49 protein-coding genes (2 of these 49 cut by a window edge) are annotated in these 57,671 nt (G+C 40.2%); 36 read left to right on the plus strand and 13 right to left on the minus strand.

Annotated features, from left to right (window positions below):
- The 3 genes in view from xseA to CS931_RS00570 are tightly spaced (each overlapping or abutting the next) and all read left to right on the plus strand, a layout consistent with a single transcriptional unit that may run on beyond the window.
- A protein-coding gene (gene xseA / locus CS931_RS00560; RefSeq protein WP_099203816.1) for an exodeoxyribonuclease VII large subunit crosses the window boundary here: on the plus strand, positions 1–591 show its final stretch. Its footprint begins 624 nt before the window's first position; only the last 591 of its 1,215 coding nucleotides appear in the window; the start codon falls outside the window, past its left edge; the stop codon is at positions 589–591.
- Positions 592–810: an exodeoxyribonuclease VII small subunit gene (gene xseB / locus CS931_RS00565; protein ID WP_099203817.1), complete on the plus strand. Its 219-nt coding sequence runs from the start codon at positions 592–594 to the stop codon at positions 808–810.
- Complete coding sequence (locus CS931_RS00570; RefSeq protein ID WP_099203818.1) at positions 803–1,678, plus strand: polyprenyl synthetase family protein; 876 nt, start codon at positions 803–805, stop codon at positions 1,676–1,678. The genes xseB and CS931_RS00570 overlap by 8 nt, the downstream gene beginning before the upstream one ends.
- Before the next feature lie 62 nt (positions 1,679–1,740).
- Here CS931_RS00570 and CS931_RS00575 read toward each other — a convergent pair whose 3' ends face one another.
- Together CS931_RS00575 and CS931_RS00580 are read right to left on the minus strand one after the other, a co-directional pair.
- Entirely contained in the window at positions 1,741–2,799 is a 1,059-nt protein-coding gene (locus CS931_RS00575) for a LacI family DNA-binding transcriptional regulator (RefSeq protein WP_099203819.1), read from the minus strand.
- A gap of 104 nt (positions 2,800–2,903) precedes the next feature.
- The gene (locus tag CS931_RS00580; RefSeq protein WP_159459701.1) at positions 2,904–4,385 is read right to left on the minus strand and encodes an O-antigen ligase family protein; all 1,482 of its coding nucleotides are present in this window, start codon (positions 4,383–4,385) and stop codon (positions 2,904–2,906) included.
- A gap of 364 nt (positions 4,386–4,749) precedes the next feature.
- Here CS931_RS00580 and CS931_RS00585 point away from each other — a divergent pair, with 364 nt between their 5' ends.
- From CS931_RS00585 to CS931_RS00640, 12 genes are all read left to right on the plus strand, one after another.
- Positions 4,750–5,337: an HD domain-containing protein gene (locus tag CS931_RS00585; protein WP_099203821.1), complete on the plus strand. Its 588-nt coding sequence runs from the start codon at positions 4,750–4,752 to the stop codon at positions 5,335–5,337.
- 45 nt (positions 5,338–5,382) lie between these two features.
- Entirely contained in the window at positions 5,383–6,417 is a 1,035-nt protein-coding gene (locus tag CS931_RS00590; protein WP_099203822.1) for an ABC transporter ATP-binding protein, read from the plus strand.
- Positions 6,410–7,279: an ABC transporter permease family protein gene (locus CS931_RS00595; RefSeq protein WP_099203823.1), complete on the plus strand. Its 870-nt coding sequence runs from the start codon at positions 6,410–6,412 to the stop codon at positions 7,277–7,279. Before CS931_RS00590 ends, CS931_RS00595 begins: the two co-directional genes overlap by 8 nt.
- Positions 7,280–7,287: 8 nt before the next feature.
- Positions 7,288–8,136: a PHP domain-containing protein gene (locus CS931_RS00600; protein WP_099203824.1), complete on the plus strand. Its 849-nt coding sequence runs from the start codon at positions 7,288–7,290 to the stop codon at positions 8,134–8,136.
- Positions 8,120–8,383, plus strand: coding sequence for a TIGR03905 family TSCPD domain-containing protein (locus CS931_RS00605; protein ID WP_099203825.1), 264 nt, complete (start codon positions 8,120–8,122; stop codon positions 8,381–8,383). Before CS931_RS00600 ends, CS931_RS00605 begins: the two co-directional genes overlap by 17 nt.
- A 240-nt stretch (positions 8,384–8,623) precedes the next feature.
- On the plus strand, positions 8,624–9,436 hold the full coding sequence (locus CS931_RS00610; protein ID WP_242964865.1) for a helix-turn-helix domain-containing protein: 813 nt from the start codon (positions 8,624–8,626) through the stop codon (positions 9,434–9,436).
- A gap of 107 nt (positions 9,437–9,543) precedes the next feature.
- Positions 9,544–10,557, plus strand: coding sequence for an ABC transporter substrate-binding protein (locus CS931_RS00615; protein WP_099203826.1), 1,014 nt, complete (start codon positions 9,544–9,546; stop codon positions 10,555–10,557).
- Positions 10,558–10,660: 103 nt separating this feature from the next.
- A complete protein-coding gene (locus tag CS931_RS00620; protein WP_099203827.1) occupies positions 10,661–11,689 on the plus strand; it encodes a FecCD family ABC transporter permease in 1,029 nt (342 codons plus the stop codon).
- Entirely contained in the window at positions 11,686–12,723 is a 1,038-nt protein-coding gene (locus CS931_RS00625) for a FecCD family ABC transporter permease (RefSeq protein ID WP_099203828.1), read from the plus strand. Before CS931_RS00620 ends, CS931_RS00625 begins: the two co-directional genes overlap by 4 nt.
- Positions 12,724–12,860: 137 nt before the next feature.
- Positions 12,861–13,616: a nucleotide-binding protein gene (locus CS931_RS00630; protein WP_099203829.1), complete on the plus strand. Its 756-nt coding sequence runs from the start codon at positions 12,861–12,863 to the stop codon at positions 13,614–13,616.
- Positions 13,613–14,908: a nitrogenase component 1 gene (locus CS931_RS00635; protein ID WP_099203830.1), complete on the plus strand. Its 1,296-nt coding sequence runs from the start codon at positions 13,613–13,615 to the stop codon at positions 14,906–14,908. Before CS931_RS00630 ends, CS931_RS00635 begins: the two co-directional genes overlap by 4 nt.
- On the plus strand, positions 14,889–16,133 hold the full coding sequence (locus CS931_RS00640; protein WP_099203831.1) for a nitrogenase component 1: 1,245 nt from the start codon (positions 14,889–14,891) through the stop codon (positions 16,131–16,133). Before CS931_RS00635 ends, CS931_RS00640 begins: the two co-directional genes overlap by 20 nt.
- A 65-nt stretch (positions 16,134–16,198) precedes the next feature.
- Here the strand turns inward: CS931_RS00640 and CS931_RS00645 are convergent, their stop codons facing one another.
- The 3 genes from CS931_RS00645 to CS931_RS00655 all read right to left on the minus strand — a co-directional run bounded on the left by CS931_RS00645 (position 16,199) and on the right by CS931_RS00655 (position 19,554).
- The gene (locus tag CS931_RS00645; protein WP_099203832.1) at positions 16,199–17,218 is read right to left on the minus strand and encodes an alpha/beta hydrolase; all 1,020 of its coding nucleotides are present in this window, start codon (positions 17,216–17,218) and stop codon (positions 16,199–16,201) included.
- A gap of 100 nt (positions 17,219–17,318) precedes the next feature.
- Positions 17,319–18,281 carry an aldo/keto reductase gene (locus tag CS931_RS00650; protein ID WP_099203833.1) on the minus strand — a complete coding sequence of 321 codons (963 nt, stop codon included), beginning with the start codon at positions 18,279–18,281 and terminating at the stop codon, positions 17,319–17,321.
- Positions 18,282–18,384: 103 nt separating this feature from the next.
- Positions 18,385–19,554: an iron-containing alcohol dehydrogenase gene (locus CS931_RS00655; RefSeq protein ID WP_099203834.1), complete on the minus strand. Its 1,170-nt coding sequence runs from the start codon at positions 19,552–19,554 to the stop codon at positions 18,385–18,387.
- Between the two features lie 312 nt (positions 19,555–19,866).
- On the opposite strand from CS931_RS00655, the gene CS931_RS00660 reads away from it, so the two are divergent.
- Positions 19,867–20,262, plus strand: coding sequence for a MerR family transcriptional regulator (locus CS931_RS00660; RefSeq protein WP_099203835.1), 396 nt, complete (start codon positions 19,867–19,869; stop codon positions 20,260–20,262).
- Between the two features lie 143 nt (positions 20,263–20,405).
- Here CS931_RS00660 and CS931_RS00665 read toward each other — a convergent pair whose 3' ends face one another.
- On the minus strand, positions 20,406–20,990 hold the full coding sequence (locus CS931_RS00665) for an LOG family protein (RefSeq protein WP_099203836.1): 585 nt from the start codon (positions 20,988–20,990) through the stop codon (positions 20,406–20,408).
- Between the two features lie 158 nt (positions 20,991–21,148).
- On the opposite strand from CS931_RS00665, the gene CS931_RS00670 reads away from it, so the two are divergent.
- The 7 genes from CS931_RS00670 to CS931_RS00700 all read left to right on the plus strand — a co-directional run bounded on the left by CS931_RS00670 (position 21,149) and on the right by CS931_RS00700 (position 28,870).
- Positions 21,149–22,036: a LysR family transcriptional regulator gene (locus tag CS931_RS00670; protein WP_099204564.1), complete on the plus strand. Its 888-nt coding sequence runs from the start codon at positions 21,149–21,151 to the stop codon at positions 22,034–22,036.
- Between the two features lie 269 nt (positions 22,037–22,305).
- Positions 22,306–23,082, plus strand: coding sequence for a glucose-1-phosphate cytidylyltransferase (rfbF, locus tag CS931_RS00675; RefSeq protein ID WP_099203837.1), 777 nt, complete (start codon positions 22,306–22,308; stop codon positions 23,080–23,082).
- On the plus strand, positions 23,061–24,137 hold the full coding sequence (rfbG, locus tag CS931_RS00680; RefSeq protein ID WP_200814922.1) for a CDP-glucose 4,6-dehydratase: 1,077 nt from the start codon (positions 23,061–23,063) through the stop codon (positions 24,135–24,137). Before rfbF ends, rfbG begins: the two co-directional genes overlap by 22 nt.
- Positions 24,130–25,479: a lipopolysaccharide biosynthesis protein RfbH gene (gene rfbH, locus CS931_RS00685; protein WP_242964866.1), complete on the plus strand. Its 1,350-nt coding sequence runs from the start codon at positions 24,130–24,132 to the stop codon at positions 25,477–25,479. Before rfbG ends, rfbH begins: the two co-directional genes overlap by 8 nt.
- A complete protein-coding gene (locus CS931_RS00690; RefSeq protein WP_099203838.1) occupies positions 25,476–26,384 on the plus strand; it encodes an NAD-dependent epimerase/dehydratase family protein in 909 nt (302 codons plus the stop codon). Before rfbH ends, CS931_RS00690 begins: the two co-directional genes overlap by 4 nt.
- Before the next feature lie 75 nt (positions 26,385–26,459).
- On the plus strand, positions 26,460–27,041 hold the full coding sequence (gene rfbC, locus CS931_RS00695) for a dTDP-4-dehydrorhamnose 3,5-epimerase (RefSeq protein WP_099203839.1): 582 nt from the start codon (positions 26,460–26,462) through the stop codon (positions 27,039–27,041).
- Entirely contained in the window at positions 27,038–28,870 is a 1,833-nt protein-coding gene (locus CS931_RS00700; RefSeq protein ID WP_099203840.1) for a glycosyltransferase family 2 protein, read from the plus strand. The genes rfbC and CS931_RS00700 overlap by 4 nt, the downstream gene beginning before the upstream one ends.
- A gap of 145 nt (positions 28,871–29,015) precedes the next feature.
- Here CS931_RS00700 and CS931_RS00705 read toward each other — a convergent pair whose 3' ends face one another.
- From CS931_RS00705 to CS931_RS00715, 3 genes are all read right to left on the minus strand, one after another.
- The gene (locus CS931_RS00705; RefSeq protein ID WP_099203841.1) at positions 29,016–31,673 is read right to left on the minus strand and encodes a calcium-translocating P-type ATPase, PMCA-type; all 2,658 of its coding nucleotides are present in this window, start codon (positions 31,671–31,673) and stop codon (positions 29,016–29,018) included.
- A 501-nt stretch (positions 31,674–32,174) separates the two neighbouring features.
- Positions 32,175–33,758 (minus strand): helix-turn-helix domain-containing protein, encoded by a 1,584-nt coding sequence (locus CS931_RS00710; protein ID WP_159459702.1) that lies wholly within the window; start codon positions 33,756–33,758, stop codon positions 32,175–32,177.
- 43 nt (positions 33,759–33,801) lie between these two features.
- Positions 33,802–34,104, minus strand: a complete 303-nt coding sequence (locus CS931_RS00715; protein ID WP_099203843.1) for a hypothetical protein — start codon at positions 34,102–34,104, stop codon at positions 33,802–33,804.
- 483 nt (positions 34,105–34,587) lie between these two features.
- Here CS931_RS00715 and CS931_RS00720 point away from each other — a divergent pair, with 483 nt between their 5' ends.
- From CS931_RS00720 to CS931_RS00775, 12 genes are all read left to right on the plus strand, one after another.
- The gene (locus CS931_RS00720) at positions 34,588–35,508 is read left to right on the plus strand and encodes an ABC transporter permease (protein ID WP_099203844.1); all 921 of its coding nucleotides are present in this window, start codon (positions 34,588–34,590) and stop codon (positions 35,506–35,508) included.
- Positions 35,509–35,520: 12 nt separating this feature from the next.
- Positions 35,521–36,450 (plus strand): carbohydrate ABC transporter permease, encoded by a 930-nt coding sequence (locus tag CS931_RS00725; protein WP_099203845.1) that lies wholly within the window; start codon positions 35,521–35,523, stop codon positions 36,448–36,450.
- A 42-nt stretch (positions 36,451–36,492) separates the two neighbouring features.
- A complete protein-coding gene (locus CS931_RS00730) occupies positions 36,493–38,283 on the plus strand; it encodes a type 2 periplasmic-binding domain-containing protein (RefSeq protein ID WP_099203846.1) in 1,791 nt (596 codons plus the stop codon).
- A gap of 146 nt (positions 38,284–38,429) precedes the next feature.
- A complete protein-coding gene (locus tag CS931_RS00735; protein WP_099203847.1) occupies positions 38,430–40,298 on the plus strand; it encodes a beta-L-arabinofuranosidase domain-containing protein in 1,869 nt (622 codons plus the stop codon).
- A gap of 14 nt (positions 40,299–40,312) precedes the next feature.
- Positions 40,313–42,541, plus strand: coding sequence for a glycoside hydrolase family 95 protein (locus CS931_RS00740; RefSeq protein ID WP_099203848.1), 2,229 nt, complete (start codon positions 40,313–40,315; stop codon positions 42,539–42,541).
- 192 nt (positions 42,542–42,733) lie between these two features.
- The gene (locus tag CS931_RS00745) at positions 42,734–44,506 is read left to right on the plus strand and encodes a type 2 periplasmic-binding domain-containing protein (protein ID WP_159459703.1); all 1,773 of its coding nucleotides are present in this window, start codon (positions 42,734–42,736) and stop codon (positions 44,504–44,506) included.
- A gap of 132 nt (positions 44,507–44,638) precedes the next feature.
- Complete coding sequence (locus CS931_RS00750; RefSeq protein WP_099203850.1) at positions 44,639–45,568, plus strand: ABC transporter permease; 930 nt, start codon at positions 44,639–44,641, stop codon at positions 45,566–45,568.
- A gap of 12 nt (positions 45,569–45,580) precedes the next feature.
- Positions 45,581–46,495 carry a carbohydrate ABC transporter permease gene (locus CS931_RS00755; protein WP_099203851.1) on the plus strand — a complete coding sequence of 305 codons (915 nt, stop codon included), beginning with the start codon at positions 45,581–45,583 and terminating at the stop codon, positions 46,493–46,495.
- A 109-nt stretch (positions 46,496–46,604) separates the two neighbouring features.
- The gene (locus tag CS931_RS00760) at positions 46,605–47,714 is read left to right on the plus strand and encodes a family 8 glycosyl hydrolase (protein WP_099203852.1); all 1,110 of its coding nucleotides are present in this window, start codon (positions 46,605–46,607) and stop codon (positions 47,712–47,714) included.
- A gap of 112 nt (positions 47,715–47,826) precedes the next feature.
- Entirely contained in the window at positions 47,827–49,596 is a 1,770-nt protein-coding gene (locus CS931_RS00765) for a sensor histidine kinase (RefSeq protein WP_099203853.1), read from the plus strand.
- Between the two features lie 13 nt (positions 49,597–49,609).
- The gene (locus tag CS931_RS00770) at positions 49,610–51,130 is read left to right on the plus strand and encodes a response regulator transcription factor (protein WP_099203854.1); all 1,521 of its coding nucleotides are present in this window, start codon (positions 49,610–49,612) and stop codon (positions 51,128–51,130) included.
- A gap of 189 nt (positions 51,131–51,319) precedes the next feature.
- Positions 51,320–52,864, plus strand: a complete 1,545-nt coding sequence (locus tag CS931_RS00775) for a glycoside hydrolase family 43 protein (protein WP_099203855.1) — start codon at positions 51,320–51,322, stop codon at positions 52,862–52,864.
- Positions 52,865–53,043: 179 nt separating this feature from the next.
- On the opposite strand, the gene CS931_RS00780 is transcribed toward CS931_RS00775, so the two are convergent.
- Positions 53,044–53,991 carry an AraC family transcriptional regulator gene (locus tag CS931_RS00780; protein ID WP_159459704.1) on the minus strand — a complete coding sequence of 316 codons (948 nt, stop codon included), beginning with the start codon at positions 53,989–53,991 and terminating at the stop codon, positions 53,044–53,046.
- Positions 53,992–54,148: 157 nt separating this feature from the next.
- Between CS931_RS00780 and CS931_RS00785 the strand changes: the two genes are divergently transcribed.
- Positions 54,149–55,645, plus strand: coding sequence for an alpha-N-arabinofuranosidase (locus tag CS931_RS00785; protein WP_099203857.1), 1,497 nt, complete (start codon positions 54,149–54,151; stop codon positions 55,643–55,645).
- Between the two features lie 87 nt (positions 55,646–55,732).
- Here the strand turns inward: CS931_RS00785 and CS931_RS00790 are convergent, their stop codons facing one another.
- The 3 genes in view from CS931_RS00790 to CS931_RS00800 are tightly spaced (at most 14 nt apart) and all read right to left on the minus strand, a layout consistent with a single transcriptional unit that may run on beyond the window.
- On the minus strand, positions 55,733–56,671 hold the full coding sequence (locus CS931_RS00790) for a DUF1848 domain-containing protein (protein WP_099203858.1): 939 nt from the start codon (positions 56,669–56,671) through the stop codon (positions 55,733–55,735).
- Positions 56,661–57,230 carry a bifunctional transcriptional activator/DNA repair enzyme AdaA gene (locus CS931_RS00795; protein ID WP_242964867.1) on the minus strand — a complete coding sequence of 190 codons (570 nt, stop codon included), beginning with the start codon at positions 57,228–57,230 and terminating at the stop codon, positions 56,661–56,663. The genes CS931_RS00790 and CS931_RS00795 overlap by 11 nt, the downstream gene beginning before the upstream one ends.
- Positions 57,231–57,244: 14 nt before the next feature.
- Positions 57,245–57,671: the 3' portion of a DNA alkylation repair protein gene (locus tag CS931_RS00800; protein WP_099203859.1), read on the minus strand. Its footprint extends 260 nt past the window's final position; only the last 427 of its 687 coding nucleotides appear in the window; its start codon lies off the right edge, out of view — the gene reads right to left on this strand; the stop codon is at positions 57,245–57,247.

Below are 57,671 nucleotides of genomic sequence, written 5' to 3' on the forward strand. Positions count from 1 at the left end.
GAGGATTTGCAGGCATTTAATGACGAACAGCTCGCTCGAACTATTTTCGCCTGTCACACTCCTGTTATTTCGGCAGTCGGCCACGAAACTGATTTTACCATTGCCGATTTTGCCTCCGATTTGAGAGCGCCTACGCCCAGTGCCGCCGCCGAGCTTTGCACACCGGATGGACAAAAAATTCTAGCAGAAATAGCCTCTTATCATAACTATTTCTGTGTGCAAGCACAACGCAGGGTAGAATATGGCAAACAGAGCCTAGATTTTTTATTGGAAAAATCAGTGCTGAAAGAAGCAGATAGAGTTTTAATGCCATCTAAGCAAAAGCTTGCTGAGATGACGGATAAGTTACAAAATTTGGTAAAGAATAAAATAACAGAAAATGCCAGACAAGTGGAATATCAAATAGCAAAATTAGATTCACTAAGTCCGCTTAAGGTGTTGCTAAGAGGATATGCTGTGGCGCAAAAGAAACCGGGAGAAATTGTTAGAAGTGTCAATCAAGTTGTTGTGGGAGACACACTAGCTGTTCGATTATCAGATGGAATGATTCGAACTAAAGTAGAAGAAATGCAATTGGGAAAGGAGAACTAAATGGCTGCCAAAAAACAAGTAAGCTTTGAAGAGAACATAAAGCGTTTGGAAGAGATTATCCAAAAACTGGAAAGCGGAGAAGAAACGCTTGACAGCTCGCTTTCATTATATGAAGAGGGTGCCAAACTGTCTGCAGCGTGCTATGAAAAGCTGAATCAAGCACAGCAGAAGGTAACTGAGTTTTCAAAGGAGTTTCTCAATGGAGAAGAGAATGAATAAGACAGAAGAATTCATGATGTATATCGAAGAGGCTATTGCCAAGCATTTGCCTCGCGCACAGGAAACCGACCCTCGTCAGGCTTTGATAACTTCTATGCGATATAGCCTTTTAAACAGCGGTAAACGGATTCGCCCTATTCTTACACTTGCGTTTTGCGAACTGTGTGATGGAGATGCACAAAGTGCTGTTGATTTTGCTTGTGCAATCGAAATGGTGCATACCTATTCGTTAATTCATGATGACCTACCTTGTATGGACAATGATGTGCTTCGCCGTGGCAAGGCGTGCAATCATATTGTATATGGTGAAGCAATTGCGCTTCTCGCTGGAGATGCTTTACTGACAAAAGCATTTGAGCTAGTGATGTCGGCCAATCTTTCTGCAGAAAAGAGAGTGGCTGCTGCCGAGATTTTGGCCAGATTTTCGGGAGCTGCCGGTATGATTGGCGGTCAGTGTATTGACTTGCAGTCTTCTCAGCAAGAATTAACCATGGAGACACTGAAGCAAATGGATATGGGCAAAACAGTTGCCTTGATTTCAGCGGCTTGTCAAATGGGCTGCGTTGCTGCGGGCGCTGATGAAACCGTTCAGAAAGCGGCCTTGGCGTATGCAGAGGGTATTGGAATGGCTTTTCAAATTCAAGACGATATTTTGGATGTAATTGGCAGCAAAGAAGAGCTAGGAAAGTCTGTGGGAGCAGACCAAGCCAATCAGAAGAAAAATTATGTTTCGTTGTTGGGATTAGAGCAAGCCAAAGCGTTGGTAAAAAGCTACACGGAGCAAGCTATTCATGCACTGAATTTTGCCGGTGAAAAAGCAAATTACCTCAAAGAGTTGGCGGAGAATCTTAGCAAGCGTCGCCATTAATTAAAGGTAAAAAAACAGCTGTCTGTAAGGAATCTCTTGCAGACAGCTGTTTCTATTTTATTTTACGCTTTTATTTTTTTTACGCTCTCACGAGTAATAAGCTCAGTTGGCATTTCAAGTTTAATGGGGGCATCCAGAATATTAAGCTTTTGAGCAAGCTCTAGTTTGTTTTGAATCATCGTCACGGCTTGTCGCCCCATTAAGTGTCTGAAATTTCGGATAGAAGTCAGTTTAGGCTCTGTCATCGTGCAAATGGCACGGTCGTCAAAACCGATAATAGAGACATCATCAGGCACTCGATATCCACATTTGGTGAGGGCTGTCATTGCACGCCAAGCAACCATATCATTCTCTGTAATAAAGGCAGAGGGTAGGTGACTTTTCGACTTCCATTGCCGTCTGAGATTTTCAACAGCACCGGAATGTTCGCCATCAGCAAAATAGTAGTTAGAGCGATTGTCATCCAATCCATATTCACGCAGCGCCTGGTGAAAGCTTCTGCGTCGTTCGATAGAGCTGTCACTTTCTTTCCCGCTAGATATGTAGCCTAAGTTATGGTGCCCCATATCTTTTAGGTAACGAACAGCACAATAAATACCTTGTTCGTTATTAATGCAAACACTGCTGACTCTTTCATCTGGGCGATAAGCATCAATAAAAACATAGGGAAGCTGAAACATGGATAAATCTTGCAAGACAGCTTCAGAAATATGATCTGCTTGAATAATAACACCGATAGCACCGGCATCTTTCAGCAGAGTGGATAAATGGGGGTTGCCGTCACAGCTGACATGCAACACCAAAAGATTACAGCCAATATCTCGGGCTTCCATTTCAGCACCTTCTAAAACAGCCGGATAAAAAGCGAAACGGTCGCTGTTTTCTTCGCTGGCTGTATAGATAAGATAGGCAATGCCAGGGCGGCGACTGCTGGAAGGTATCGTGGCCGGTTTAATCGTAGGAATATCTGAAGAAACGAGCATGTCCTCACAGCCTAAATCTTTGATTTTTTCAATTAAAGAACTGCGCAGGGTGTCACTGATTCCAGGTTTGTTGTTGAGTACAAGCGAAATCGTGGCAGGAGATACATTGAGTTTGTGGGCAAGATCTTTCGCTTTCACGATTCATTTTCCTCCTAAGGATAAACATCCAAGTGATGTTTATAAATTTATAAATACCATAGTATACCCTAGAAGATAAAAAAGCAAGAAAACTTTAAGAATCTTTATAATCTTTTGATGGTAACGACTGATTTTTTGGTGTATTTAAAATTTCGGCTTGTTTGTGACGATTGAAAGAAGCAATGACAATAAATTGTTGCACAGGCGAAAGAGAGATAAACACTAGCGTTCATTCTGTTGAATACGCCCCCTGAAAATAGAGACAACAGCAATAAAAGGGCAAATATCCCAAAGGCCGCAAGAAAGGCAGCACTTGGTGATTTAGGGAAAAGTTCAGCCACTTGCCTTATCGACAGCCATACAAAATAGAGGAGGAAGGCCGTGTAAGCAATGCCTCCGAGATAGCCGTAATGGTAAAACAGAGAAGAAAAATCATTCTTAGCGGGAATAGTTTGTAAGGTCACCTCATTCTCTTCATAGCCAGTTCCGAGAAGCTTAGAAAAGAAATCATATTCACGACGTGCCAGTTGAATCGATATGGATTTTTTGAGGCTTTCATCTAATAGTTTCTTTGCGTCTGTGGTGTACTGATAGGCTTCTGCCACTTTTTCTGCGCCATATTTTTGAATAAGGCTGCCTAAAAGAGTGTTGTCAGCATAATAATTGTTATAAACAGTTATGATTTTTGATTTGGTTTCTTCGGTCATTTTCTTTGGCTTCTTTAGTTCAGAAGAATTGACATCGCTTAAAGCAGCAGCTGTCTTTTCCTGATAGGCTGAAAAGACCTCTTCTTTTTGAACTTGAATCTTTTGCAGCGGCGAAACAGCTCGCAGAGCAAAAAGTAAAATGATTGCCAATAGGAGGGGAGCGATATAAACATAGTGCAAATGCTGCCAAGCGATGAGGCCGGCAAAGAAGAGAGCAATCAAAATAGCTGCATAAAAAGCTGCTCGAGTGCCTGTTAAATAGAGCATACCAAAAGTGAGAAAGACAGAAAGAAAAAATAAGGGCAGATGGTCTAATTTCAAAACCCAAAGCAAAACAGCCATACTCAGAACAGACAAAATAATACTTTGCATATGACCCGAAGCCGACCAACCAATTGTTCCCAAAGAGAGGTCAGTATGCGTATAGCCCGATGTTCTTGTAATGCTGGCCAAGACTGTGCTCACAAGCGTAATAACAAAGTTAGCAGTTAACACGCCATATAAAGCAGAAGAAAGTCCTTTTGTTTGCTGGAAAAAAGTAATGAAAGAAAAAGTCAAAAGTGGAAATTGAAGAAGTTTTAGATATTCTGCAAAATCTGTCATTTGGTACTGATATCCTAAACGAAAAGAGTTTAAACTATGTAGAAACCAAAAGACAGTAACAACAGAATAAAGCAAGAAATAAGGCTTTTTATTATCGGCAATCAAAAAGCCAAAAGCACTGATGAGCACAAGCAAAATGACTCTAAAAGGAAATAAGTCATTATTGCTGCAAAAAGAAATAATCTCCAAAATAGGTTGCAAAATAAAAAAGGCCGCCATAACTTCTGGGATTAGAACAGAAAGTTTGTGCTTGGATAATGAAGTGTCCAGTTGCATAAATTCACCTGTCATTTTTTATTTGATTGCTGGATAGTAGCCAGCATACTTTTATATATGATATCATAAATTGCGCTGACAATAGAATCCAGCTGATTAGTTTCTATTGTACCATACTATTAGCGGATAAACAACCGAATGCTTATATGGTGTCGAATTCGGATGAAATAAGAAAAGCTGGTTAAAATTATTGAGGTTCTATCTTGATTTAAAATTTTTCTTTTTTCTTTCTTACATTTCATGAATTCGATTTGAAAAAAACATCGATTCATGATACTATTAAAAAAACATAGACGAGAAAATTCGATAAAGAATGATAGATATTAATAGGAAAAAGATTTTTATCTAAAGGAGGGGGAACCTGATGGCAGATGTCTCAGCAAAACAAGAATTTTGTCAGATTTTTGAAACTTGCGTGAAGCGCGAAGGTGCCGAAAAATTTTTGGCCTGGTTGCAGAATACAGATTTTTTCACGGCTCCTGCCAGCACAAAATTTCATTGTGCCTGTGAGCATGGTTTAGTCATGCACAGTTTAAATGTTTATAAAGTTTTGCGTGAAAAATATTTTGAAGAGAACGACAGCGAAGAAAGTTTTGCGCTGTGTGGATTGTTACATGACGTATGCAAGGCTCAATTTTATAAAATATCAACCAGAAATGTGAAAAATGAAGAAACAGGCCAATGGGAAAAGAAGCCTTTTTATACGGTAGATGATGCTTTCCCTTATGGGCACGGAGAAAAATCGGTGTTCTTGATTGAGAGATTTATCCGTCTAAAACCGGCTGAAGCCATGGCAATTCGATGGCATATGGGCGGCTTTGATGATTCAGTGCGGGGTGGAAGTTTTGCTATGGGAAATGCCTTCTATCAATATCCTTTGGCAGCGAAAATGCATTTAGCAGATTTAGAAGCTACCTATTTAGTGGAAAAAGGAACTTCACAAGCAAGATAAAAACTTTTCTGTTTGGCTTGCAGCAGAGATGAAAGGAATATCAATATGGCAGTGATTTCTGCATATCAACTATCAAAAGTTTATGGCGATAAAAAAATACTTTCTGATTTTACCATCCAAATCCCAGAGGGTGAAACCTTTGGACTTTTAGGACCAGCCAATAGTGGCAAAACGGCGTTTCTGCGCATTTTAGCCGGACTTAGTATGCAAACAGAAGGGGAGTGTTCCATTTTAGGGTTGTCGCCCAAAATGGATATTGCAAAATTACACAAAATGACGGGCGTTGTAACAGAAACAGCCAAACTTTACAACCATATGACAGTGGACGAAAATTTGCGTTTTTTCGCCAACTTAAATGAAATTGACGCGGATGATGCGATTGACCGAATTTCTTTTTTGCTGCATAATTTGGATATCTGGCAATATCGAGACACAAAGGTGGAGCTCATCCCAACCAATGCTATGCAAAGAGCGCATATAGCAAGAGCGTTGGTGCATAGCCCAAAAGTTTTGCTATTGGATGAACCAACCATGGAGATGGACAGAGAGACGACAGAATCTGTACAATATATGATGGAGCATATGAGAACGCAAGAAGGTGTGACCTCACTTATTTGTACGAGATATCCTGAACACGCTGAAATGATTTGTACGCAGCTCGGTATTATGAAAGAGGCAAGATTAATTGCAAAGGGAGATTTTGAAGAACTGCGCTTCTCCAGCGGGCTTCAATATGAAGCTGAAATGCGCATTACCATGGATTCTCTTTTGCCGATAGGATTTGAACACCATGACGGTATTTGGCGAAAAGCGATTGAAAAAGAGGACGATATGCCTCAAATTATTGCGGATGCGATTGCACATGGGTGTAAAATATATGAAGCAAAAGTAAAAAGGCCTTCGCTGAAGCAAATCAGCGAATCATTTATTTCAGGAAAATACTTGGAAGCAAAGGTAGGTGAGTTACATGAAGAATTCAGCGAATTTGACGAGGCAGAGCAGTGGGAAGAATCTTTCTCAGAAGCAGAAACCAACCCGCAGCAAGAGCTTGAGCAAGCAGGAGACGACAGTATTGAGTGAGAAATCAGAAAAAAAAGCCACGTTTGCCTCTAAACTTAATGTTTTGTCATCAGCAGAAAGCAAGGTTATGCGTAATGATTTCGCGCACATTTGGAATAGTAAAGGTATGCGTTTTATGCTAATATTTTTGCCGATTGTCATGGCTGCGTTGATTCCGGTAGCTTTTTTTCTTATTATTATGCTGTCAGATGTCAATACACAGGCAACTGTGCCAAGTACGCTGAAAGCTTTGCTTTCTAGCTCGGTAGATTTAGATTATCGTCAGACAATGTCACATGCTTTTGTGACACTCATTTGTCCGATATTCTATCTTTCTATTCCTATCATAGCGTCTATTGCAGCAGCTTCAAGCACATTTGTGACAGATGCAGAAAATGGAACATTGGAGACTTTGATGTTGTCTTCTGCCTCACCTAGAGAAATTTTTAATGCCAAGGTTTCAGGCAGTGTGCTGATTTCGATAGTGATTTCATTAATATCTTTTGTGATTTTTTCTGTGACGGCTTCTATTGGTAACGTTTTGTTGTGGACTCCCTTTTTCTTTACGCCGAACTGGTTGCTTCTTGTGTTGGGCATTATGCCTGCTTTGTCAGTTTTATGTGTGATTTTTGTCACGCTAAAACTCACAAAAATTCATTCCGTAAAAGAATCTCTCAAGACTATGGGCTATTTTATTCTCATAATCGCCATCTTCTATATATTGCAAATGGCAGGGGTATATGTTATTTCACTACAACTTCTTTTAGCAATTACATTGCTGCTGTTTGTGGCAGACATAGTTTTGTTTAATCTTGCTTGGCGGCGTTTTACACCAGAAGAACAGCTTTTGAAAGAATTTGAACTTTCCAATACAAAAAAGTGAGAAGTAAGATGAAAATTGATTTGCATTGTCACAGCACATTGTCAGATGGCTCTGTTAACGTATCTGAGATACTTGATATGGCGGTTTGCAGAGGACTTGACGTTTTAGCGGTCACAGATCATGACACTTTTTCAGGAGCAAAGCAAGCGCAAAGATTAGCAGCGGCAAAAGGAATCACGATTGTGCCAGGCACAGAAATTTCGACCCTTGACTATACAAGAAAACGCAAAGTGCATATTCTTTGCTATTATCCCCAAAAGCCCTTAGTATTGGAAGAAATTCTCAGAAAAACGACGCAGAACAGAATGAAAGCTATGCTCGCGGTTTTACCGCAAATTGGCAAGGCTTATCGCATTCCAGAAGAAATGATTTGGGCACGCAGAGGCGAATCTGAAACAATTTATAAACAGCATGTTATGCATGCGCTGATGGATGCTGGCTATGCAGATAGCATGTTTGGTGATGTTTTTCGATATCTTTTTGGTTCAGATGGCATAGCCCGAACGAAAGTGGAATATCCAGATGTCTTGACCGTGCTCGAGAAGATTCAAGAAGCAGGCGGTTTGGCAGTTATGGCACATCCGGGAGAATACAAGAGCTTGGAATTACTGGAAGAATTGCTGGAAAAAAATTTGTTGGTAGGAGCAGAGTGCTATCACCCTAAAAACACAGAAGAAGATAAAGCCATAATACAAAATCTTTGTAGGCATTATGATAAAATCATGACCGGCGGAACTGATTTTCATGGCAGCTATGGAGGCAGAAAGCATGCGATAGGCAGTTTTCTGACACCTGAAAATGAATATGTTCGCTTAGCAAATAGAAAGTTGGGAAAAGAAAATGAAAACAGTATATAAACCATCTGGTGTTTGTGCCAGAACAATTGAAATAGAAGTGGAAGATGGGATTATCAAAGCAGTGAAGTTTAACGGCGGATGTAATGGGAATAGTCAGGGGATTTCTGCTTTGGCAATAGGCATGAAAGCATCTGATTATATTGAGCGCTGCAAAGATATTACTTGCGGCCCCCGAAACACGTCTTGTCCCGCACAACTTGCCAAAGCCTTAGAAAAAGTTTTGGAGGAAGAACAGACAGAACAGTAAATTTCAAGATTTGAAATAGTGTGTTTAACGAGGAGAAGTGAGCCGTTGTCTTACTTCTTTTTTATTTTATTCGCTGATTTATTCTGCAATATGGAAGCATATTCCATATTGGATTGATTAGAGAATGACTTTGAGTTTTAACAGAGTTTATGATATAATGAAAACGATAACGACGAAGATTTACTACGAGATTAGTTAATGCTAACTAGCGGCGGCTTTTATATAGAGGAAGGATATCAAATGGAGATTGCACTTGATCGATTAATAAAGCATTTTGCAGAAATTCCTTTTAAACTAGAGGGAGTATATCACTATACCATAAAACCTGAAATGTCTGGAAGAGAAAACACAGCGCCTTTTCCGGGATTTATTTTTCCCGTTAGAGGCAAGGCTCGCTATCATTTTAATGCCACACCATATGTAGCCAAACCGGGTAGTGTGATTATGGGGGGAGCTGATATGCAGCTGGACAAGCAGGTTTTGGACGGTAAAGAGTGGGAATATGTTTGTGTATTATATCGTGTTTTTGGGCAAGAAAACAGCGACATTTCGCTCTCTCATCTACATACTGAGTTAAAAATAGGGCAAAGTGTTCAGCTTTCAGAACTATTGCACCGATTAATACAGGTTTCAGCAAAGCCGGGGGTAGTTTCTGCTTTTCAGCAAGAGACCCTTTTTCACTGCATTTTAGAAGAAGCTTTTCGTTGTGCGAAAAGTCAAAATGAAAGCAGCGGTAAAGGTCTATTCGAAAGAATAAGTGAGCACATTCAATCAAATCATGCAAATGAAATTTCCGTTAAAGAGCTTGCTAGGCAGTACGGCATAAGTGAAAATCAGCTTTATTATGTATTTCAAAAGCAGGTGGGTATGAGTGTGGGGCAATATCTCTCGGGTTATCGCCTTGACCGAGCCAAACAGTTGTTGAAAACAACTGAAATGCCTGTTAGAGAGGTTGCGGCTGCGGTTGGGTATGTAGATGCGCTTTATTTTAGTCGTGTGTTCCGTCAAAAATTTGGGGTTTCACCTAGTGAAATGCGAAGAATTCAGGAATAATCCATATCTTTTCCGATTTATTCTATTCACTGGAAAAGAAACTTATGGTATACTAACTCCCAGTTTGTGGTTAGCTAAAACTAATCTAATACCTTGGGAGGTAAATTATGAAAAAATGGATAGCAACAGTTCTTTCAATGATTATGCTGACAGGTGCACTGTCAGCTTGCACAAATGCGGGAGAGGCTTCTAGCAGCTTATCTTCTACGGTCTCACAACAGGAATCAGTAGCATCAGAAGAATCTAAAACTTCTTCAGTAGAATCAGTTTCAACGGAGGAAGAAAGCGTATGGCCTCGCACTATTTTGGATGCCGCTGGCAATGAAGTGGTCTTAGAGAAAAAGCCTGAAAGAGTAAGCTTGGTACATATTGTTTATTTAGAACATCTTCTTGCATTAGGAGCACCCCCAACCGCAGCAGCGCTTGGCAACGCACAGGGCGACGTTGAGGCTCTTGAGCAATCCGAGCTTTTGTCACCTTATTTAAAGGACACCGAAATTGCTATGCTGGGTAATTCCAAAAATCTAAGTGTAGAAGCTGTTTTAGAATCCCAGCCAGATGTCATTGTCACGTTCTATAATCCAGCAGGTTTTGACCAATATGAACAATTGGCAGAGATTGCACCCGTGATTCAAATTAGCTATACAGACACATGGCAAGACCAACTAAGAGTCTGCGCACAGGTTCTGGGTCTTGAGGAAAAAGCAGAAACTCTTATTGCCGATACCGAAAAGAAGATAGAAGAGACCAAAACAACCTTAGCTCCTTATGCAGACAAGACTTTTGCATTGTTCCGCACAGACGGAAAGAGCTTTATTGCCCAGGGAATGTCACAATTCTATACGGCTTTTGGAATTACAAAGCCGGAGGGCTTTACAGACAAAGCTGATAGTTTGTCACTCGAAACTGTTGCAGAAATGAATCCTGATTATATTGTCTTCCAGCACAATTATGAAGTTGCTAAAGCTTTTGTAGACAGCATGGAATCAAACTCAGTTTGGCAGGCGCTGGATGCTGTGAAAAACGGACAAGTTTACTATTTTGATGAAAACATGAATAGTTATGGTCCGCTTTCCATGAACTTGGGTGCTGATAAAATTGTGGAGATATACACGAAATAAACTGGTGAAAGCCATATAAAATCAAGCAGGTGCAGAAGTGGTAACCGCTGCACCTGTTTGATTTTGCCTATATAAATTTCGGTTTAGAAAGGTTGCAGTTGGAATGGAAGAACAGGGAAAAGGAAAACTTCAAAAAGGACGTGCATGGGCAGCTTGGTGCGTTATAGTAGGCGGCTTGATTGCACTTGTATTACTCATGACTTTTTCTGTAACGAAAGGGTCGGCACCGATTTCTTTGCAAACTGTCTGGGATGCTCTATTTAATTTTGATTCAGGCAATACCCATCATTTGATTATAAAAGATGTGCGTATGCCTCGTGTTATTGCTAGCGCTATGGTAGGTTCAGCGTTGGCCGTTGCCGGTGCTGTTATGCAGGGAACCACTCGTAACCCTATGGCAGATTCAGGACTATTAGGACTGAATTCGGGAGCTGGGTTTGCGCTTTCCATATGCTTTGCTTTTTTTCCGGGGGTAGGATACCACCAAGTAATAGTGGCATCATTTTTAGGGGCTGCTTTAGGCACTGTTTTGGTCAACGGTATCTCCTCTTTTTCGGCTAGGGAAGCTAAACCAATGAAATTGGTACTGGCAGGTGCCGCTGTGAGTGCACTGCTCACTGCACTCAGCCAAGGAATTGCGCTCTATTTTGGTGTAGCACAAAATATTATGTTTTGGACAGTGGGCGGAGTAGCCGGAGTGGACTGGCAGCAAGTCAGAATCATGATACCGTGGATTGTATCAGCTCTTATGGGAGCCATTGTCCTTTCACGCTCTATTTCTTTGATGAGTTTGGGGGAGGATGTTGCAAAGGGATTGGGATTGAATACGGCAATCATTCAACTGCTGTGTTCACTCGTGGTACTGGTTTTGGCCGGAACAGCAGTGTCGGTTGTGGGCGCAGTTGGCTTTGTGGGACTTTTGATTCCTCACCTCACTCGTTTTTTGGTAGGGGTAGATTACCGCTTGATTATTCCCTGCTCTGCTGTACTCGGTGCTTTGTTATTGGTATTGGCAGATTTGGGAACACGCATGCTGAATCCACCTTTTGAAACGCCGCTTGGCGCGCTCATTGCCTTGGTGGGTGTGCCATTCTTTCTCATTCTTGCCCGCAGACAGAGGAGGGCAATATGAAAGAAATACTTCAAAAAATTGAGAAAGAAAAAAAGCAGATGGAATTCAAAAAAAGAATGGTATTGGTCATTTGTGCCGTACTGCTTTGTGTATCCTTCATCATCAGTATGAATACCGGATATTCCCAGCTTTCTCCCAGTGACACACTTCGTACCCTGTTTGGCGGTGGAACAGAAAAAGAAAACTTGGTTTTATTCAAATTTCGCCTGCCCAGAATAGTAATTTCTATGCTTGTAGGAGCAGGGCTTGCTGTAGCAGGCTGCGTAATTCAAAGTGTTTCTGGCAATCAGCTTGCCGAGCCGGGTTTACTGGGAATTAATGCGGGGGCTGGTTTGGCTGTCATTCTATTTGTCATCTCGTCAGGCGGTTCTGTTGGGACAAGTGTGTTTTCACTGCCTTTTTTGGCACTGTTAGGGGCGGCCGGCGCAGCATTTGTCATTTATATGCTAGCCTATAAAAGAGGTCAGGGAATCGCTCCGCTGCGATTAATTTTAACAGGTGTTGCTGTGCAGGCAGGTATTTCAGCGCTCACCACGGTATTGGTAATTCGCCTAGATGAAAAGCAGTTTGATTTTGTTGCCAATTGGCAAGCAGGTAGCATTTGGGGCAGCAATTGGAATTTTGTACTCTCACTTTTACCATGGATGATAATTTTGCTGCCAATCGTTTTTTATAAAGGGAAGGTGCTAGACGTCCTTAATTTGGGAGAGGATGTTGCCAAAGGTCTAGGTGTTTCAGTTGAAAGAGAAAGAGGGATTTTGTTAATGCTTTCAGTCGCTTTGGCAGCTTCATGTGTGTCTGTCAGCGGTGGCATTGGATTTGTGGGGCTGATTGCACCCCATCTCTCCAAACGCTTGGTTGGGCCAAGGCACTCTATTTTACTGCCAGCTTCTGCAATGACGGGTGCTGTCTTGGTCTCTGCCGCTGATACATTGGGCAGAATCATTTTACAGCCGGCAGAATTACCGACAGGTATTATGATTGCAGTTATCGGAGCACCTTATTTTCTTTATCTGCTTGCCAAGAGCAGATGAAATGGCGCTAAAATAGCCGATAGCAATTATTTTTTGCGGGCAAGCAAATTAAATATAAAAAACTAAGCCAAGAGGCAAGCTGTATAATTGATACAGAATGATTTTACATAGAAAATGAAAAGCAAGGAGAATTGAATATGAAAAAAATTGCGATCTACGGGAAAGGTGGTATTGGGAAATCCACCACAGTTTCTAATGTGGCGGCAGCAATGGCTGCAAAAGAGCTCACGGTTCTTCAAATAGGCTGTGACCCTAAAGCAGATTCTACCCGAAACTTGACGGGCGGAAAGAACATCCGAACCGTTTTAGATACACTGCGTGAAAACGGTGATGCTTCATTAGAAGATTTGGTCGTCAAAAGTACCACCGGTGTGCTGTGTGTAGAATCGGGAGGACCGGTTCCTGGTGTTGGCTGCGCTGGGCGTGGTATTATTACGGCATTTGAAAAGCTCGAAGAGCTGGAGGCTTATGAGATATATCAGCCTGATGTGGTACTTTATGATGTGTTGGGCGATGTTGTCTGCGGTGGATTTGCCATGCCGATTCGTGGGGGATATGCTGATGAAGTTTGCATTGTGACCTCGGGGGAAATGATGTCGCTCTATGCTGCTTCTAACATCGTTCATGCGGTTGAAAGCTTTGGTAAGCGTGGATATGCCTCTGTAAAAGGTTTGATTTTAAACAGCAAAAATATTGCTGATGAAAATGAGTTAGTTGACAAAGCGGCAGAAGAAATGAATGTGTCGGTTTTATATCGTTTACCGAGGCACCCTGATGTGCAAGCTGCCGAAGCTTTAGGAAAAACAGTAGTAGAGGCTTTTCCAGAATCAGATATGGCACAGTATTATCATCAGCTTGCTGATATGCTACTAGACACGCAGGAGGAAACATGAAAGAAGTTGCTCATCTCAAAAAACTTTCTGTCGTAAAAAGTAACGCAGGAGTTAAGTTTCTGACACCAGCCGCTTTTCCGGGCAATCATTGTCCTATGCACACTTCTTTATCACTAAGTTCAAATATAAAAGGTATGTCTACGTTGGTCGTGGGAACAGCTGAATGCGGTATTTACAGCCGTCGAGTGGTAGAAAAATCGGCCTATAAAGACAGTGGCTTGCACTGGACATATATATTAGATTCAAACGAAGTTGTTTTTGGCTGCCGACAAGGAGTAATAGAAACAATACGACAAATGGATGAAGAAGGCGCCAAGGCTATCATGTTAATTTTGACTTGTGTGCCTGAGGTGATTGGAGAAGATATTGAAGGGATTGTCTATGAAATTCAACCTGAAGTCAAAGCTAAGCTTTGCTTTGTTACCATGGGGCACTTTAAATGCAATAGTCACCCGTCAGGGTTCTGGAAAACATTAGAAGCGTTAGGGGCGTTGATGACACCCACGCATCAATCACCCAAAACCATTAATGTTTTAGGGCGCAGTCCTGAAGAAAAACATATTCCAATGCCAAGTATACTGGTGCAGCTTATAAAACAAGGATTTACTTTACGTATGCTAGGGCCGAAATCAAGTATGGAAGATTTTCTTGCGGCTTCAGATGCTACCGTTAATTTAGTAGTGTCTCCTTATATGAATCCGCTGGCAGAACGCATGAAAAAAGAACTTGATATTCCTCTTTTTAGCCTACATGATTGCTACTCCGTGAGCGATATAGACCACATACTGCAGCAGCTTGCAGAATATCTAGACATTGATTGGGGAGATGCTTTTGCTGTGGAGAGAGAAAAACTCCAACAAGGTGAAGCACAAGCGAAGCAAATTTTGAATCAGGTGGTTTATACCAACACACCGCGCAGCTTTTTACCGCCATTGCCACTTGCTTTCTATTTAGAACAATTTGGTATGACAGCTTGTCTTTTACATATAGAAGAATTTTATCCCGATGATAGGAGATGGGCAAAAAAGCTGATTGAAAAGAATATGAACCCCCTGTTGTGTCATATGGTGAACGATAAAGAAGATACCAAACTGATTGAAAAACTTTCGCCTGATTTATGTTTTGGAGAAATGAAAGACAGCAGCGGAGAAGTAGCAGAGCTCTCACATTTGTATGAATTATATGGACAGCTTGGGTATGAGAGAAGTGCAGACTTGCTGACAAGAATTCTACAGGCACGGCTGAAAAGTTTGGATAGAAAGGAAGCACAAAATGGGAATGTATCGCTTTAAACCACCGATGTCTGGTAGGATGGGAACTTTATATACGCTTGCCTCCATAAAAGATGCAGTTTTGGTGGAGTATGGCTGTATGGGCCATATGATGTACGGCAGAGTATTTTTAACACAGGCCGGTGTGACAGATGGTTGCCAGCTTTATTCAACCCATATTGATGAAACTGATATTTCACTGGGCAGTACAGCAAGATTAGAACGCGTCGTTGCAGAAGTGGTACAAAAAGAAAACCCGCGTGCCATTTTCTTACTGCCGTCCTCAGTTCCAACCATTATCGGAACCGATTTGCAAGCCATTGCCTATGAAATGCAAGACAGTTATCCGACTATACCGATTCTGCCATTTGGTTATGGTGGATTTGATATAGAAGGCAACAGGGGTGTGCAAGAAGCATTGCACTTACTGGTTCAAAAACTCCCCCAAAAGCGAGAAAAAACGGAGAAGCCAACCTTTAATATCATCGGCTCATGTGCAGATTTATTCCGTTTTCAGGAGGATTCTGCAGAAATTGTACGCCTGATGAAAGGTGCTTTTGATATGGAAGTTCTCTGTACGCTCACTTCGAATACCACTGTTGGGCAAATTGAAGATATGAGTGGTGCGCATATTAATTTGGTCATTCGCCGAGAGGGAGAAAAGGCGGCCAAACGATTGCAAAAAGATTTTGCTACACCTTACTATGTGGGCAGACCTTATGGGGTAGAGGGCACAACCAAATTTTTAGAGGCAATTGGCGAAATATTAAATGTAGTTCCGTCCCAAGCATTTATAAAAACAGAAATTGCTGAAGCAACAAGACAGATTGACCCTACTCTTATGATGTTTCGCCATATGATTCATTCACACAGTGATGAGATTGCTTTGTCGGCAGGCGGTCACGCTGATGTTGTCAGTGGTATCCGCGCTTTTGGTTGTGGAGAATTTCATCTACCGGCCGGTGATTTTTGGTGCGATTGTAGCACGATGAGCAGTGAAGAAATTCCGTATTACTCTGAAAAAGAGTGGAGCGAAACGGTCAAAGAGAAGGATGGACTTTTAATGGCAAGCGGCGAAGTTCTTGCTTGGGCTCACAAGAGCAAAGATTTGCAAATTGCCAATCCGGATTCCCGTTGGAGGGTAAATCCGTACGGAGCGCCTTTTGTGGGGTTTAGAGGAGCAGTGCATTTAGTAGATTTATGGCTAAACACAGCACTCGAGCAAGAAGAAAGCAATAAAAAATAGAATAGAGAATCACCTATATCCAAAACGACCTTGCAGGTTTCAGCCCCTGCAAGGTCGTTTTAGTGTTATGATTCTTTTGCGAGATACATGTTAAGACCATCGAGCAAAGAGGGAACCCATACGGAATAATGATCTTTGCCTTCATAGATTTTATCGGTTAAATGTAGGTCTTTATAATTTCTGTTTTGAACGGTTGTCAGGAAATTTTGGATTGGGGTTTGAAATTCTGCATTGCCTTCATATTCCCCAACGGTCAAGTAAACGTTTGCTTTTAGCGTATCTGTTTTCTGCCAATATGCTTCTTCATAGTCAGGTATTGAAAGTCCACCTGTGCGAATTAAAAGCGTTGGACTTGCAAGGATATAATTTTTGAATACATCTTTGGTCAACTCATCGCTTTGAAATAGACTGTAAAGCATGAAAAATCCACCGTAAGAAGCACCGCAAAAGGTTCTGTCCTGTTCATCAATCTTATAGGTACCTTCTACGTAAGGAATCACACCATTTATAATCATCTCAAGAAAACGATGGGGTTCATTGATTAAATCACGCTCTCGAATCAAATCAAAATTATAATCATCGGGATAGCCAATGCCGACTAAGATAAATTCTTTGGTTTCATTGGATTGATAAAGACTTTTTATGGCAGCATAGTCTTCTCGGCGCCAATAACAATCTGTCAGATAGACGATAGGGTAGGTTGTGTTTTTGTCATAGGTGTCGGGCAGACAGATGTCAATGACAAAGGTATCATCAATATTGCTAGGGTATACAAATGTTTGCGACCAATCACCTTTTTGTTCAGTTTCGCCTATTTCTAACAGAACATCTTTTGTATCAGGCTGAGCGACATCTGACTGTGAATTTTCAGCAGATACTGGATTTATTTTTGATACAGATTCAGTTTTACTTGGTAAAAGGTTTTCCTCATGAGAGCACCCTGTAAATATACCCGCTATGCCTGCAGATAGACAAAACATAAGCACTAAATTGGCGGTTCTTTTCTGATTGTAATTTTTTCTAGATTGCCAGAGAACAACGGATAACAAAACCAATATACCTAAATGAGCCAAGATGATTATCATTGCAATCCCTCCTTATAGATACAATTGTAACGCTGTTTTTCTATTTAATTGGCAGAATTTCGTTGTTTTTCGCATGCGCTAATCAATTATTTTCAAATGACTAAAGAGCACCAACAATTTTATGAGGAGCATATAGTTCTTCAAGATAAGAAATATCTGCCTCTGTCAGCTTTACATCAAAAGCGCCGGCAGCATCATCAAAATAGTTAGCTTTGGTTGCACCGATAATGGGGGAGGTCACACCCTTTGCAAACTGCCAAGCAAGAGAAATTTGTGTCATACTGGCGTTGTATTTCTCTGCAAGTTCCTTTACACGGAGGACTATACCGTAATCAAGTTCTTGGGTGCTGTCATACTTACTGATAGCTGTTTTGTCAGTTTGACTGCGCTTTGTATCTGCTGTCCATTCAAGGCGGGCAAGTCTGCCTGCGGCAAGAGGACTATAGGGGGTTAGAGAAACATTTTGCTGTTTACAGAGGGGAATCATTTCTCGTTCATCTTCTCGGTAAAGCAAATTATAATGATTCTGCATGGAGACAAAAGGTGTCCATCCGTTTTTCTCTGCGGCAATTTGCATATTGTGGAATTGGTATCCATACATGGCTGAAGCCCCTAGAGCTCGAACTTTTCCTGCTTTTACAAGACTGTCTAAAGCCTCCATTGTTTCTTCGATGGGAGTATCATAGTCAAAGCGGTGAATGATATAAAGATCAACATAATCTGTGCCTAACCGCTGCAATGAACCATCAATTTCATGCAGAATGGCTTTCTTAGAAAGCTTGCCTTCATTAAAATGTACCTTGGTGGCAATAACAACTTTATCACGGGATACATGATTGCGAAGAGCACGGCCAAGATATTCTTCGCTGGTGCCGGCTGAATAGATATTTGCTGTGTCAAAAAAGTTAATCCCTAAATCAAGAGCACGCTCAACAAGAGACTCGCTTTGATATTGGTCTAATGTCCATGCGTGCATATTGCTGGCGGGGTCACCAAAGCTCATACATCCAACGCAGAGGCAAGAAACCTCGATATTAGTATTGCCAAGTTTTGAATATTCCATTTTATTACTCCTTAAGTATAAATTTATTCATGGTTAAGATTATAGTGTAATTTTGATTATGATTTAGCAAGAAATGAGAGAAGGATAAATTTAAAACGTGTCTTTACAGGCACATATGAAAGATATTTTCGACATCTTTCGGCGTTAGTGTTGTAAAGCCCTCTAGTGAGCCACCACCGCAAGCTTTTTCGGCCATGACCTTAAAATTTGTATCATCAATACCAATTTCAGTGAGGGTGCTACTTAAACCCAGCGTTTTGAAGAAGAAATTACTGAGGCAAGAGATAGCTTGTTTGGCTCCGTCTATGTTTGAAAGCGAAGAATCGACATCAAATATGTTGACTCCAAATTTTTTAAATTGGGGAGCAGTCGATTCATCTAAGATATATTCCATCCAGCGAGGTGTGAGAATTGCAAGTCCAAGTCCATGAGTGATGTCATAGAAAGCAGACAGCTCATGCTCCATAGCATGGCACGTGGCAGCTTGAAAACTACCGGTACTTAAAAAATCATTTAGTGCCCAAGAAGAAGCCCACATAAGGTTGGCGCGTGCCTCATAGTTTTCGGGTTCTTTTATCGCAATGGGAGCATAGTGAACGACAGTTTTGATTACGTCTTCCATGATACGATCAATCATATCCATTTTTGGTGAAGCGGTGAAATAGAAAAGATCAAATATATGAGACAAAATATCGGCACTGCCGCTAGCTGTTTGAAAGGCATTGACCGAATAAGTAACAGTAGGATCAAGAAAAGATACTTTTGGTTGAAGCAGTGGATGCATCAAACCATACTTTTCATTGGTGTCCATATTGCTGATAACACCGCCAGCATCCATTTCTGAGCCAGTGGCAGATAACGTTAACACGGAGAGCAGAGGAAGTGCATGGGTTACCGGAGCTTTATAGGTTACCAAATCCCAACTGTCACCGTCATAAAATGCCGCCGCCGCAATGGCTTTTGTACAATCAATCGTTGAACCGCCACCTACGGCAAGCAGTACATCAATCTTTTCTTTTTTACAAATTTCGGCACCTTTGTTAACAGTGGTATGACGTGGGTTGGGTTCAATGCCGGATAATTCAAAAATTGTTAGCCCAGCTGCTTTTAATTGTTCTACTATTTTGTCATAAAGTCCAATTTTTTTGATAGAACCGCCGCCATAGGTTAATAGCACACGCGAACCATATTGTTTTAGCTCTTCTCCTAAGTGATTTAACTGATTTTCACCAAAATATATCTTGGTAGTGTTTTGAAAAACAAAATTATACATTTGGTTTTCTCCTTTTTTCATAATAGATTACTATAAGATTCGTATTGCTCAATAAAACAGAAGTCACTAAAAATCTTTGTTTCATCTCCTCTCAATTTTTTGTTCATTTTCTATATTTTTCACTTTTCAACTGGCTTTTAAATTTGATATAATCAATATAACAGATAGAGTTAACTCCAAGTCAAGACGAAATTGAAAAAAATTGATTAAATTTTTTCAATTAGTAAAAATACACTTGACTTAGAGCCAACTCCAGCGTGTATGATAAAACAAAGAAAGTGGATTATACAAAGCAGTAGGAGGTAATAAAGAATGACAATAACTGAAGTGGCAACAAAATTTAACTTGACCCCTGACACACTGCGCTATTATGAACGAATTGGACTTATCCCAAGGGTAGGACGTACATCGGGAGGCATACGAAACTATCAGGAGGACGATTGCCAGTGGATTGAGTTTATTAAATGCATGCGCTTAGCGGGGCTCCCCGTAGAAATACTGATTGAATATGTACATTTATTTCAGCAGGGAGAAGAAACGTTTGGCACACGTAAAGTTCTCTTAATTGAGCAACGTAATGCGTTGATAGTAAGAATAGAAGAAATGCAGAAAACGCTTGAGCGCCTAAACATGAAAATTGAACGATATGAGCAGACGATAGCTCCCATTGAAAATGAACTAAAAAACCGTATAACAGTAAAAGAATAAAAAAGCTGAGTTTCTAGTCATTAATCTTGACGGAAACTCAACTTTTTATTTTGGAGGATATAAATGTAATACAGAGAATTAAATAACAATTTAGCTGCGAGATCGCTAAAAAAGATATCGTCGAAACAAGTTGGCAGAAACAATTAGTGCTCCTGTAATTCTTTCCATTTAAATTCAAGATGAGGGGGAGAATATGCTTCCATTTGCTTTAATAAAGCAGAAGGGCTGCTGTCAACCAAAAGTAGCTTAGCATTAGATTCATTCATAAAACCTTCTTGAATTGCCTTTTGTATCATGTCAAGGAGAGGGTCAAAAAAATGAGCAATGTTTAAAATACCAATTGGTTTGCTATGGATTTTTAATTGCGACCAACTCAGCGTTTCTAATAACTCCTCATAGGTTCCTACGCCTCCGGGCAATGCGATGAAGCCATCTGACAAATCGGCCATCTTTTTCTTTCTTTCGTGCATGTCTGCTACTTCAATAAACTGCGTGAGGTTTTCATTTACAATGTTTTTTGGGAAAAGTCCTTTGGGCATTACACCAATGGCTTTTCCATTATGTTTAAGCACTTGGTTAGATAATTCTCCCATTAAACCCACTTTAGACCCGCCATAAACAAGCTCAATTTCGTTTTGTGCTAATATTTCACCAAGTTGCAAGGCGGTTTTTTTATATTCTGGATTATTACCAAAGTTTGATCCTGAATAGACACATATACGATTCATTATTTTTCTCCTTAATAGTAAAAAATGGATAGATAGAGGTTATTTCAAAAAAAATGTATTGAAACTTCTGTTGACGAGATTAGTTCCTTACTATTATAATAAAATAAAACATATAAGTAAAATAGCATATTGATATAGGAGATATATTGAAAAATTATATGAGTATTAATTTTGAGTTATATAAAGTTTTTTATACTACCGCAACACTGGGAAGTTTTTCTAAAGCTGCAAAACAGCTTTATACATCGCAACCTGCAATTAGTCAGGCCATTAAGCAACTTGAAAACCAGTTAGGAGGACTTTTGTTTCAAAGAAACGCAAGAGGTGTTTCTTTAACGGCAGAGGGAAAAGTTCTGTATCAATATATTGAACAAGGCTATAGCTTGATAAAAGCAGGAGAAAACAGATTTTTTCAATTAAAAGAGATGACATCTGGTGAGTTAAGACTAGCAGTTTGTAGTTCTGTCTGTAAATATGACTTGTTAGATGATATTACAGAATATAACCGCAGATATCCTGCCATTCATTTGTCAATACAAGATGAGTCAAGCACCAAGATTTCTCAGCTATTGGAAAAAGGAGAAATCGACATAGGGATCATCAATCCACATCATATTCAAAGTGATGATTTTGTTGTAGTTAAAACACTAAAAATGCAAGATTACTTTGTTGTTGGCCAACAATACAAACATTTATGTCAAAATACGATTTCGATTCATTCGTTGGTAGACAACTACCCCTTAATTATGCTGCAAAAAGGTGGTAGCACTCGATTTTTTATGGAGGACTATTTTTTATCTCATGGTATTACAATCAGCCCACAAATTGAATTAAGCAATTTAGATTTAATCGTAGAATTTGCGATTAAAGGGCTGGGCATTGGTTGTGTCATGAAAGAACATGTGCAAGAAGAGTTGAAGAAAGGTGATTTATTCATGCTCAACGTGCAAGAGGTGATACCTAATCGCAGTTTACATGTCGTCATCAAAAAAGACATGCCACTCTCTACAGCGACGAAGAGGTTCATAGAGCTAATGATAGGGTAAACGCTCTTGTCGAATAATTTGAAAATCGTAATGGAAAAGAAGATTTACGCATACTGATGTTGTAGCGATGAATAGCGAAGGCACTGAAGACTTTAAAAATAAGTTTTCGGTGCCTTCGCTATTTTCAAAGAGATTTTGTCTGTTTTTATCTTCTAAGAGTATGTGGATATTTATGGCAGCACTGCGCTTTATTTTCTTCACAATAAGCATAGACGATGAATAGGATAAAGCAAGTAGGTTTCTATAGTTAATATGGAGGTGCGTAATACATGAAAGTAGTTTTGCTGGCCGGTGGTTTAGGAACTCGAATTGCTGCAGATTCTCATTTGAAACCAAAACCAATGATTGAGATTGGGGGTAGACCAATCTTATGGCATATTATGAAAAACTATGCGGCACAGGGGTTTAATGAGTTCATTATTTGTTGTGGCTATCGCAGTGAGGTAATTAAGCGATATTTCGCTGATTATTTCCTTTATCACAGCGATATGACGTTTGATTATCGCAACGGCAATACAATCGAGATTCACCATAATGCGGCAGAACCTTGGCAAGTAACCGTAGTGGATACCGGGTTAAATACCATGACAGGTGGACGAATTAAACGCATTCAGCCTTATATCGGGAATAACCCGTTTATGCTGACGTATGGAGATGGTGTATCTAACGTCGATTTAAATAAGCTGTTGCAGTTTCACCAAACTTGCGGTACAGCAGCGACCATCACCGTTGTGCAGCCAGAAGGTCGTTTCGGCGTAGCAGATATTGAGGATAACCATATCACATCTTTCCGTGAGAAATCTGGGTTAGATGTGGGGTGGATTAATGGTGGGTTTATGGTGCTAGAACCTGAAGTATTTGATTATATTGAGGGTGATAATACCGTATTTGAACAAAGCCCGTTAGAAAAACTGGCTCAAAATCATAAATTAAGTGCATTTCGGCATATAGATTATTGGCAGTGTATGGATACGCAACGAGATAGAATGCTGCTAGAAAAATTATGGGAAAAAGGAGATGCACCTTGGAAAATCTGGAACAAGTAGATTTTTACCGAAATAAGCGTGTCTTTGTAACAGGCCATACTGGATTTAAGGGATCTTGGTTGTGTCAAATATTATTGGAGTTGGGCGCAGAAGTATATGGCTACGCGTTAGACCCTGAAAAAAATAGTTTATATCAGTTGAGCAGGTTAGGCGATTCAGTTCGGTCAACGATTGCGGATATTCGAGATATTTCATCGTTACAAGATGCTTTTCATCAGGCACGCCCAGATGTGGTTTTTCATTTGGCAGCGCAACCGTTGGTGCAACAGGGATTCCTTGACCCGGTTTTGACCTATGACACCAATGTGATGGGAACCGTTCATTTGCTAGACTGCGTGCGACATAACGACTCTGTAGGCTCGGTTGTAAATATCACAACAGACAAAGTATACCGAAATGAAGAGTGGGTTTGGGGTTATCGAGAAACAGATGCACTGGGAGGACACGATCCATATTCAAGCAGTAAATCTTGTTCAGAATTGGTTACCCAATGCTATCAAGACTCTTTTTTTTCACAATCTCATACCGGTATTTCATCTATGCGAGCAGGAAATGTAATTGGCGGTGGCGATTTTGCGGCCAATCGAATTATTCCTGATTGTATTCGCGCTGCTTTAGAAAAGCAACCAGTATTTTTGCGCAATCCATCTGCAACAAGACCTTATCAGCATGTATTAGAGCCTTTATTCGCTTATTTGTTAGTGGCAGAGCAGCAGTATTGCAATCCAAAAATGTCAGGCAGCTACAATGTTGGGCCAGCAAAAGAAGATTGCATTAATAATTTAGAATTGGTGCGGCTATTTTGTGAAAGCTGGGGTGAGGATATGAGCTGGAAAATATCTTCAAATGCGGAGTTTTTTCCAGAGGCCAACCTGCTCCAGTTAGATTGTTCAAAAATGGCTGGTACATTTGACTGGAAACCACATTGGAACGTTAAACAAGCGGTCGAAAAAACGGTGGAATGGACAAAAGGATATCACAACGGTGAAGATGTTAGGCAATTGATGAAAAAGCAAATGGATGAGTATAGAGCAGGAGGGAATGTCAGTGTTTGAGCAGATGAGTCAATCAGAAGCAAAAGAAGCAGTTTTACAATTGGTGGAAGAATACTGGAGTCAATTTCATCAGGCAAAGGATACAGAAGAACCAGAACGAATTCCGTATTCAGGTCGGGTATATGACAGTGCGGAGATGAAAAATCTGGTGGACAGTGCGTTGGATTTTTGGCTGACTGCCGGCGAGTATACGGAGCAATTTGAGAGCGGTTTGGCAGAGTATATCGGAGTATCTTTTTGCAGCGTAGTTAACTCGGGTTCTTCTGCCAACCTTTTGGCTTTTATGGCGCTCACTTCTCCCTTGCTAAAAGCTAGGCGAGTGTTGCCGGGAGACGAGATTATCACAGTGGCTGCTTGTTTTCCCACAACATTAGCCCCTGTCATTCAATATGGGGCCATCCCTGTGTTTATCGATATTACCATCCCAGAATATAACATCAACATTTCTCAGTTGGAGCAAGCTTTGACCAATAAAACAAAAGCGGTAATGATAGCGCATACATTGGGTAATCCGTTTGATTTGGGAGCAGTAAAAGATTTTTGCGACAAAAATAATCTTTGGCTGATTGAAGATAACTGTGATGCGCTAGGTTCAGAGTATTATTTAGATAAGATCTGGCGCAAGACAGGAAGCGTCGGTGATATAGGGACATCTAGTTTTTATCCGCCACATCATATCACAATGGGAGAGGGCGGGGCTGTCTACACAAAAAATCCGTTACTACATAAAATTATTCGCTCATTGCGAGATTGGGGCAGAGACTGCATTTGTAATTCTGGCCAAGATAACCGCTGCGGACATCGCTTTAGTAAGCAATATGGGAAATTGCCAATGGGGTATGATCACAAATATGTATATTCTCATTTCGGGTATAATCTGAAAGCAACTGATATGCAGGCGGCAATCGGTGTTGCGCAGCTCGAAAAATTACCAAAGTTTGTTCTTCGCCGTCGAGATAATTTTGACTATTTAAAAGAAAGATTACAAGCCTATGAAGATTTTCTGATGCTGCCAGAACCTTGTCCTAATTCGTTGCCTAGCTGGTTTGGTTTTTTAGTCACCTGTAAAAATGGTGTCAGCCGCAATACTCTTATTGCTCATTTAGAAGATAGAGGGATTCAAACAAGAATGTTGTTTGCCGGCAATATTCTTCGTCACCCGTGTTTTGAAGGACTGGAAGATGGCGTGGACTATAGAGTAGCAACTCCACTTGTCAATACAGACCGCACTTTGTACGATACATTCTGGGTAGGAGTTTACCCTGGGATGACCAATAAGCAATTAGATAAAATGGCAGATGAAATAATCTTGGCTATTAAAAAGCAGGGGATGGCTATATGAAGAGTGCAGTAGTAACAGGCGCAAATGGATTCATAGGACGTGCGCTGACCAAAGAACTATTGCAGCAAGGTGTTCGGGTGTTGGCGGTCACAAGAATACATAATGACACAGAAGAGAGTCCGAACTTAATACCGGTTACGCTTGACTTGGCAGAGTTATCAAGGCTGCCGGAGCTGACAGAAGAACGGTGGGATGTATTTTACCACCTAGCTTGGTCAGGAACGTCTGGTGAAGGACGAAAAGACGTGAACAGACAACTTTTTAATGTGGAAGCTACAGTAGAAGCCGTGCAGGTAGCAAAATTACTTGGGTGCAGCCGATTTATTGGTGCAGGCAGTATCATGGAGCAAGAGATGCTTGCGGCATCGGCCGAACCGCAGATAAGGCCCGGTAAGGGATATATTTATTCGGCTGCGAAATTAGCTGCTCATCAGATGAGTCGCTGCGCAGCGGCAGAATTGGAAATTGAACATATATGGGCGGTAATTACCAATGTGTATGGAGAAGGGGAATACTCACCTCGCCTGCTAAACAGTACCCTGCGCAAAATTATTCGGGACGAAGAACTGAATTTTACCGCCGCTACGCAAAACTACGATTTTCTCCATATAGACGATGCGGTAAGAGCAATGCGTTTGTTGGGTGAGCGAGGTGTTCCATTTTCAGCCTATACCATTGGAAGCGGGAAAGTGCGCCCTTTGAGAGATTTTATCCAAGAGCTTTGTCTGACGGTAGCCCCTCACAAAACACCTGTTTTTGGGAAAGTTTCTTTTGAGGGAGGCTCTTTGTCTGCTAATGCGTTTGATACAACTCCTCTTCATACAGATACCGGATTTATACCTGAAATCAGCTTTCGTGAAGGCGTAGAACGAACAATGAAGTGGATTCAAGAAAGTATGGAATAAGAAAAAGAGTAGCCCAAAGAGGAAAATAGGCGGTAATAGATCCGCGAAAATTAATTAAGGAGAAGGAGATACTTCATGAGAGAATTGACGATTCAGGAAACTCGATTGAAAGGTTTACGGCTTATTTCCCCATTTTATAATCAAGATGATAGGGGCTTTTTTATTAAGCGATTCGAGAAAGACATTTTTAAATCAAAGGGAATCGATATTCAAATTCAAGAATGCTTTGAAAGTCAGTCGCACAAAGGGGTATTGCGAGGAATGCACTTTCAATCTAAAGAACCTCAAGCAAAGTTGATTTCTTGTTTAGAGGGGCGCATTTTTGATGTAGCACTTGATTTGCGGCGTCATTCAAAAACATTTGGAGAATGGGAAGGCTTTTATCTGGATAATGTAGAAAATCAGTCATTGTATATTCCAGCAGGATTTGCGCATGGATATTTAGTATTATCACCGACAGCACGTGTCAGCTATCAATGTCACGGCAGGTATCTGGCAGAATCTGATACCGGAATTATTTGGAATGATACAGATATCGATATAAAGTGGCCACTGCATTTAGTTGATGAGGTGCAGTTGTCACCAAGAGACCAAAAGTTTTTTACGTTAAAGGAGTGTGAGAAAGCACAAGTGTTGCCAGAGGAGGTTCTGGGATGAGAACAGACTACCATTTTGCTGCGGATGAAAATGCACAACAAATAATAGAATGCTTTGCAAGAATGCTGGATACAGCAGAACAAATGGCAGCGCAGTGGCCAAATCAGGCCAACGGATTTGTGGAGATTCTTGCAGAAGAATTGTTGTGGATAGAGGAGTCCGGGGGAAATCTATCTGCATTAAAAGAAAGCTTTTTTGCCGAGCAAATAAAAAATATACGCTTTACCTTGGATAAAATAAAGGAATCTTTCGAGCAGAGTGAGGTTCCGAATTGGGTACGTTGGCAGCTGCCTTGCTTTTTACAAGAGCTGCGCGAAGAATTATATTTTTGGGCATACGTTCACCCTTTTCCAGAAAGATGGAATTACTACTACAAGAATGAGTTTGCTGAGCATCATCAGAATACAGCAGTAGACTTTCAAAAAAGCAAGTATGAAGTATCTATTTTCGTTCCGGCAAAAGATAAGTTGGAATATACCAAGCGCTGTGTAGAAAGTATACGCAGAGAAACCAAACAAGCAGAAATTGCTTATGAATTAATTTTAATCAATCATGGAAGTCAAGATAATACGCAAGACTATTTTGAATCCATTCCAGAGGCAAAAATTCTTTGCTTCAAACAAAATGTGCGTATGATGGCGTTTACTTCGGCTATGAGGGTGTGTGAGGGCCGCTACATGGCTTTCGTCAGCAATGATACTGTGGTTACCAAAGACTGGCTCACGCTATTATATCGCTGCCTTCAGGCTAACCCCAATTTTATTAGTGCCACGCCTACAACACCCAATGTGTCCAATTTTCAGTCTACGGCAGAATCCTACGCAAACCTAGAAGAAATGGCACAGTTTGCAGCAAAACATAACCAAGATGATCCGACACAATGGGAACAGCGTTCTCGCATTCTGCCGGTAATCGCTTTGTATGATTTAGAAAAATTAAATGCAATTGGGTTTGGAGACCGCTACTTTCGTACAATGGAATTTTGGGATGATGATTTGTCTTTGCGAGCTCGTCGGGCGGGCTATCGTCAGGTGTTGTGCCGAAATGTTTTTTGTCATCATTATGGCAGTGTAACAGGCAGAGAAGCACAAATTAAAGAAAATACACTGCAAAAAGGGCGTGAGCTTTTTATAGCAAAGCACCAAGCAGACCCATGGAATAATGGAGCCTACTATGATTATCAGCTTTGCACAAGATTACAGGCGATGGATTTGCCGGCGACTAAACAGGCAGATATTTTGGGGATAGATGCTGGATTTGGTGATACTCTTTTGCAGATAGGAAATATTCTGCGAAAGAAAGAAATCGAGACAAATATTGATAGCATAACATCAGAATTACAATATACAAGAGATTTAAGAATGCTTAGCCAATCTTTTTGCAGTGCTAAGAGCGAAGAAAATATTCTAGGGTTGTTGACAGAAGCTTTTCAAGACAAGAAATATGATTATATCTATTTGGGCAGACCGCTGGAAGATTATAACAATTGGAAAAAACTGCTTACTGAACTATGCAATAAAATTAAACCGGGTGGTATGATTTTATTTTATCTTTCAAATGCACTGAATCTCGTCAATATTCAGTCCTTTGTTTCATTGGCATTTCCTTTTGGAAAAGAGCGTTTGAATTACTTAAACCCTGAACATGTGAGGCTGTATTTGCAGCAAAATTCGATGATAGCAACCTTAGAAAGGAAACGAGGATGGGCTTCTGCTGCGCTTTTAGGACAGCTGGCAAAGCATGTTCAATCTCCTCTCTATGTAGGAGAAGCGATGTCACAAGCACTGGATACAATCGGGTTTTATTATTATGCACATATGAAAGAGTAAGGATAAAATTCTATTTAACACGACAAAAAGAAAAAGCAATAGACATTTTAAAGCTAAAGATGTTAAGGTTTTTTATAAGAAAAAGATGCTTCTTCCAAGTAAGGAAGAGGCATCTTTTGGGTTATTAATTAGAAAACGGTCTGTCTCAAGATTGCTTTTTTCTCAAGACTAGTTTTACGATTTCAGATAGAATAATGGCACTAAAGCTTAGCGCAAGAAGTTTAACCCACATGGCTAGCTCCAATGGAACGGTACCAAAAAACGCACCGGCAAATTGTATGATTAGTATTTGCAGAATAAACGTGATGGAAATTACAATTAGCATAATTCTGTTTTTTAGCAAATGTTTGAAAATGCTGGTGGTGTGAAGTTCTCGGCAGTTAAAGGCATTAAACAGCTGGAATAAAGCAAATAAAGTGAATAGCACAGTTGTGGTTTCTTCTTCGGCTGCTCCCAAAAAATTGAATACATACTGGCATAGAAAAACGACCGAGATATATACGCCCGTTAGACCGATTCGGGTCAACATGGTTCGAGAAAGGATATTGTCACTCCTTTTTGTTGGCTTACGGGCCATTAAGTCATCATAAATTGGTTCTAGTCCCAAGGTGAGTGCCGGGGGGCCATCCATGATAATGTTAATCCACAATAGCTGTAGAGCGGTAAAAGGAGCTTTTAGCCCGAGTAAAATGGAAGTAAACACAACGATAACAGAGGAAACATTGACCGTTAACTGAAATTGAATAAACCGCTTAAAGTTCTCATAAATGCCACGTCCCCAAGCAATTGCTTTGACAATGGTAGAAAAAGAATCATCGAGAAGAACGATATCACTTGCCTGTTTAGAGACCTCTGTTCCCGATATACCCATAGCAATCCCGACATCTGCATTTTTCAGTGCAGGTGCATCATTGATTCCATCACCGGTAACGGCAACCACATTTCCCTGGGATTTTAACAGTTTGACAACACGCATCTTAATGGTGGGGGTACTGCGAGCAATTACACTGATTTTGGGCAGTAGTTTAAGTAGTTCTTCATCGCTAAGTTCTGCGACTTCTCGTGCTTCAACTGCAATTCGCTCATCGCTTAATATATGTAGTTCATCTGCAATCGCTTTTGCTGTAACAATATTATCGCCGGTAAGAATTTTTAAATCGATGCCTGCCATACGACAGTTTTTCACGGCTTCATATACATCGGCACGTAATGGGTCAGAAATTGCAACAAAGCCGTCAAAAATCATATCTGTTTCCATGGCGGCATGGTGGTGTTCATCTTCGTAATCTTTCATTTGGTCAAGTTCTTTATGGGCAAATGCAATTACACGCATAGATTTTTCTTGTGATTTTGTGATAAAATGCTCGGCATTGCTCTTCTCATTGTCAGAAAGAGAACACATAGAAAAAACGCATTCTGGGCTGCCTTTCACATAAGAGATAATCTTTCCGTCCACTTTGCTAATGGTGGTCATATGTTTTAATTCTGATGAGAACGGGAATGCGTGTAGAACATCATGATCAGAACGTTCGTCTTTATAAGATTTACCACTGTTCTTGCGTGCTGATGAGTTTTCATAAAAATTTAGCATGGCACATTCAGTAGGGTTGCCAATAAAAGTTCCATCTTGAGAAATATCTGCTGTTGTGTTTAGGCAGACGTTATGAATCAGCCAATCTGAGGTCAGTTCATCAGCATGTTCATGCCATCTTCCGTCATAATAAGCCGAAACAGTCATTTTGTTTTCAGTTAAAGTTCCTGTTTTATCAGAACAGATTACATTGATGCATCCCACTGTTTCGGAGGCAATCATTTTTTTAACCAAAGCATTTTGCTGAGAAAGCTTTATGATATTGATAGATAATGACACCGCAACAATTGTTGGCAAGCCCTCCGGTACAGCGGCAACAATCAAGACAATGCTGGTGACAAAGGCTTCAAGGACTTCTTCCAGATGAAGCCCGCCTGACATTGCAAAAGAGATTAATTCAGAAATAAAAACAACAGCGGCGGCAATGACGCCCAAGATGGTAATTGTCTTGCCTAGACGGGCAAGCTTTTCTTGTAGGGGTGTACTGCTGCGCTCTGTCGAGGTAAGCTCTTTGGCAATTTTTCCAAATTCGGTGTTGTCACCAACGGCAGTTACCATCATTTTGCAGTTTCCGCTGGTTATGAAGTTACCTGAATACAGCATATTGGCTCGTTCAGCAAGCGGCGTTTTTGCATCATCAATACTATATTCTGCCTCTTTTTTGGCGGGAACACTTTCTCCCGTTAAGGCTGATTCATCTGCCGTCAAGCCAGAACTTTGTAAAAGTCTGCCATCTGCAGGTACCTTATCACCTGCTGAGAGCAGAATAATGTCGCCTACAACAAGCTCTCTCTGGCTTAACATCTGTGTGTCACCATTGCGCAATACTTTGATAACCGTATCGTCACTAATCTTAGATAAAGCTTCAAATGCTTTGGCACTTTTTCCTTCCATGACCACGGTGATTAGAACTGAGAGGGAAATTGCGGCAAAGATACCCACGCATTCCAAAAAGTCTGCTTCAGAACCAGTAGAAGCACGAATAATATTGACCACCAGCGCAATGACACCTGCCATAATCAGCATTAAAATCATCGGTTCGCTGGCAGCCGCTATAATACGCTTAAAAAGTGATTCTGGTTTTTCTCGTGTAAGCATATTATTCCCATACTTGCTGCGGTTGCTTTCAATTTGAGCACTAGAAAGTCCGGCGACCTCATCGGTTTTTAATCGACAGATCAGGTCTTGTTTTTCTTCTTGGAACTCATTCATCCAAATTTCCTCCATATACATGCCGTTTTTTTACAAAATAAAAAACTCGTGCATAGTAATACTATACACGAGTCAAAAAAAAGACCATGTATAGCAAAGCTATACATGAGTCTCGTTCATTAAGACAAGCCAGACCGTTACATGGTCAGTGTGTTGACTTGACACGCAAATTCCTGCGCAAACTACTCCCTCACGAGTGTTTTAAATTGTCTAAATAGTATGCCACATTGAATAGGTGTTTGTCAATACTTATATACGGCGGTTGCAAGATTGCTATTGTATTTTCATGGTCATCTCAATCTATAAATTTTAGGCATGAACACATAATTATGCTGCTGCAAGAATTCTTCTTGGAATAGAAACGCAGCCTAAACTGCAAAGATTATGATATATCTAAAAGGCTTGAAAAAATATTCCTAGTAAGCAATATACCAAAAAGACGCCATTCAGCTCTAATTATGGAACTGAATGGCGTCTTTTTGGTGGGGACGATTTCTATAATTATTTAGAAGTTTCCTGAAAACGCTCTAAATAAAGTTCAATGGATTTTTGAACCTCTACAATACTGGGTGAATTAAAAAGTGAATTATACTCTTCAGTGGTTATGGAGAAATAATGTCCTTCTTGAACCGGCTTTAGGCTCTTCCAAACGCCATTTTCATAGAGCTTTTCTACGCTTTCATCACGCTGCATGAGAATAATATAGTCTACATCGGCATAATCTGCCAGTGTTTCCATCGATAATTCCAGATAAGGGTCGTCGCCGTCTATAATCTGTGTCTGCACAATATCAGTAGCTTTAAATCCTAAAAGATGGAATAAAATGTCACCGCCGCGACCCAATTTGTCTCCGTAGGCATACATAGCACCAGAAGAGGTATATTGAAGAATGGCAACTTTGCTGCCATAGATACCGGCATTTTTTAGCTGCTGAATACTATCTTCCAGAAAATTTTGATAATCTGCGATTTGCACTTCAGCTTCTTCTTGCTTTCCGAGGGCTTGTCCAATAAATAGCTGCTTTTCCTCGATTGTGGCATTGTCATCAAAGGTTACGGTAGCTGCTATTTGCTCACACTGTTTTATGTATTCTTCAGAGCCTTGAAAATAGGAAGCAATAATCAAATCTGGTTCTAGTGCCATAAGACCTTCCCAATCGTAGCTATCGGTAAAGTAAGAGAGTTCTTCGCGTTCATCCATGTTCACGGCATTCTCATCTAAGCTTTTCAAGATATTATAGCAATTTATCCCTACCACTTTTTGAGGCTTTGCAGGTACGATTACATCTCCGGAATCTGTCTTGACAATTCTTGTTTCCTCTGTTTGTGAGGTTTGACTAGTCACTGCCGAAGTTGGTAAAGAACTTGCTTCACTGCTAGCTGGGGGTGCTGTGTCGCAGGCAGACATCAGCAACATGAGTGACAATGCTGCTGCAATAATTGTTTTGTTTCTCATTTGTTTAAACATATAGGTAGCTCCTTTTCCACTGGGTTGGTCTAAACTAACTTGACCTTGCTTATTATACGGAAAAGGAATAAGGCTGCCCACGGTTTCACCTCTCATATGTAGCGGTGTATTCTCTCTATAGGCATTAGGCGACAGTCCGGTATGCTTTAAAAACAGTCTTTGAAAGTTTCGCTCATCTTGAAAACCACAGTATTCGCCTACTTCTCGAACAGTGACCTCGTTGCCATTCAGCAATTTCTTTGCGGCGGATAGACGAGTATGTATTAAATAATCTTGTGGACTTTTACCCGTTTGTTGCTTAAAGCGTCTATGAAAATGACTGTAGCTAATCCCCAATATATGGCACATATCTTGAATGGAAATGGCCTCTCTGTAATGTTCATTTAAATATTGCTGTGCCATAGTAACTACATCTGGCTCAAAAATACGAATTTGACCTTGCTCAAGTTCTTTGTATATCTCATAGACGAAGCGATAAAATGCTGTTTTACCATAAAATAGGTTTAATGGTGTAGGACTTTTCCATTTCTCATACAATTTTCTCAGTTCTTCTGAAAAAAAGACAGGGTTACTGGGAGCAAAGCCATACTGCTGACGGAAAGGGTTAGTCTGTTCCATTAAATGAAGGTATTCGCTTTTATGCAGTGGCGGCTCGGAGGGCTTATACAGCACCATATAGTATTCTAGCCAATCGCAGTGAGGGGTTCGTCAATTCTGTTCCTTTGCCGCCATGAAACACACCAAAGCGATTAATAGGGTAAAGCGTATGGTTTAGAGCCACATCAACTTTTCCGCTGGTATAAAGAAAAGTGTTGGCAGGCAACCGATAACCGCGCAAGGTTTCTTCGGGCGAAATGAGGTTATGACGGATATCTAAAAAAGAAATGGATGCTCGGCTCCATATTTGAAGAGCAGTAGAAATTTCTTTTTGTGTAAAAATAGATGGATTATTATTTGTATACATAGGGCACCTCTATGGAAAACAACTGGTTAGAAATAGCTAACCGAAAGTATACCATAGAAAGGATAATACATCAATATCGAAAAGCCCGTAGATTATTATTTGTAATGATTGGAAAGCAGCTAAAGGATATTTGAATAGAGCAAGGAAATAGGAAGCAAGAAAGCAGCATTTCACTCTGACACTAAAATAGCAATAAATAAAAATTATGAGCAATAAGTGAGAATGCAACATCAAGAGCAAAGTGTATAATGTTACTAAAATAGATATATGCAAATGATTGATTATATAAATTTTGTATATTTAAACTGTAAATTACAGACTGGGTTTGTAAAAATAAAGAAATTTTGAATGCAAATATTGCTCGGATAGATAGTTTTGAATAATGTATCTTTTTACCTGTATAAAGTTGAAAAAGGTAGATTCCCAATAAAGAACTTCAGAAATTATGCTTGATTACATAATACATATAAAGGAGTAAACGAGATGCATTTTTTTAAGAGCAAAAAAAAATTGCGGTCTTATAAGGAGTTTCTATATATACTACCTTTTCTCATTTTGGTAGCTGTATTCTCCTATTATCCGCTGTATGGCTGGGTCTATTCTTTTTTTGACTACCGCCCGCCTGCCGGACTCTCAATGGATAATTTTGTAGGGTTTAAGTGGTTTCTTTCTTTAGTGGAGAATCCTGTAAAGACCAATCAAATTTTGCAGGTGCTTAAAAACACCTTTGCAATGAGTGGGATTACGTTACTTACCTCCTGGCTACCTATGATTTTTGCGGTATTTCTGAATGAGATTAAGTGTATGCGGTTTCGAAAAATCGTGCAGACCGTTACAACCATACCAAATTTTATCAGCTGGGTACTTGTCTACTCTGTCGCTTTTAATCTCATGAGTAATACAGGTGTTGTCAATCAGGTTTTGATGAGCATTGGTGTAACAGATGCGCCAATTTTATTTTTGCAGTCATCTAAAAATGTTTGGCTAACAATGTGGCTGTGGCTAACTTGGAAAAATTTAGGATGGGCCGCCATCATGTACATTGCGGCAATTACCGGTATTGATGAAGAATTATATGAAGCAGCCAGAGTTGACGGAGCCTCAAGGATGAAGATGATTTGGCATATCACGATTCCTTGCATACTGCCTACATATTTTGTACTTCTCATGTTAAATATCGCAAACTTCCTTTCAAATGGAATGGAGCAATATTATGTGTTCCAAAATGCTTTTAATAAAGAATCCATTCAAGTGTTAGATTTATATGTGTACAATTTGGCCATGGGAAGCGGAAGTTATTCGGTTTCTACGGCGTTGAGTATGCTAAAAAGTTTAATTAGTGTTGTGTTGCTTTGCTTTGCAAACGGCACTTCAAAACTGGTACGTGGAGAGAGTATTTTTTGAGAGGGGGTTCGCATGGTGGAAAAAATAAAAATAAGAAAGATTAAAGAACAAAAGACAGTAGGAGACATTCTGATTACTGTTCTGACCTATGCCTTCTTTTCGCTATTTGCACTGATTTGCGTATACCCCTTTTACTACATTTTTATCAATACCATCAGTGCCAACGATTTGAGTGCACGAGGCAAAATTCTTTTTTTTCCTCAAAACATACATTTTAAGAACTACATAGAAGCACTAAAAATTCCTGATTTAGGCAATGCTGCGATGATTTCTATTGGAAGAACAGTAATTGGAACACTGCTCACTGTCATTGCTGCAGCCTTTATGGGATATATGTTTACGCGTGAAACCTTGTGGCGAAGAAAGTTTTGGTATCGTTTTGTCATTATCACCATGTATTTTAATGCAGGTATAATTCCATGGTTCTTAACTATGCAAAATTTGAAGTTGACAAATAATTTCTGGGGATATGTGTTACCGAGTGTAGTTTCTCCTTTCTACATCATTTTGACAAAAACATTTATTGAATCCATTCCCAAAGAACTGCAACAGGCGGCCGAGATTGACGGTGCGGGTACCATGAAAGTTTTCACCAGAATTATCTTTCCTGTTATCACACCAATCATGACGACTATCGCAATTTTTGCAGCGGTTGGCCAATGGAATGCTTTTCAAGACACGCTACTGCTTATGACAGACTCAAAATTATATAGCTTGCAGTTTGTGTTATATCAATATCTCAATCAAGCAAATTCTTTGAAAATGCTGATGAATGCAAGCAGCAACGGTTCAGCAGCTATGCAGACTTTAGCAACAGCGCAGACAACAACATCAATCCGAATGACCGTTACCATTATTGTAGTTGCTCCAATTCTGTTAGTTTATCCATTTTTTCAGCGTTATTTTGTGAAAGGAATAATGATTGGTGCGGTGAAAGGATAGGCTGGACGAATTTGTGCATAAATTATTAACGGAGGTATATTTATGAAAAAAAGAAAGGTTGTTTCGCTTTTATTGGCCTTCATGCTGTTGTTTTCATTTGCCATGGGGGGATGCTCCGATGATGAAAAAGTATCTACAGAGTCAGATGCTTCTAAAGCCGTAAATTCTTCCAGCACAGGTGCAGCAGCAGAAAACACAAGTACAGATAGCAAAGAACTCCTCACCATTGAGATGTATAACGTAGCGGCGAACTATCATGGTGTTCAAAGTGGATGGTTCGGAAAAATTTTGAAAGACAAGTTCAATATTGAGATGAACATTATTGCACCTCAGGTTGCAGGCGATGGAGATGCTTTATACCAAACGCGTACAGCCTCTGGCTATCTTGGTGACATCGTTCTTCTCGACAATGCAGATTTGCAAGACTGCATTACGGCAGGTCTTGTACAGGAAATTACAGATGATGTCAAGAATTCAACCTATCTGAAAGAGCTTATGGAGCAATACGATGTATATAACGGTCAGTTTGAAGGTGTTGAAGCGGGCAAAATTTTTGGTCTTCCTTGTGGGATTAATGACACTTCACCGACTACTTATTCAGAACCATTTGTTTACATCAGCCCATGGCTTCCTTGGGACTATTATTCTGAGATAGGCAATCCGGAAATGAAAGATTTAGAGGATTTGTTGGATGTTTTAGAGCAAATCCAAACGGCTCATCCCACCAATGAATTGGGCGATCCCAACTATGCGTTATCACTATGGAATGACTGGGATAAAGGCGGTACACAGATTACAATCGAAACAGCAACACAGCTGACAAAAATGTATGGTCAAGAAGTTCGTGGTGCTATCCTACTCAGCAATAAAGGCGAAATGACTGAGGTAACAGATGATAGCGGTGCCTACTACAAAATGCTAAAGTTTTTCTTTGATGCCAATCAAAGAGGTTTGCTAGATCCAGACTCAGGCACACAAGATTGGGAAACGGCTTGTGACAAGATGAAAAACAAACAAGTTCTTTTGCACTGGTATAACTGGCAGCGTGGTTTCTGGAATACAACTGACCGTGCCAACGAAGGCAATGCCTATATTTATGCACCTGTAGCAGATATGGACTTCTACCAGCCCTCCGACAATTATTATGGAGATGGTCGTGCTTTTGCAGTTGGTGCCAATTTAGATGAAGAGAAACGAGCACGTGTTATTGAATTCTTAGATTGGTTTGCAAGTCCAGAAGCCAACACACTTCATCATGATGGATTAGAAGGTTTTAACTATACTGTAAACGAAGACGGAACCTTTACGCAAACAGAAGATGGCATGTATGCTTTAATGGAAAACCGCGAAGTTCCTGCCGAATTTGGTGGCGGCGGATATAATGACGGATTAAATAAAATTAATCAATCTTTATATGGCAACTGCACAATCAATCCCTTGACGGGAGAGCCTTATATGGTCGAGCTTTGGTCTTCTTATATTGAAGCCAATCAGACCAAAATGTCTACCGAATGGAGTGCACTTTATAATGCAGAAGATCCGGTTGATTTAATGACAAAGAGCGGCCAGTTGGATATCGTTCCTAGTGTGAATTTAATATTGCCAAGTGATACAACAGACATTGGGCTTATTCGCAGCCAGTGTGCCAATATCATTTGCGATACCTCGTGGAGAATGATTTTTGCAAGCAGTGAAGAAGAATTTAAACAAATGTGGGATGAGATGAAGACACAGTTGGATGGCCTTGGATGGAAACAGCTTGTTGAATTTGACAAAACCAGTTATCAAAAAGTTGTGGATGCACGTGCAGAAGCAGTTTCTAGCGCCGAATAAATAAAGAAAGATAACAAAATAAAATAAAGTGAGGAATTCCACATGGGATGTGTACTTTCGTGTGTGGGATTCTTTACGTTTTTCAAAATAATCCATAAAAATGAAATGGCAAAGAAAGAGTATGTCAACACCAAGGAGGGTCAACCATGTTAGAAAATATAGGAGGGACTAAGATTATTCTCAAGGATTCTGAACTTCTGCGTAGACAAAACAGAAATAGAGAATATATGATGAGTCTGAAATCAGAAAATCTTTTGCTGAATTATAATTTGGAAGCCGGACGTTATACCGCACCCTTTCATCCCAATGGAATTCACGGTGGGTGGGAGGCACAAACCTGTCAGTTAAGAGGGCATTTTTTGGGCCATTGGCTTTCTGCAGCGGCCATGCATTTTGTTTCGACAGGAGATCAAGAAATCAAGGCAAAAGCAGATGTTATTGTTCATGAGTTGGCTCTTTGTCAAGAAGAAAACGGGGGCAAATGGGTAGGATCTATTCCAGAAAAATATTTAGACTGGATTGCAAAAGGAAAAGAAGTTTGGGCACCTCAATATACGTTACACAAAACGCTTATGGGTCTTGCTGATATGTATGAGCTTACGGCCAATCAAGAAGCTCTTTTGGTGGTTTCAAGATTTGCAGATTGGTTTTTAGAATGGTCAGCCGGTTTCAGCCGTCAGCAATTTGATGATATTCTTGATGTAGAAACTGGCGGTATTTTGGAGGTTTGGGTACAACTTTATCAGCTCACCAAGGAGAGTAAATATAAGATTTTAATGGAGCGATATTATCGTGCTAGACTCTTTGACACTTTACTGGCAGGCAAAGATGTATTAACCAATATGCACGCCAACACCACTATTCCAGAGGTACTGGGTTGTGCTCGCGCTTATGAAGTCACAGGTGAACAAAAGTGGAGAGATATTGTGGAGGCCTATTGGAGACAGGCAGTTACAACACGAGGGCAATATGCCACAGGAGGGCAGACCAGCGGAGAAATTTGGACGCCCAAGCAAGAACTGGCAGCTCGGTTGGGGGACAAAAATCAGGAGCACTGCGTGGTTTATAATATGCTTCGTTTGGCCGATTTTCTTTTTCGCTGGACAAAAGATGCCAGCTATGCAGACTATCGAGAAATGGGCATTTATAATGGACTAATGGCGCAAGCTTATTGGAAGCATAACGGAACCAACGGTATAGCCTATGATAAGCCGCAAGAAGGGCTGCTTAGTTATTTTCTGCCGCTGCGGGCTGGTGCCAAAAAAGGGTGGGGAAGTGAAACACAAGATTTTTTCTGCTGTCATGGTACATTGGTACAAGCAAATGCCGCATGGGAACAGGGCATATTTTTTCAGGAGCGTAGAGATGTTTATCTATGCCAATATTTTGATGTGGATGCTACTTTTGAAGTGGAAGGCGAAACAGTTAGATTCCTGTTAAACAAAGATACCCTTACGGGTAGTTTTCACCTGTCCAGCGACTCTGCAGGCAAACAAAATATTCATGAAAATACGGCGAAATATCCGCGTCAGCCTGATTGTATTACACAGGTAGTAGAGATTCAAACAGAAAATGAGGTAGAGTTCACTTTACATGTACGCGTTCCTTGGTGGGTAAAAGGGGCGGCAAAAATCAGCATTAACGGCAAAGAAGAAATCTCTGTTACAGAGAAAACAGTCTTTTATCCCATCTCAAGAATATGGAAAAAAGGTGACAATATTAGAATCACACTGCCCAGAGGAATTTCTACATGGCCGCTGCCTGACAAACCCAATACACAAGCCTTTTTATATGGACCTGTGTTGCTAGCAGGGTTATGTGAAAATGAGCCTAGGTTAGATGCACAGGGGCTGTCTGCCGAAGAATTGCTGACACATGACAATGAAAGGGAGTGGGGAAGCTGGAAAGAAACCTTCCAAACTGTAAATCAGGCAAACAACTTTCGCTTTATTCCCTTGTATGATATTGGTTATGAAGCGTATACAGTATATTTTCCCATAATAAATGAAGGATAATTTCGGAGGACAATATGAAGCAAGAAAACAGATTGTGGTATCAACAGTCGGCGCAGGTGTGGGAGGAGGCACTTCCTCTTGGAAATGGAAAACTGGGTTCTATGGTATTCGGTGGAGTTGCCCATGAACGCATACAACTAAACGAAGATTCGTTGTGGTCAGGGGGATTTCGCGATAGGAATAATCCTGATACACAAAAATATTTGCCTAAAATTCGGGAATATATGAGTCAGGGAGAGATACAGAAAGCGCAAGACTTGACTCGCTATTCGCTCTCCGGTACACCGGAGTTTCAACGTGGTTATCAGACTTTGGGTGAATTGGAGATGAACTTTCAGGGATTGCCGGAAAAGGCAGATAACTATGTTAGAAGTCTGTCACTTGAAGAGGCAATATCGACCGTGCAATTTGATGTTGAGGGATATACATATAAAAGAGAAATTTTAGTTTCAGCACCCGAAAATGCAATCATTATACAGCTTTCTACGAACTGTCCGCAAGGGATGAGTTTTGATGCAAGGTTAGTGCGTAACCGCCTGTGTGATTTTGCCAGTCAGTTGGGAAATCACATGGTAGGTATTGAGGGAAAAACAGATGGCGAAAACGGCATAGGATACTGTGGTGCAATGGGGGCGAATATACAAGAGGGAACAGTTGAGGTAATGGGTGAATATTTGGTATTTACCGGGATAAAAGAGGCTTGCATTTGCATTACGGCCGCAACTACCTTTCGAGAAAAATTGCCCAAACAGTATTGTGTTGAGTTGCTGAAATCGGTAATGGGAAAAGAGTATGCCAGTTTGCGCCAAGCTCATGTGGCAGACTATCAACAGTATGAAAATCGTATGAGTTTTCAATTAGAGAATTCTTTGGAAGAGATAACAGAAACGACTCCTACCGATGTACGTTTGCGCTTGTTTCAAGAAAATCAAGATGATTTAGGTCTCGTTGCCTTGTATTTTCGATTTGGACGGTATCTATTGATTGCAAGCAGCCGTCCGGGGTCTCTTCCCGCTAACTTACAAGGAATTTGGTGCAAAGATTTTCTGGCGGCGTGGGACAGTAAATATACCATTAACATTAACACTGAAATGAATTATTGGTTGGCTGAAAGTTGTAATTTGTCTGAGCTTCATCAGCCACTGTTTGATTTAATCAGACGTATGCACCCTAATGGTCTTAAAACGGCGCAATCGATGTATAACGCACGCGGCTTTGTAGCACATCATAATACAGATATTTGGGGAGATACCGCTCCACAGGATACTTATATTCCAGCAACTTATTGGGTAATGGGCGCAGCCTGGCTGTGCCTGCATATATGGGAGCATTATACCTACACACTGGATAAGAAATTCTTGCGTGAAAATTACGATTTGCTGCAGGATGCCTGCTTGTTTTTTGTGGATTACCTCACAGAAAATAACGAGGGTGAACTGGTTGTTTTTCCTACAGTATCACCTGAGAATACCTATCGGCGTGAGGATGGAAAAGAAGCTCAATTGTGCGAGGGCTGTTCCATGGACAGCCAAATATTAGAAGAACTGTTTTCGGCGTATGAAGCAGCAGCCGAGGTAATGGAGAGAGATGTAGAATTTGCACAGGAAATAGCTGCTTTGCGTAAGAAACTTCCGAAGAATAAAATCAGTAAAAATGGCACTATTCAAGAGTGGCCACAAGACTATGAAGAAGTAGAACTGGGGCATAGGCATATCTCTCATTTGTTTGCATTATTCCCGGGGAATAGCATTCATCCTGAAAAAACACCGGATTTGGCCAAGGCAGCCAAGAAAACCTTAGAACGTCGCTTAGCAGGCGGCGGTGGCCACACTGGATGGAGTCGAGCATGGATTGTGAATTTTTGGGCTCGTCTTGGTGAGGGAGAACAGGCAAGCAAGAATATCGATAGCTTATTAATGAATTCTACTTTGCCAAACTTATTCGATAATCACCCTCCTTTTCAGATTGACGGCAATTTTGGTGGCACTGCTGGTGTGGCTAATATGTTGCTGCAAAGCACACCCCACGAAGTATATTTGCTTCCTGCATTACCCTGCAAATGGCAGACGGGTAAGATTGCGGGACTGCGCGCAAAAGGTGGGCTGACAGTTGACTTAGCGTGGGAAAATGGTGTGTTATGCTCGGCTCAATTAAAAGCGGAGAAGAATTATCACGCAACAGTATATGCAAAAGGACAAAAGCATGAAGTTATGTTAAAAGCTGGTGAAAAATTGTTGTTGTGATAAAATGTCGAAATAAAATTAAAGTGTGAAAAAAATATATGTGTTATAAACAAAAAAGTATAAAAATCAAAGAATAAAGTATAGTTATTTGAGTGACGATGTACATAAAATCAAGTAAACTATAGGTAAACAAATACGATACAGGGAAAATATTCTATCGTGTGAAAAAATAATATGGAGGTAATGATGAGTATGAAGAAGTTTATTGCACTAATGACGGCTATGCTAATGGTTTTGTCACTGGCAGCATGCGGCGGTGACACGGACAAGAGTTCGGTTGAGTCTAAAAGCTCTGCAGCAGAAAGCAGCAGTGACACAAGCGTAGAAGGAACAGCAGACACCGAGGGTCCTTTGGCAGGTGTTGAGAAACTGGCAGGTTACGATGACCCATTTGAAATTACTGTATTCATTCGAGACAATGGAGAGGTTCCTGCAGACAGTAACCCAGTAATTCAGAAGATAGAAGAGATGACTGGCGTTACCATGAAATATGAATTTTTGGTAGGCGATCTAAATCAAAAATTGGGTGTAATGATTGCCGGCGGAGAATATCCCGACACAATCTTTGCGGGAGATCAGGCTTCGAGTTTGATTGAAGCAGGTGCATTTATCCCTCTTGAAGATGAGATTACAAAATACGAAAACCTCAATGCCCTATACGGCAAAATGAGCGAATACATGAAGTCTGAAGACGGACATATTTATACTTTAGATATCTATTCCCATATTTCCAGTGATGTGGTAGAGGCTGCTCCTACATTTGAGAGCGGAATCGGTTTCTTTATCCAAAAGGCTGTACTGGAAGATGCCGGATATCCCACACCCAAAACGATAGAAGAGTACTTTGAATTGATTAAAAATTATAAGGAAAAAAATCCGGAAATTGACGGCGTAAAAACAGTGGGATTTGAAATGCTAGCAGACGGTTGGAGAAACTGGTCACTGGTAAACCCTGTACAAAATCTAATGGGCGCCAGCAACGATGGTGCACTGTATGTTGATCCGGATACGCTGAAAAGCTCTTTTTATCAGACAAGTGATTTAGCAAAAACCTACTATAAACAACTGAACCAAGCTTATCAAGATGGCTTGATTGAACCGGAAAGCTTAACGCAAAACTATGACCAATACATTGCAAAGCTTACTTCTGGTGCGGTCTTAGGTTTCTACGACCAAACATGGAACTCTGATGCCGGCGTAAACGTCTTGAAAAATGATGGTAAGTATAATCGTACATACATTGCTGTACCAATTACAGCAGATGGCACCGGCGACGGTTATGTAGACGCAGAAAGCGGTATTCCTTCAACAGTTAACGGCGTTGGTATTACAGTGAATAGCCAAAATAAGGACCGTATTTTGGCTTATTATGACTGGCTGCTTCAGCGCGAAGTGCAAGATTATCTTGCATGGGGCGAAGAAGGTACAGACTGGGTATATAACGAAGATAAAACAGGAAAAGAATTTACAGCCGAGCGTCGTGCAATTGAAAATGACACAGCTAAAAAACGTGATTTGACCGGTCATACGCTGCGCAATTATACACCAAAATGGGTAGGTGTTTATAAAGATGACGGTATGGCTACTGGTTCAGATAAGTCTATTGCAGAGAAATTGGCCTCTCTCTCTGAATATGATCAAGAATTCTTGAAAGCATACGATTTTGAATACCCTGCTGAAATGTTATCTGCTCCTATTTTACGCCCGGCTTATTATCCAATATGGGCTATGACAATTGAAGATGGTAGTGCGGCAGCAGTTAGCGCCACAAAAATCACTGATGTCACTGTAAAGTATTTCCCTCAATTAATTTTGGCTACAGATGATGCGGCTTATGAAGCAACCTGGAATGAATTTGTTGAAGCGTTTAATGCTATTGATCTGAATGCATATCAATCCGAGGTTGATCGCCAAATCGACGTTAAAATGACCAATGATGCCGAAATTCAAGCAAAAATGAAATAAATAGCCAGAGATAGAAGTTGGGGAAGAGCGAAAAGACACCTTTATGATGTTTTGGCACAGCGTAGAGGCGGGTCAGTTCTCTCTTCCTATCTCTTCTACTTGGGAATAATATCTTGGAAAGGGTGTAGAGGGATGCGTAAAAACGCGAGTATATGGAAGAAGATTTTGGCGCAAAAAGAACTATATATCATGATTATTCCTTGCATGATTATCACCTTCATTTTTTGCTATCTGCCTTTAGGCGGATGGATTATGGCGTTTCAAAACTACAAGCCCAGAGCTAATATGGGTTATTTCGATCAGGAGTTTGTGGGACTCAAGCAATTTGAGTTTTTGTTTAAGGAACCTGAATTTTGGAATTCTTTGCGCAATACATTAGGTATGTCCTTGCTCAATTTGGTATTTGGCTTTTTCTTTGCCATTGTCTTTGCTCTTCTACTCAATGAAATCCGCAATAAAGGTGTAAAAAAGATTACTCAAACAGTTTCCTATTTACCGCACTTTTTAAGTTGGGTTATTGTGTGTTCATTGATTTCTAACATGTTGTCTACAAACGATGGCCCTATCAATAACATTTTGTTGAGCATAGGATTGATTGATAAACCTATTTTGTTTTTAGGTGAACCAAAATATTTTTGGTGGGTTGTAGTCATCGCTAATATATGGAAAGAAATGGGTTGGAACTCTATCATTTACATAGCTGCTATTTCAGGCATTGACCCCTCTCTGTATGAGGTGGCTGCTTTAGACGGCGCAAATCGTTTTCAAAAAATGTGGCACGTTACTTTGTCAGGTATTCGTTCAACCATAGTCGTAATGTTGATTATGAACCTAGGTTGGATTTTAAATGCTGGTTTCGAAGTACAGTATTTACTGGGAAATAACGGTATGCTGGTAGATGTTTCCCAAACTATCGATATTTTTGTGCTGAAATATGGCATGAATATTCGCAACTACTCATTGGCAACGGCAGCCGGTGTTTTTAAATCAGTAATTTCCATTGTTCTTGTGTTTGGCGCAAATTGGATTGCCAACAAGTTCGGTGAAAATAGTTTGGTATGAGGAGGGGAAAATATGGTAAAAGATTTGGCAGGTCACAAGAAAAGACGTGGCCTTAATATAGGTGTGTTTGATGTTGTAAACACAATCATTATGATAATCATAGCGATTGTAATGATTTATCCCTTCTGGAACACCATCGCGGTTTCTTTTAATGATGCACAAGATTCGTTGCGAGGAGGAATTACCCTCTCTCCTCGTGTTTTCTCTACGTATAGCTATCAGCAAATATTAACTAGCAGACTTATGGTTACAGCTACCGTTAACTCGGTTTTGCGTACTGTGCTGGCCACCGTGCTAGGTGTGTTTGTCAGCGCATTAATTGCCTATGTGCTATCCAGAAAAGAGTTGGTCGGCAGAAAGTTTATCACCGTTTACTTTCTCGTTACCATGTATGTTTCAGCAGGATTGATTCCTACATATTTCTTAATGAAAGATTTGAAGTTGCTGAATAATTTCTGGGTATATATTCTTCCGAATCTAATTAGCGTGTATAACGTGATTGTAATAAAATCTTTTATGCAGGCGCTGCCAGAGAGTCTTTCTGAGGCCGCTATTGTAGATGGCGCCGGACATTTTCGCACGTTTGTCCAAATTATTATTCCGTGCAGTAAGCCGGTGTTAGCCACTATTGCCCTATGGTGTGCAGTAGGTGCATGGAATGCTTGGTTTGATACGTTCTTGTATAACTCGAGTAAAGACGAGCTCACAACGTTGCAGTATGAAATGATGAAATTGCTTTCTTCAGCAATGAATCAAGGGAAGCAGCAGTCACTTTCAGATTCATCTAATACAATGGCAAATACCGTAACACCTACCTCTATGCGTGCGGCAGTTACCGTTGTAGCATCTGTTCCCATTTTGGTTGTCTATCCTTTCTTGCAAAAATATTTTGTAAAAGGCGTGACACTGGGCGCAGTGAAAGGCTAAGATAAAGATAGATAATGCCGCACTGAGACCAATTATGGTTTTAATGCGGTATTGGCTTTGTTTGGAAAACAAATGTGAATGAGAAAAATAGCGAAAGCAGGAGAAAATAATGAAATCTTATCCTAATCTATTTTCAGAAATTGGCAAAAGTCAAGAGCAAATTAGGCAGCGTATCGAGGCTGATTTTAACACTATGTTTTTTGATGACCAAGAGAAAATTTATTTTGAATACGGCGAAGATATGGCCTATATGATGGATACCGGCAATGTTGATGCTCGCACAGAAGGCATGAGTTATGGTATGATGATGGCAGTGCAAATGGATAGACAAGATATATTTGACCGCCTATGGCTGTTTTCTAAAACATATATGTACCAAAAGGATGGGAAATATCAAGGGTATTTTGCCTGGTCGGTTTCTACTTCAGGTGAAAAAAATGCTGAAGGACCTGCTCCAGATGGAGAAGAGTATTATGCAGCGGCATTGTTTTTTGCCAGCAAACGTTGGGGAGATAAACAGGCACCGTTTGACTATGAAAATCAGGCGAAAGATATTTTGCGCCACTGCGTGCACCAGCACGAACTAGTAGAAGAAGGACATCCTATGTGGGATCCCGAAAATTATCTTATCAAATTTGTACCGGAGACCCCTTTTTCAGATCCTTCTTACCACTTACCGCATTTTTATGAAATTTTTGCTCAGCGTGCTGATGAGGCCGACCGTGATTTTTGGAAAAAAGCAGCACAAGAAAGCCGAAAGTATATTTTGAAGTCTTGTCACCCAGTAACCGGTATGGCGTCGGAATATGCAGAGTTTGATGGAACGCCCAGAATGTTGTTCGGTAAAAAAGGACAGTATTATTCTGATTCTTATCGCGTTATTATGAATATAGGACTGGATACTGCTTGGAACGGAAAACAGGACGGATATGCAGAAATTGCCAATCACTTGCAAGCTTATTTTAGTGAAAACACAAAACTGGGAGACTATCACGGTTATCTTATTGATGGGACGCCTATCTTAGAAGAAGCGATGCACAGTATTGCCATTATTGCCACCAATGCGGCAGGAGCGTTGGCGGCAGACGGTGCATATCGCTTGCAATGGGTAGAAGATTTTTGGAACACACCTTTGCGAAAAGGTGTTCGCAGATATTATGATAATTGTCTCTATTTTTTCAGCCTGCTTATGTTGGGCGGACAATATCAAATGTTTTAATAGTAAGCAGAGTTTATAATTGCAGTTATGATGGGGGAGAGGAAATGTTCATCTTTTATAGCAGAAACAGATTACCGATGCGCAAGAGAACCAGTAGAGGAGAAAATCTAGTATGCTAAAAAAAATAGACAGGCTGCTCAGTAAAATATCAATCAGCCAAAAAATTATCATTATATTTTTGGGCAGCGCTCTAATTCCCTTGTTTATGCAGGCTTTTTATAATTTGGCAATGACAGAGCAGCGGCTGCAAAACGAGATTACGCAGCGAATGGAGAATGCACTGGCAGATAGGGCCAAACAAATTCAGCAGGATATGGGTGATACGGTCAGTTTAACGCTGCGATACTATAATAATGAGCGAATTTATCAGTGGCTGGATAAAGACTATCTTACAGACTATGAGTATTTGTTATCGTATCAGCAGCAGTCGCAAGAAATAAAAGAAGAACTACCCTATCACCAACAAATTAAGAGTATTCAGTTCTATACAGATAACGCAACCATTTTTAACGGAAATATGGTGAGCAAGGTAGAAGATGCTACCGATTTCTCTTTTGGCGAATCTTTTGAATATTGCTATGATGCATGGATTGATCGCGAGGACGGAGATTTGCTGATGCGTACGGTAGTGTCTAGCAATCAAGGCGAACGAGAAATAAGTATTTTGCGAAAATTAAACCGTTATTCTAGGTATGGGAAAAATGGAAAAGTGCTAAAAATCAACCTGACTAGCAGGTCATGGGAACATCTTTTATCAGACACAGAACTATTTGATGCCTTTTATGTGGTCACAACAGATAACAAAATCATTTACAGCACAAAGCTTAATAACCAGACAGGCGAATATGAGACCTATGATGAAGATTTGTTGCCGGAAGGATTTGTAGGACTTAAGAAAAAAGTCGCAGATTATCCATTGTATATCTATGGCAAATATGATACCCGTTTGGTTTCTGACCAGTTTAGACAAGGGCGTTTTGATGCCATTTCTGTTTTTGTAATTGGCTTGGCCATTGCGGGTATCTGCATTTGTTTTGTAGGCAAAAACATCACTGACCGCACACGAAAAATAGAATGGCAAGCCATGGAGATTGCCAAAGGAAATTTTGTAGTGTCGGAAAGTGCCCAGTATTCAAAAGATGAAATTGGAAGAGTGGAAAACAGCATCAATCATCTTAGCATACAACTTCAGGAGTATATTGATCGAGAATATAAAGCAGAGCTTACCCAAACCCAATTAGAAAGCGAAACCAATCAAGCTAAACTGCAAGCACTGCAAAGTCAGGTGAATCCTCACTTTTTATTTAATACGCTGGAAAGCATTCGCTTAAAAGCGCAGGTACGACAAGAGCTAGAGACGGCTACCATGATAAAATACATGTCGAGAATGTTCCGCTATATTATTGATTGGACTGACGAAGTAGTCCCCCTTTGTGAGGATTTGAAATTTCTAGACGAGTTTTTGGCTATCCAAAAATATCGATTTGAAGATGAGTTTACCTATAAAATCCATGTAGATGAAGGTGCTGAACAGGTCTATCTGCCAAAAATGCTGATACAGCCTTTGGTCGAAAATGCTTGTGTACATGGTGTAGAATCTGTTGCTGACCATCGGCAAGTTACCTTAGAAGTGACCATACAGGGACAGATGCTTGATATTCGTGTAGGAGATAATGGTGGTGGAATTTCGCAAAAGAAATTAGATGAGCTGAACAATATGTTTCGTGATGGTTCAAAAACATACAAAAGTGTGGGACTCAGCAATGTATATCAGAGGCTAAAGCTGTATTATGGCGCAGCATTTCATTTTAAAATTGAAAGTATTCCGGGTGAAGGAACTCTGTGTATTATGCAAATTCCTATGGGAGGTGCGTTGAAATAAAGGAGGTGGATATGTGTATACGGTTATTGTTGTAGACGATGAGCTAGCCATCCGAGAAAATTTGCCAAAGGTAATTCGGTTTGAAAAATATGGGTTTCGAGTTTGTGCCACAGCAAAAAATGGTGCTGAAGCACTTACCTTAATACGCAGTCAAAGACCGAATTTAATAATGGTTGATATTTGCATGCCCACACTAGACGGATTAGGGTTAATTGAAGCAATGAATAAAGAAGGCTATGGGGACATCCCGGTCATTATTCTTTCTGGACACAGTGATTTTGATTATGCCAAACAAGCTGTAAAATACAATGTAAAAGCCTATCTAACCAAACCTGTTGACGAAGAAGAAACGGAATCTCTTTTAGAAGAAATTGCACAATCGCTCGAACTGCAGAAGAAGAAAAATATGCAGGAAATGGCAGATCGAAAAAAGCATAAGTTGTCTGAAATGTTCGTAGCCGGTAAATCACCAGCGGGTTTTTCTGAAGATGCTTTTCTGCACTGTGTTGTGCTGCCAATAGAAACAGATGATGACGAATCCACTCCGTATCAAATATTGCAGACTACTATGCCAAAGGTTTTTTCAGGCTATGATTTTCTTTATACCGTTTCAGGTTATTATTACAGCTACTATTTGCCGGCAGATTATTTGAAAGAAAAGAATTTTTCGCCTCAAAGACTGGCTCAGCAGGCATATTACGCTATTTTAAAAGAGGGGCTCACTTGTGCAGTGATTGCCGATACTCAGATTTTGCAGGAAGAAGGGCCTTTTTATCAAAACTTCAACATACATAAAAATGGTATTTTGACTCCCCTGTTTTATGGGGCACAAAGCTGTCATGACTATGAAAGAATCCCGAAAGAGAAAAGCAGTTGGAAATCAAAATATAGCGAAGCTTTTTTGACCGAGCTTGGTAATCATTTGAATGAAGCAAATCTTGAGGGCGCATTAAGTGCCTTTGATCACTTTTGCGAGACCATAGCTAAACTCCATCCCACTCTGCCTGAAATTTTGGATATCAGCCATAAGATTTTTTATGCTTTGTCTAATGCTGTACAACAAGTGCAGCAAGAAGGAGGCCAAGAATACCTTGTCCAAAAGTATGACTGGCAAAACAGCACTTATTTTTTCTCTTTATTAACATGGGCGCAAATACAAAAACAAACCATCAAACAGGCTGGTTCTTTTATCATGCAGAGCAAAAAAATGAACGGATTTGGACAGTATGATGAAATCCTAGATTATGTCCGCAGACACTATCGTGAACCTATCACGATAAAAGAAGTAGCAGATCGATTTTTCGTCAATGCCGCTTATCTGGGACGAATGTTTCAAAAGACCACGGGGGTAGGCTTTAAACAGTATGTTAAAGACTTGCGGTTTGCTGAAGCAAAGCAAATTTTGAGCCAAACGGACAAACGCGTTTATGAAATTGCAGGTATGGTCGGTTTTTCAGATAGCAATTATTTTATTGCAAAGTTTACACAGGAAATGGGCATCAGCCCTACTGAATACCGAAAAAAAAGAGTGTGAAAAAACCATCCATATTTTGAATGAAATCATTCGAAATATGAGGGATGGCTTTTTATCATAAACTAGCAAAATATAAAAATTAAATGCAAGGTTTGATTAGTCTCCCATAGAAAAAGAGATTACAATACATAATAAGGTCGCTATAGCAAAGACCTGCTTGAGAATTAGATTAAGGTAAGGAGAAATGATGTGGAAAATCAATTTATAACATTTGCAGACTATCCCGATCCAGATGTAATTCGTGTAGAAGACACTTATTATATGGTAACGACAACCATGTATTTTATGCCCGGTTGTGAGATTTTTCGATCATATGACTTGGTGAATTGGGAACATGCTTGTTATGTTTATGAAACATTAGATGATACACCGGCACAAATGTTAGACGGAGAGCAAAATATTTATGGGCAAGGAATGTGGGCTGCCTCTCTACGATACCATAAAGATACATTTTATGTGTGCTTTGTAGCAAACGATACCCATAAAACATATTTATACACAGCAAAAGATATCACTGGGCCATGGAGAAAACAATATATTGAAGGTTTCTATCATGATAATTCCATTCTGTTTGATGATGACCGAAAAGTTTATATCATGTACGGCAATAAAGATGTATATATAACCGAGCTTAACAGCGATTTAACGGCACCCAAAGAAGGCGGCTTTCATCAATGTATTTTATCCGATGCCGAAAAGGTTCCTTTGGGATATGAAGGAAGTCATCTGTATAAAATCAACGGGAAATATGTGGCCATGGTATGTCATATGCCAGTCGTAAATGAGGCAAGAAAGGTGCAGTCTTGCTTTGTGTCAGATTCTCTTTCAGAACCGTTTTCAGGGGGAATTGTCATTAGCGACAACCGCGGCTTTCGTAATTATGGAGTAGCACAAGGGGGATTAGTAGATACGCCCGAAGGTCAGTGGTACTCGATGTTGTTTCAAGATGTGGGAGCAGCCGGCAGAATTCCTGTGCTTTGTCCAGTACAGTGGAAGAATGGATTTCCTGTTTTTGGTGATTATGGGTTTGTACCATCACAGGTGGTATGCGAGAGTACTCATCCCGACCATGCTTATGCACCTTTGTACAATAGTGATGATTTTGTTTACCCTCCGCTAGGGAGTAAAGAAATTTGTTTAAAACAAGGTTGGCAATGGAATCACAACCCGAACCACGATTTATGGAGTATTACCGAAAAACCAAATGCACTGCGCATTTGTACCGGTAAGCTTTGCACCAATATGACCCAAGCAATCAATACCTTAACGCAGCGTATGTTGTTTCCACAATGTACGGCAACGGTTCATGTAGATGGAAGTGGCTTGAAAAATGGGGATTTTGCTGGATTCGCAGCGTTGCAAGGATGCTATGGAATGCTTGCTATAGAAAAACAAGAAGAAAAATTCTTCTTGACTTTGCTGACGAATCCGCCGCAAGACAAAAGCATTTGGGGAAATAAAACAAAGAATCAGCCTGGTGTTGTGACGGAGCGTATAGAAATTGACACACCAAATGTCAGCATGAAAATCACAGCTGATTTTGGCGAAACTCGAGATTTTGCACGCTTCTATTATCACGATAGAGAGCACTGGGTACCATTTGGACAACCGTTTGAGCTGTTTTTCAAATTAGATCATTTCACTGGCTGTCGCTTTGCGCTTTCTGTGTTTTCAACCCAGCAGGCAGGGGGATATGCTGAGTTTAGCTCATTTCACTACAACCCAAAAGAATAAAAAAGTTGAAAGCGAGTAGTGGCTATAAAAAACAGCTGTTTACTGGTAGCTTTTTTAAAAAACTACCAGTAAACAGCTGAGTCTAGATTGGCTACCGGTAAGATAGCCAAGAGTATGTATAGATGGTATCAATAAGAGTTTGATAAAGAGAAATTTTGCTTTTTATGCAAAGCTTTGTTTCACTGGCTAGATTTATGAGCTCTCTTATGTTTGTTAGAGTACAGCTCTCGATATTCTGAGGGCGTACAGTTTTTTTGATTTCGGAAAACGCGGCTAAAAGTAGATAAGCTGGAGAAACCGGATTGAAAGGCTATTTCAGTAATAGACATATTTGCTTGAGCAAGATTGTATTCTGCAGATTTTACTCGCTGGTACATTAAGTAATCGCAAAAAGTAAATTGGGTGTATTGCTTAAAGAGTCGTGAAAAATGATACTTTGAAAAGCCAAATTCTTTTGAAACACCTTCTAAAGTAAGGTCTTCTGTATAGTTTTTGTTGATGTAGTTGATGATTTCATTGAATTTATTGACATATTCTTTTCTTTTGTCCAAACGCAGGTGTAAATCACTTTGAACAGAAGCCGAATAATATCTACCGATTTCAGCAACAAGATTTAAAAAATATGAGTAAAAAAGCAATTCAAGCATTTCGTCATCACTAAAATATTTTTCTCTCATTTGTCGGAGTAAGGTATGAGCAAGCGCATGAAGTTTCGGGTTGTTTGTCTCTGTGATATAAATGGGCTGTGTCAGAATTGGCATAACTGAGGCAGAACTTTGAATTGCCTCTAAAATATCAAGATTTAAAAGATAGACAAATCCGTTACAGTTGTCTTTGGGCGTTAGCGTATGAGTCATGCCTGGCGGAATCAATAAAATTTCACCTGCCCGCACATGGTAAGTTATGTCGTTAATAATAGACTCATAATATCCATTTTCACCCACCAAGATTTCAAGTGCATTATGCCAGTGAGTTGAAAAGCTCTCTTCCAGATGAGTATACCAGATACGCACAGATGTGCCGGGGAGATAGCCGACTAGCTCTTTAGTGCCGGTTAACTCTGACAAGCCCCCTTCTATCGGTTGGTCATATTCAGGGGGTCTTTCGTTTGTTGATTGGTTTGCCACATTCTTCACTTCCTATACATGGGAGGGTGATAGAGGGTATCTAATATTAATTATAGATTTTTCTGGGATAAAATGCAATGCACAAATGAAATCATATAAAAGAATAAAAAGTATTTCTTTATAAGATTTGCAGAGATTATTTAAAAGGAGAATGAAAATGAACCGATGGATTATTAATCCGCTTTGTAAGAAAGCAAAAATCAATAAGGCTGTTTACGGCCACTTTTCAGAACATTTAGGAAGATGTATTTACCAAGGTATTTATGTAGGGACAGAATCTTCTGTGCCGAATGTAAACGGTATTCGCAAAGATGTTGTCGAAGCGCTAAAAGAAATGAGAATTCCTGTTTTGCGCTGGCCTGGCGGCTGTTTTGCCGACCAATACCACTGGAGAGATGGGATTGGCCCTAAAGAACAGAGGAAGAAAATCGTGAACACCAACTGGGGTGGCGTTGTTGAAGATAATACCTTTGGCACCCATGAATTTATGGAACTTTGCACACTTCTAGGCTGCGACGCCTACATTAATGGCAATGTTGGCAGTGGAACAGTTCAAGAAATGAGTGATTGGGTAGAATATCTTACTTCTGGCAATGAATCGCCCCTGACACAAGAGCGATGTGAAAACGGACAAGAGAAACCTTGGGATGTAGCTTACTGGGCAATCGGCAACGAAAATTGGGGTTGCGGGGGGCATATGATCCCTGAGCAATATGCCTATGAATATCGTAAATATTCTGCCTACTGCCGCCATCACACGCTCGGCAAAAAATTATATCGAGTTGCTTGCGGCGCAGACGGAGCTGATTATAACTGGACAGAAAATCTAATGAAAGTGCTGAGTGTTCCTGCACCCTTTGGTACAAAGCTGGTAGAAGGAGTTTCGGTTCATTATTATACCACTACAGGGGGATGGGATTATAAAGGCTCTGCTACCGAATTTACAGATAAAGAATATTATTCACTTTTATCGCGCGCGCTATTTATGGATGAATTACTTCGTCGCCATACTCATGTGATGGATCGTTATGACCCAAACAAAGAGATTGGATTGGTAGTGGACGAATGGGGAACTTGGTATGAAGTGGAACCAGGAACCAACCCAAGCTTTCTTTATCAGCAAAACACAATGCGTGATGCCTTGGTGGCTGCGCTCACACTGAATATTTTTCATAAGCATGCAGATCGTGTTCATATGGCGAATTTGGCGCAGATTGTCAATGTGCTGCAGTCTGTTATCCTGACCGAAGGGGATAAAATGGTAAAAACACCGACCTATCATGTCTTTCGTATGTTTAGTCCGCATCAAGACAGCACAGTAGTAGACAGCTTTATTGAAACCAAGCCAATCGGCATGGATAGTATCGAAATACCAAATCTCCATGAATCAGTTTCTGTTTCAGAAGAAGGCATTCTAAATTTATCTATTTGCAATCTTTCGGCGACAGAATCTTTTGAGGTTCAAAGTATTCTTGTTGAAACAAATATCTCTGAAATCACAGCCTCTATTCTCACGGAAGAACCTCATGCTTATAATACATTTGATAAGCCTGAAACGGTGGAGGAACAACCCTTTACAGATTTTATTATACAAGAAAACAAAATTTGTTTTTCTATTCCTGCTTGCAGTATTATCCAGTTTGCCGTGAAATGAGAATATAAATAGAATTGTTAAAAAATGAAATAGCAGTAAGATGAATTATCTTGGAAAGATATTCTTCTTACTGCTATTTTATAGAGCTCAAAACAACCTCATTTGTTCATCTTTTACGGAAGACATTTTCTTTTCAGTGATAATCGCGTTTTTTGGCAAATTCCCAAAAAGAATTGGGGATTCCGGATTGTGGCGCAATACATTTGCTCGCGCAGTATTTTCAGAAGAGGTAGCATAGCAATATTTACATCCGTGCGTGCAGCAGTCATAAGTACCAATTTCCACGCTTTCTATACAACCGCACATGTTGCGCTGATTCATATCTTTGCGAGAAAGAACGGAACAATCAAGAAGTTTTTCTATTAAGTTTCTATCAATGCAAGAGGCATGAGAGATACCATACAAGCTTAAATCTACTGGTTCGCAACAGGTAGAAAGGCGTATATTGTTTTTTTGCGCAATTTGAGAAAATCCTTCTGCAATTCGCTCAATATCCGTTTTTTCTAGTTCAAGTGCTTTAATGCTTTGTAGCGGTCTGCGCAATTTGGGATAGAAGTTTAAAAAACTGAAAATGCACTGGTGGGTATAACCGTTCAAAATGGAAGCCATTTCTTTAAAGCAGTGTAAATGATAGGTTATATTCATTTGTTCTGTCAGTATGATAGGGTCATACCGCCATATCACACGTTCTGGCCCCAAAATGCTGCTCAATGTTTGAAATGTATGAATCAGAGTTTTTTTGTCTGGCAGATTTTGTTCTATATTTCGTCCATATGGTGTCAGTGTAAACTGAAAATAAAAAGGATATCCCTGTGCTGTTATTTCATCGAGTCTTGAAAACATCGGCTTAGGGTTTTTGGTCCAAAATACAAAGCAGTCCACCGTTTGAGGATTTAGCTCTACATGGGTAAAGCGCAGTGGGTTTCGGGGGTTGGGAATTACCGCATAGCCTTCTTTGAGACGATTGAGTAGCCATTCAGAATAGAAGGCCGGAATATCTGTGCGGCGGCTTGCACTAATAATCATGGCTTTTTTCTCCAGACAGAATAGCGGTACGATATTCTTTAGGTGAGACACCCGCAGTTTTTTTAAAATGGTTATAAAAAGTAGATAAGCTCTCAAAACCACTTTGCAGTGCAATCTGCAAGACGTTATCTTTTGTGCTCATGAGCAACTCTTTAGCGCGAGATATACGTAGCTCATTTAGGTATTCTGTTGGGACCTTATCATATTGAAGCTGGAATAATTGGGCAACTCTGTTTCTGTTTAGTCCTAGTTTTTTCAGCTCTTCTTTTAAACGAATATGATCGGCAAAAAACTGATCATAAGTTGACTTGATGTTTTCAGCAGCTTCTTTTTGTGGCTGAAATTCCAATAAATCAGGGCGGCATCGTTTGCATGGGCGAAGACCAAATTGGCGTGCCTCCTCTGCTGTATCAAAAAAAACGATGTTTTCACGTTTTGGGCTCTTTGATTTACAAGAAGGGCGGCAGAAAATTCCGGTAGTTTTTACGCCATAGAAAAATTTGCCGTCATAAGTGGCATCACAGGAAAGCGAGGCTTTCCATTTTTCTTCTTCTGTCATTTTTATCGCTCCCTTCATAGCTTTCTCTTCATTGCACGAATTTTCTTTTTCGTTTCATAGTCTATTTTTAAAGATTCAGTGATTTTCTGCAGTGCTTTATTATAGGTGAAATCATCAAGTCTATTATGTTTTAAATAGTCCAAGGTATACTCGGGAAATTGAATATAGCAGATAGAAATGGCCCATGCCACTGCCATTTTTGCATAATAACCCTCATGGTGTATTTCGTCAAAATGCGTTAGTACAGCATGAATATGGGGTTTATCGATATAATAAAACAACAGCATGACAACTGCAAATCGGATCTGAAACTCTTGATCAGACTTTAGATATGGTTTCAAAAAATCCCATACCTGTGCTTGTGATTTCTTTGTGAATTTCAGTCCTGCACAAAAGCTGTCACACACCGACCAATTATCAATTTTAGGTATAAATTTTTGG

Origin of the sequence: Scatolibacter rhodanostii, from assembly GCF_900197595.1 — a bacterium.
In the GTDB taxonomy this organism is placed as follows: domain Bacteria; phylum Bacillota; class Clostridia; order Oscillospirales; family Acutalibacteraceae; genus Scatolibacter; species Scatolibacter rhodanostii.

What these genes read in the sequence shown, in the direction of transcription:
- xseB (WP_099203817.1), top strand. Translation starts at nt 592, where the DNA reads ATGGCTGCCAAAAAACAAGTAAGCTTTGAAGAGAACATAAAGCGTTTG.
- CS931_RS00570 (WP_099203818.1), top strand. Translation starts at nt 803, where the DNA reads ATGAATAAGACAGAAGAATTCATGATGTATATCGAAGAGGCTATTGCC.
- CS931_RS00580 (WP_159459701.1), bottom strand. Translation starts at nt 4,385, where the DNA reads ATGCAACTGGACACTTCATTATCCAAGCACAAACTTTCTGTTCTAATC.
- CS931_RS00585 (WP_099203821.1), top strand. Translation starts at nt 4,750, where the DNA reads ATGGCAGATGTCTCAGCAAAACAAGAATTTTGTCAGATTTTTGAAACT.
- CS931_RS00590 (WP_099203822.1), top strand. Translation starts at nt 5,383, where the DNA reads ATGGCAGTGATTTCTGCATATCAACTATCAAAAGTTTATGGCGATAAA.
- CS931_RS00600 (WP_099203824.1), top strand. Translation starts at nt 7,288, where the DNA reads ATGAAAATTGATTTGCATTGTCACAGCACATTGTCAGATGGCTCTGTT.
- CS931_RS00605 (WP_099203825.1), top strand. Translation starts at nt 8,120, where the DNA reads ATGAAAACAGTATATAAACCATCTGGTGTTTGTGCCAGAACAATTGAA.
- CS931_RS00610 (WP_242964865.1), top strand. Translation starts at nt 8,624, where the DNA reads ATGGAGATTGCACTTGATCGATTAATAAAGCATTTTGCAGAAATTCCT.
- CS931_RS00615 (WP_099203826.1), top strand. Translation starts at nt 9,544, where the DNA reads ATGAAAAAATGGATAGCAACAGTTCTTTCAATGATTATGCTGACAGGT.
- CS931_RS00620 (WP_099203827.1), top strand. Translation starts at nt 10,661, where the DNA reads ATGGAAGAACAGGGAAAAGGAAAACTTCAAAAAGGACGTGCATGGGCA.
- CS931_RS00625 (WP_099203828.1), top strand. Translation starts at nt 11,686, where the DNA reads ATGAAAGAAATACTTCAAAAAATTGAGAAAGAAAAAAAGCAGATGGAA.
- CS931_RS00630 (WP_099203829.1), top strand. Translation starts at nt 12,861, where the DNA reads ATGAAAAAAATTGCGATCTACGGGAAAGGTGGTATTGGGAAATCCACC.
- CS931_RS00635 (WP_099203830.1), top strand. Translation starts at nt 13,613, where the DNA reads ATGAAAGAAGTTGCTCATCTCAAAAAACTTTCTGTCGTAAAAAGTAAC.
- CS931_RS00640 (WP_099203831.1), top strand. Translation starts at nt 14,889, where the DNA reads ATGGGAATGTATCGCTTTAAACCACCGATGTCTGGTAGGATGGGAACT.
- CS931_RS00645 (WP_099203832.1), bottom strand. Translation starts at nt 17,218, where the DNA reads ATGATAATCATCTTGGCTCATTTAGGTATATTGGTTTTGTTATCCGTT.
- CS931_RS00650 (WP_099203833.1), bottom strand. Translation starts at nt 18,281, where the DNA reads ATGGAATATTCAAAACTTGGCAATACTAATATCGAGGTTTCTTGCCTC.
- CS931_RS00655 (WP_099203834.1), bottom strand. Translation starts at nt 19,554, where the DNA reads ATGTATAATTTTGTTTTTCAAAACACTACCAAGATATATTTTGGTGAA.
- CS931_RS00660 (WP_099203835.1), top strand. Translation starts at nt 19,867, where the DNA reads ATGACAATAACTGAAGTGGCAACAAAATTTAACTTGACCCCTGACACA.
- CS931_RS00665 (WP_099203836.1), bottom strand. Translation starts at nt 20,990, where the DNA reads ATGAATCGTATATGTGTCTATTCAGGATCAAACTTTGGTAATAATCCA.
- CS931_RS00670 (WP_099204564.1), top strand. Translation starts at nt 21,149, where the DNA reads ATGAGTATTAATTTTGAGTTATATAAAGTTTTTTATACTACCGCAACA.
- rfbF (WP_099203837.1), top strand. Translation starts at nt 22,306, where the DNA reads ATGAAAGTAGTTTTGCTGGCCGGTGGTTTAGGAACTCGAATTGCTGCA.
- CS931_RS00690 (WP_099203838.1), top strand. Translation starts at nt 25,476, where the DNA reads ATGAAGAGTGCAGTAGTAACAGGCGCAAATGGATTCATAGGACGTGCG.
- rfbC (WP_099203839.1), top strand. Translation starts at nt 26,460, where the DNA reads ATGAGAGAATTGACGATTCAGGAAACTCGATTGAAAGGTTTACGGCTT.
- CS931_RS00700 (WP_099203840.1), top strand. Translation starts at nt 27,038, where the DNA reads ATGAGAACAGACTACCATTTTGCTGCGGATGAAAATGCACAACAAATA.
- CS931_RS00705 (WP_099203841.1), bottom strand. Translation starts at nt 31,673, where the DNA reads ATGAATGAGTTCCAAGAAGAAAAACAAGACCTGATCTGTCGATTAAAA.
- CS931_RS00710 (WP_159459702.1), bottom strand. Translation starts at nt 33,758, where the DNA reads ATGGAACAGACTAACCCTTTCCGTCAGCAGTATGGCTTTGCTCCCAGT.
- CS931_RS00715 (WP_099203843.1), bottom strand. Translation starts at nt 34,104, where the DNA reads ATGTATACAAATAATAATCCATCTATTTTTACACAAAAAGAAATTTCT.
- CS931_RS00720 (WP_099203844.1), top strand. Translation starts at nt 34,588, where the DNA reads ATGCATTTTTTTAAGAGCAAAAAAAAATTGCGGTCTTATAAGGAGTTT.
- CS931_RS00725 (WP_099203845.1), top strand. Translation starts at nt 35,521, where the DNA reads ATGGTGGAAAAAATAAAAATAAGAAAGATTAAAGAACAAAAGACAGTA.
- CS931_RS00730 (WP_099203846.1), top strand. Translation starts at nt 36,493, where the DNA reads ATGAAAAAAAGAAAGGTTGTTTCGCTTTTATTGGCCTTCATGCTGTTG.
- CS931_RS00735 (WP_099203847.1), top strand. Translation starts at nt 38,430, where the DNA reads ATGTTAGAAAATATAGGAGGGACTAAGATTATTCTCAAGGATTCTGAA.
- CS931_RS00740 (WP_099203848.1), top strand. Translation starts at nt 40,313, where the DNA reads ATGAAGCAAGAAAACAGATTGTGGTATCAACAGTCGGCGCAGGTGTGG.
- CS931_RS00745 (WP_159459703.1), top strand. Translation starts at nt 42,734, where the DNA reads ATGAAGAAGTTTATTGCACTAATGACGGCTATGCTAATGGTTTTGTCA.
- CS931_RS00750 (WP_099203850.1), top strand. Translation starts at nt 44,639, where the DNA reads ATGCGTAAAAACGCGAGTATATGGAAGAAGATTTTGGCGCAAAAAGAA.
- CS931_RS00755 (WP_099203851.1), top strand. Translation starts at nt 45,581, where the DNA reads ATGGTAAAAGATTTGGCAGGTCACAAGAAAAGACGTGGCCTTAATATA.
- CS931_RS00760 (WP_099203852.1), top strand. Translation starts at nt 46,605, where the DNA reads ATGAAATCTTATCCTAATCTATTTTCAGAAATTGGCAAAAGTCAAGAG.
- CS931_RS00765 (WP_099203853.1), top strand. Translation starts at nt 47,827, where the DNA reads ATGCTAAAAAAAATAGACAGGCTGCTCAGTAAAATATCAATCAGCCAA.
- CS931_RS00785 (WP_099203857.1), top strand. Translation starts at nt 54,149, where the DNA reads ATGAACCGATGGATTATTAATCCGCTTTGTAAGAAAGCAAAAATCAAT.
- CS931_RS00790 (WP_099203858.1), bottom strand. Translation starts at nt 56,671, where the DNA reads ATGATTATTAGTGCAAGCCGCCGCACAGATATTCCGGCCTTCTATTCT.
- CS931_RS00795 (WP_242964867.1), bottom strand. Translation starts at nt 57,230, where the DNA reads ATGACAGAAGAAGAAAAATGGAAAGCCTCGCTTTCCTGTGATGCCACT.